General features: G+C 37.8%; 63 protein-coding genes, 1 pseudogene and 1 riboswitch (2 of these 65 cut by a window edge). Of the genes and pseudogenes, 21 read left to right on the top strand and 43 right to left on the bottom strand.

Annotated elements, in window-relative coordinates; all coding sequences use genetic code 11:
* The 4 genes from opp4B to Q3C15_RS00565 all read left to right on the top strand — a co-directional run.
* Positions 1-725 carry the 3' portion of an oligopeptide ABC transporter permease gene (gene opp4B / locus Q3C15_RS00550; protein WP_283601780.1) on the top strand. It extends 235 nt beyond the left edge of the window, so 725 of the gene's 960 nt are visible here — the last part of the coding sequence; its start codon lies beyond the left edge, outside the window; its stop codon occupies positions 723-725.
* A 98-nt stretch (positions 726-823) separates the two neighbouring features.
* A complete protein-coding gene (locus Q3C15_RS00555) occupies positions 824-1666 on the top strand; it encodes an ABC transporter permease (RefSeq protein WP_283573176.1) in 843 nt (280 codons plus the stop codon).
* A gap of 11 nt (positions 1667-1677) precedes the next feature.
* Entirely contained in the window at positions 1678-3429 is a 1752-nt protein-coding gene (locus Q3C15_RS00560) for an oligopeptide ABC transporter substrate-binding protein (protein ID WP_283573093.1), read from the top strand.
* An 89-nt stretch (positions 3430-3518) separates the two neighbouring features.
* On the top strand, positions 3519-4277 hold the full coding sequence (locus Q3C15_RS00565) for a nucleoside phosphorylase (protein WP_283600840.1): 759 nt from the start codon (positions 3519-3521) through the stop codon (positions 4275-4277).
* A 385-nt stretch (positions 4278-4662) separates the two neighbouring features.
* Here the strand turns inward: Q3C15_RS00565 and Q3C15_RS00570 are convergent, their stop codons facing one another.
* Positions 4663-4905 carry a hypothetical protein gene (locus tag Q3C15_RS00570; RefSeq protein ID WP_283573094.1) on the bottom strand — a complete coding sequence of 81 codons (243 nt, stop codon included), beginning with the start codon at positions 4903-4905 and terminating at the stop codon, positions 4663-4665.
* 140 nt (positions 4906-5045) lie between these two features.
* On the opposite strand from Q3C15_RS00570, the gene Q3C15_RS00575 reads away from it, so the two are divergent.
* The 8 genes from Q3C15_RS00575 (at position 5046) to Q3C15_RS00610 (ending at position 13297) form a co-directional block, all read left to right on the top strand.
* On the top strand, positions 5046-6245 hold the full coding sequence (locus Q3C15_RS00575) for an MFS transporter (RefSeq protein ID WP_302703456.1): 1200 nt from the start codon (positions 5046-5048) through the stop codon (positions 6243-6245).
* Between the two features lie 135 nt (positions 6246-6380).
* Positions 6381-7325, top strand: a complete 945-nt coding sequence (locus tag Q3C15_RS00580; protein WP_302703457.1) for a glycosyltransferase family 8 protein — start codon at positions 6381-6383, stop codon at positions 7323-7325.
* A 106-nt stretch (positions 7326-7431) separates the two neighbouring features.
* Positions 7432-8100, top strand: a complete 669-nt coding sequence (locus Q3C15_RS00585; protein WP_302703458.1) for a response regulator transcription factor — start codon at positions 7432-7434, stop codon at positions 8098-8100.
* Positions 8088-9050, top strand: coding sequence for a HAMP domain-containing sensor histidine kinase (locus tag Q3C15_RS00590; RefSeq protein WP_302703459.1), 963 nt, complete (start codon positions 8088-8090; stop codon positions 9048-9050). The genes Q3C15_RS00585 and Q3C15_RS00590 overlap by 13 nt, the downstream gene beginning before the upstream one ends.
* A gap of 95 nt (positions 9051-9145) precedes the next feature.
* On the top strand, positions 9146-9913 hold the full coding sequence (locus Q3C15_RS00595) for an ABC transporter ATP-binding protein (RefSeq protein ID WP_064213084.1): 768 nt from the start codon (positions 9146-9148) through the stop codon (positions 9911-9913).
* Complete coding sequence (locus Q3C15_RS00600; protein ID WP_302703460.1) at positions 9900-11822, top strand: hypothetical protein; 1923 nt, start codon at positions 9900-9902, stop codon at positions 11820-11822. Before Q3C15_RS00595 ends, Q3C15_RS00600 begins: the two co-directional genes overlap by 14 nt.
* 71 nt (positions 11823-11893) lie before the next feature.
* Positions 11894-12553, top strand: coding sequence for an HD domain-containing protein (locus tag Q3C15_RS00605; protein ID WP_064214892.1), 660 nt, complete (start codon positions 11894-11896; stop codon positions 12551-12553).
* An 18-nt stretch (positions 12554-12571) separates the two neighbouring features.
* Positions 12572-13297 (top strand): alpha/beta fold hydrolase, encoded by a 726-nt coding sequence (locus tag Q3C15_RS00610; protein WP_302703461.1) that lies wholly within the window; start codon positions 12572-12574, stop codon positions 13295-13297.
* 37 nt (positions 13298-13334) lie between these two features.
* Here Q3C15_RS00610 and Q3C15_RS00615 read toward each other — a convergent pair whose 3' ends face one another.
* Complete coding sequence (locus tag Q3C15_RS00615) at positions 13335-14222, bottom strand: cation diffusion facilitator family transporter (RefSeq protein WP_302703462.1); 888 nt, start codon at positions 14220-14222, stop codon at positions 13335-13337.
* A gap of 220 nt (positions 14223-14442) precedes the next feature.
* Here Q3C15_RS00615 and Q3C15_RS00620 point away from each other — a divergent pair, with 220 nt between their 5' ends.
* Positions 14443-15870, top strand: coding sequence for a C69 family dipeptidase (locus Q3C15_RS00620; protein WP_302703463.1), 1428 nt, complete (start codon positions 14443-14445; stop codon positions 15868-15870).
* A gap of 313 nt (positions 15871-16183) precedes the next feature.
* Positions 16184-16957 (top strand): CPBP family intramembrane glutamic endopeptidase, encoded by a 774-nt coding sequence (locus Q3C15_RS00625; protein ID WP_302703464.1) that lies wholly within the window; start codon positions 16184-16186, stop codon positions 16955-16957.
* A 38-nt stretch (positions 16958-16995) separates the two neighbouring features.
* Here the strand turns inward: Q3C15_RS00625 and abc-f are convergent, their stop codons facing one another.
* Positions 16996-18495 (bottom strand): ribosomal protection-like ABC-F family protein, encoded by a 1500-nt coding sequence (gene abc-f, locus Q3C15_RS00630; RefSeq protein ID WP_302703465.1) that lies wholly within the window; start codon positions 18493-18495, stop codon positions 16996-16998.
* A gap of 334 nt (positions 18496-18829) precedes the next feature.
* On the opposite strand from abc-f, the gene Q3C15_RS00635 reads away from it, so the two are divergent.
* Both Q3C15_RS00635 and Q3C15_RS00640 read left to right on the top strand, forming a co-directional pair.
* Positions 18830-19084: a linear amide C-N hydrolase gene (locus Q3C15_RS00635; protein ID WP_302703466.1), complete on the top strand. Its 255-nt coding sequence runs from the start codon at positions 18830-18832 to the stop codon at positions 19082-19084.
* Positions 19085-19110: 26 nt separating this feature from the next.
* A pseudogene (locus tag Q3C15_RS00640) lies at positions 19111-19799 on the top strand (linear amide C-N hydrolase).
* 64 nt (positions 19800-19863) lie between these two features.
* On the opposite strand, the gene Q3C15_RS00645 reads toward Q3C15_RS00640, so the two are convergent.
* Positions 19864-20220 carry an arsenate reductase family protein gene (locus tag Q3C15_RS00645; protein ID WP_204779610.1) on the bottom strand — a complete coding sequence of 119 codons (357 nt, stop codon included), beginning with the start codon at positions 20218-20220 and terminating at the stop codon, positions 19864-19866.
* 156 nt (positions 20221-20376) lie between these two features.
* Here Q3C15_RS00645 and Q3C15_RS00650 point away from each other — a divergent pair, with 156 nt between their 5' ends.
* Positions 20377-21039, top strand: coding sequence for a hypothetical protein (locus Q3C15_RS00650; RefSeq protein WP_283580587.1), 663 nt, complete (start codon positions 20377-20379; stop codon positions 21037-21039).
* Between the two features lie 109 nt (positions 21040-21148).
* Positions 21149-22201, top strand: a complete 1053-nt coding sequence (gene xerS / locus Q3C15_RS00655; protein WP_302703467.1) for a tyrosine recombinase XerS — start codon at positions 21149-21151, stop codon at positions 22199-22201.
* A 218-nt stretch (positions 22202-22419) separates the two neighbouring features.
* Here xerS and Q3C15_RS00660 read toward each other — a convergent pair whose 3' ends face one another.
* The 5 genes from Q3C15_RS00660 to Q3C15_RS00680 all read right to left on the bottom strand — a co-directional run bounded on the left by Q3C15_RS00660 (position 22420) and on the right by Q3C15_RS00680 (position 26459).
* Complete coding sequence (locus Q3C15_RS00660) at positions 22420-23799, bottom strand: MFS transporter (protein WP_302703468.1); 1380 nt, start codon at positions 23797-23799, stop codon at positions 22420-22422.
* Between the two features lie 79 nt (positions 23800-23878).
* Complete coding sequence (locus Q3C15_RS00665; RefSeq protein ID WP_057828076.1) at positions 23879-24298, bottom strand: DUF3021 family protein; 420 nt, start codon at positions 24296-24298, stop codon at positions 23879-23881.
* On the bottom strand, positions 24295-24744 hold the full coding sequence (locus tag Q3C15_RS00670; protein WP_302703469.1) for a LytTR family DNA-binding domain-containing protein: 450 nt from the start codon (positions 24742-24744) through the stop codon (positions 24295-24297). The genes Q3C15_RS00665 and Q3C15_RS00670 overlap by 4 nt, the downstream gene beginning before the upstream one ends.
* Positions 24745-25608 (bottom strand): ABC transporter permease, encoded by an 864-nt coding sequence (locus tag Q3C15_RS00675; RefSeq protein ID WP_302703470.1) that lies wholly within the window; start codon positions 25606-25608, stop codon positions 24745-24747.
* Positions 25608-26459: an ABC transporter ATP-binding protein gene (locus Q3C15_RS00680; protein WP_302703471.1), complete on the bottom strand. Its 852-nt coding sequence runs from the start codon at positions 26457-26459 to the stop codon at positions 25608-25610. Before Q3C15_RS00680 ends, Q3C15_RS00675 begins: the two co-directional genes overlap by 1 nt.
* 172 nt (positions 26460-26631) lie before the next feature.
* On the opposite strand from Q3C15_RS00680, the gene Q3C15_RS00685 reads away from it, so the two are divergent.
* Positions 26632-27861, top strand: a complete 1230-nt coding sequence (locus Q3C15_RS00685; RefSeq protein ID WP_283599195.1) for an MFS transporter — start codon at positions 26632-26634, stop codon at positions 27859-27861.
* 45 nt (positions 27862-27906) lie between these two features.
* Here Q3C15_RS00685 and Q3C15_RS00690 read toward each other — a convergent pair whose 3' ends face one another.
* From Q3C15_RS00690 to Q3C15_RS00715, 6 genes are all read right to left on the bottom strand, one after another.
* Positions 27907-28134 carry a nucleoside hydrolase gene (locus Q3C15_RS00690; protein WP_368045389.1) on the bottom strand — a complete coding sequence of 76 codons (228 nt, stop codon included), beginning with the start codon at positions 28132-28134 and terminating at the stop codon, positions 27907-27909.
* A gap of 36 nt (positions 28135-28170) precedes the next feature.
* Positions 28171-28761: a signal peptidase I gene (lepB, locus tag Q3C15_RS00695; RefSeq protein WP_278851010.1), complete on the bottom strand. Its 591-nt coding sequence runs from the start codon at positions 28759-28761 to the stop codon at positions 28171-28173.
* A gap of 25 nt (positions 28762-28786) precedes the next feature.
* A complete protein-coding gene (locus Q3C15_RS00700) occupies positions 28787-29179 on the bottom strand; it encodes a hypothetical protein (RefSeq protein WP_057828069.1) in 393 nt (130 codons plus the stop codon).
* Positions 29180-29198: 19 nt separating this feature from the next.
* Entirely contained in the window at positions 29199-30032 is an 834-nt protein-coding gene (locus Q3C15_RS00705) for a TIM barrel protein (protein WP_057828068.1), read from the bottom strand.
* Positions 30033-30126: 94 nt separating this feature from the next.
* A complete protein-coding gene (locus Q3C15_RS00710; RefSeq protein WP_289554758.1) occupies positions 30127-30993 on the bottom strand; it encodes a DegV family protein in 867 nt (288 codons plus the stop codon).
* 22 nt (positions 30994-31015) lie between these two features.
* The gene (locus Q3C15_RS00715) at positions 31016-31453 is read right to left on the bottom strand and encodes a MarR family winged helix-turn-helix transcriptional regulator (protein WP_057828066.1); all 438 of its coding nucleotides are present in this window, start codon (positions 31451-31453) and stop codon (positions 31016-31018) included.
* A 160-nt stretch (positions 31454-31613) separates the two neighbouring features.
* Between Q3C15_RS00715 and Q3C15_RS00720 the strand changes: the two genes are divergently transcribed.
* Positions 31614-33332, top strand: coding sequence for an NFACT RNA binding domain-containing protein (locus tag Q3C15_RS00720; RefSeq protein ID WP_302703472.1), 1719 nt, complete (start codon positions 31614-31616; stop codon positions 33330-33332).
* Between the two features lie 34 nt (positions 33333-33366).
* On the opposite strand, the gene Q3C15_RS00725 is transcribed toward Q3C15_RS00720, so the two are convergent.
* From Q3C15_RS00725 to Q3C15_RS00740, 4 genes are all read right to left on the bottom strand, one after another.
* Positions 33367-33924 (bottom strand): hypothetical protein, encoded by a 558-nt coding sequence (locus Q3C15_RS00725; RefSeq protein ID WP_057828064.1) that lies wholly within the window; start codon positions 33922-33924, stop codon positions 33367-33369.
* A 111-nt stretch (positions 33925-34035) separates the two neighbouring features.
* The gene (locus Q3C15_RS00730; RefSeq protein ID WP_278851001.1) at positions 34036-34983 is read right to left on the bottom strand and encodes a DMT family transporter; all 948 of its coding nucleotides are present in this window, start codon (positions 34981-34983) and stop codon (positions 34036-34038) included.
* A 161-nt stretch (positions 34984-35144) separates the two neighbouring features.
* On the bottom strand, positions 35145-36653 hold the full coding sequence (gene yjeM / locus Q3C15_RS00735) for a glutamate/gamma-aminobutyrate family transporter YjeM (RefSeq protein WP_302703473.1): 1509 nt from the start codon (positions 36651-36653) through the stop codon (positions 35145-35147).
* A gap of 131 nt (positions 36654-36784) precedes the next feature.
* Positions 36785-36962: riboswitch (Lysine riboswitch) on the bottom strand.
* Positions 36963-37003: 41 nt separating this feature from the next.
* Positions 37004-37867, bottom strand: coding sequence for a metallophosphoesterase (locus Q3C15_RS00740; protein WP_283577399.1), 864 nt, complete (start codon positions 37865-37867; stop codon positions 37004-37006).
* Positions 37868-37984: 117 nt separating this feature from the next.
* On the opposite strand from Q3C15_RS00740, the gene Q3C15_RS00745 reads away from it, so the two are divergent.
* On the top strand, positions 37985-38359 hold the full coding sequence (locus tag Q3C15_RS00745; RefSeq protein ID WP_057828060.1) for a hypothetical protein: 375 nt from the start codon (positions 37985-37987) through the stop codon (positions 38357-38359).
* 164 nt (positions 38360-38523) lie between these two features.
* On the opposite strand, the gene Q3C15_RS00750 is transcribed toward Q3C15_RS00745, so the two are convergent.
* The 24 genes from Q3C15_RS00750 to Q3C15_RS00860 all read right to left on the bottom strand — a co-directional run.
* Positions 38524-39108: a YfbR-like 5'-deoxynucleotidase gene (locus Q3C15_RS00750; protein WP_057828059.1), complete on the bottom strand. Its 585-nt coding sequence runs from the start codon at positions 39106-39108 to the stop codon at positions 38524-38526.
* A 95-nt stretch (positions 39109-39203) separates the two neighbouring features.
* Positions 39204-40115: a GTPase Era gene (era, locus tag Q3C15_RS00755; RefSeq protein ID WP_057828058.1), complete on the bottom strand. Its 912-nt coding sequence runs from the start codon at positions 40113-40115 to the stop codon at positions 39204-39206.
* 18 nt (positions 40116-40133) lie between these two features.
* Positions 40134-40535: a diacylglycerol kinase family protein gene (locus Q3C15_RS00760; RefSeq protein ID WP_146993400.1), complete on the bottom strand. Its 402-nt coding sequence runs from the start codon at positions 40533-40535 to the stop codon at positions 40134-40136.
* Complete coding sequence (gene ybeY / locus Q3C15_RS00765; protein ID WP_057828057.1) at positions 40513-40989, bottom strand: rRNA maturation RNase YbeY; 477 nt, start codon at positions 40987-40989, stop codon at positions 40513-40515. Before ybeY ends, Q3C15_RS00760 begins: the two co-directional genes overlap by 23 nt.
* Positions 40989-42008 (bottom strand): PhoH family protein, encoded by a 1020-nt coding sequence (locus tag Q3C15_RS00770; protein WP_283577396.1) that lies wholly within the window; start codon positions 42006-42008, stop codon positions 40989-40991. Before Q3C15_RS00770 ends, ybeY begins: the two co-directional genes overlap by 1 nt.
* A 99-nt stretch (positions 42009-42107) precedes the next feature.
* On the bottom strand, positions 42108-43133 hold the full coding sequence (locus Q3C15_RS00775; RefSeq protein ID WP_204779690.1) for a hypothetical protein: 1026 nt from the start codon (positions 43131-43133) through the stop codon (positions 42108-42110).
* Between the two features lie 11 nt (positions 43134-43144).
* Positions 43145-43771 (bottom strand): DUF308 domain-containing protein, encoded by a 627-nt coding sequence (locus Q3C15_RS00780; protein WP_204779691.1) that lies wholly within the window; start codon positions 43769-43771, stop codon positions 43145-43147.
* A gap of 69 nt (positions 43772-43840) precedes the next feature.
* Positions 43841-44383 (bottom strand): 5-formyltetrahydrofolate cyclo-ligase, encoded by a 543-nt coding sequence (locus Q3C15_RS00785; protein WP_302703474.1) that lies wholly within the window; start codon positions 44381-44383, stop codon positions 43841-43843.
* Positions 44373-45692 (bottom strand): APC family permease, encoded by a 1320-nt coding sequence (locus Q3C15_RS00790; RefSeq protein WP_283577394.1) that lies wholly within the window; start codon positions 45690-45692, stop codon positions 44373-44375. Before Q3C15_RS00790 ends, Q3C15_RS00785 begins: the two co-directional genes overlap by 11 nt.
* 100 nt (positions 45693-45792) lie before the next feature.
* Positions 45793-47085 carry a threonine/serine exporter ThrE family protein gene (locus tag Q3C15_RS00795; RefSeq protein ID WP_283577432.1) on the bottom strand — a complete coding sequence of 431 codons (1293 nt, stop codon included), beginning with the start codon at positions 47083-47085 and terminating at the stop codon, positions 45793-45795.
* A gap of 647 nt (positions 47086-47732) precedes the next feature.
* Positions 47733-48239, bottom strand: a complete 507-nt coding sequence (locus Q3C15_RS00800; RefSeq protein ID WP_283601230.1) for a DUF2335 domain-containing protein — start codon at positions 48237-48239, stop codon at positions 47733-47735.
* Positions 48223-48423, bottom strand: a complete 201-nt coding sequence (locus tag Q3C15_RS00805; RefSeq protein ID WP_283601229.1) for a hypothetical protein — start codon at positions 48421-48423, stop codon at positions 48223-48225. Before Q3C15_RS00805 ends, Q3C15_RS00800 begins: the two co-directional genes overlap by 17 nt.
* A 129-nt stretch (positions 48424-48552) precedes the next feature.
* The gene (locus tag Q3C15_RS00810; protein WP_302703475.1) at positions 48553-49743 is read right to left on the bottom strand and encodes a GH25 family lysozyme; all 1191 of its coding nucleotides are present in this window, start codon (positions 49741-49743) and stop codon (positions 48553-48555) included.
* Complete coding sequence (locus Q3C15_RS00815) at positions 49730-50194, bottom strand: phage holin (RefSeq protein ID WP_302703476.1); 465 nt, start codon at positions 50192-50194, stop codon at positions 49730-49732. The genes Q3C15_RS00810 and Q3C15_RS00815 overlap by 14 nt, the downstream gene beginning before the upstream one ends.
* Positions 50187-50498, bottom strand: coding sequence for a hypothetical protein (locus Q3C15_RS00820; protein ID WP_302703477.1), 312 nt, complete (start codon positions 50496-50498; stop codon positions 50187-50189). The genes Q3C15_RS00815 and Q3C15_RS00820 overlap by 8 nt, the downstream gene beginning before the upstream one ends.
* A 234-nt stretch (positions 50499-50732) precedes the next feature.
* A complete protein-coding gene (locus tag Q3C15_RS08675) occupies positions 50733-50822 on the bottom strand; it encodes a type I toxin-antitoxin system Fst family toxin (RefSeq protein WP_368045387.1) in 90 nt (29 codons plus the stop codon).
* 94 nt (positions 50823-50916) lie between these two features.
* On the bottom strand, positions 50917-52092 hold the full coding sequence (locus Q3C15_RS00825; protein ID WP_302703478.1) for a hypothetical protein: 1176 nt from the start codon (positions 52090-52092) through the stop codon (positions 50917-50919).
* A 183-nt stretch (positions 52093-52275) separates the two neighbouring features.
* Positions 52276-52407, bottom strand: coding sequence for an XkdX family protein (locus Q3C15_RS00830; RefSeq protein ID WP_278838252.1), 132 nt, complete (start codon positions 52405-52407; stop codon positions 52276-52278).
* A 2-nt stretch (positions 52408-52409) separates the two neighbouring features.
* Positions 52410-52838, bottom strand: coding sequence for a hypothetical protein (locus tag Q3C15_RS00835; protein WP_302703479.1), 429 nt, complete (start codon positions 52836-52838; stop codon positions 52410-52412).
* 16 nt (positions 52839-52854) lie between these two features.
* Positions 52855-54063, bottom strand: a complete 1209-nt coding sequence (locus Q3C15_RS00840) for a hypothetical protein (RefSeq protein ID WP_302703480.1) — start codon at positions 54061-54063, stop codon at positions 52855-52857.
* 72 nt (positions 54064-54135) lie between these two features.
* Positions 54136-54534, bottom strand: coding sequence for a hypothetical protein (locus tag Q3C15_RS00845; RefSeq protein ID WP_302703481.1), 399 nt, complete (start codon positions 54532-54534; stop codon positions 54136-54138).
* Between the two features lie 12 nt (positions 54535-54546).
* Positions 54547-55956, bottom strand: coding sequence for a phage tail protein (locus Q3C15_RS00850; protein WP_302703482.1), 1410 nt, complete (start codon positions 55954-55956; stop codon positions 54547-54549).
* Positions 55957-55965: 9 nt separating this feature from the next.
* Positions 55966-56817, bottom strand: a complete 852-nt coding sequence (locus tag Q3C15_RS00855; protein WP_302703483.1) for a phage tail domain-containing protein — start codon at positions 56815-56817, stop codon at positions 55966-55968.
* 67 nt (positions 56818-56884) lie between these two features.
* On the bottom strand, positions 56885-57671 hold the 3' portion of the coding sequence (locus Q3C15_RS00860) for a tape measure protein (protein ID WP_302703484.1). Its footprint extends 3377 nt past the window's final position; the window shows 787 of its 4164 coding nt (coding positions 3378-4164); its start codon lies beyond the right edge, outside the window; it ends in the stop codon at positions 56885-56887.

The raw sequence follows: 57671 nt of genomic DNA on the forward strand, positions 1-57671 counted from the left end.
TGAGTTACCAATTCAAGACCCCGGTTGCGAGTCTGATCGGCGAACGGGCAATGAATACTTTATGGTTATCCTTATTATCGGTAATCATTAGTTATGCCATTGCAATTCCACTTGGGATTTGGGCTGGACGGTATGAAAATACCAAAATTGATAAATCGATTCAACTTTATAACTTTATTACATATGCAATTCCCGCATTTGTTTTCTATCTGCTTGGGGTTTATCTTTTTGGATACAAGATGCATCTTTTCCCAACGTCAGGTTCAGTTAGTGTAAACGTATCAAATGGATTCCAATATGTGATGAGCAGGTTAGATCATATGATTTTACCAGCAACGCTGATGGCGCTGATATCAACAACAACCACGGTTCAATATCTCCGAAGTGAAATCATCGATAATACCAATATGGATTATGTCAGAACCGCACGGGCCAAAGGGGTTTCTGAAAAAGCCATCTTTAATAAGCATATTTTCCGAAACTCATTGCTTCCAGTTGCTGCCTTTATGGGATATTCAATTACTGGTTTGCTCGGTGGGTCGATTTTCGTTGAAACAATTTTCTCATATCCGGGAATGGGATTGCTCTTCGTAAATTCAATCACAAGTCGAGACTATTCAGTCATTACCGCATTGGTATTGCTGTTTGGAATTTTGAACTTACTCGGATCATTGCTTTCAGATATTATTTTAAGCATCGTCGATCCGCGGATCCGGATTGAATAGAAAGGAGGTCAATTATGGAAAATGCAGTTGATGTTGAAGAACAAGAAGAATTAAAAACTAATAAATTTCAAAAAGAGAAAGGCTCTTCAACTTGGCAAATGATTTGGCGTGAATTTAAGAAGGATAAATTAGCTTTATTTTGCTTGATCTTTATCGTCCTCTTAATTTGCGGAATTTATATTGGGGCATTTTTTCTCAACACTTCTAAAGTGATGCACGTCAATATTTTAGAACAGTATTCCACTCCAGGAACTGACGGAATGCTGCTCGGTGCTGATCAAAGCGGCCGAAATGTCTTTGACATGCTGATCTTAGGGGCACGTAACTCATTGACAATTGGTTTTTCAATTACCCTCTTAATTGAATTGATTGGAATCACCTTTGGGGTTACCGCGGGATATTTTGGCGGACGAGTCGATAATATTATGATGCGTTTCTTAGATTTTATGATGAGTTTGCCAGTTTTAATGCTGATCATCGTTATCGTTTCAATCATCCCTCACTACTCAATGGTAACGTTCGTTTTAGTTATGTCAGCATTTTATTGGGTTGGAACAGCCCGTCTTGTTCGGTCAAAAGCATTATCAGAATCACAAAAGGATTATATTAGTGCATCAAAAATCTCCGGAACCAGCAACTTGGTAATTATTTTCAGAGAACTGTTACCCAACTTAAGTTCAATCATTATTGTTGACGCAATTTTAAACTTAACCGCTAATATCGGAATCGAAGTTGGATTAACATTCTTAGGATTTGGATTGCCAAGCAACACTCCAAGTTTAGGAACCTTAGTTGGATTTGCTCAAGATCCAAGTATTTTAACTACCAAACCTTGGGTATGGCTGCCAGCAGCATTACTGATTTTGGTTTTATGTGTGGGCATTAGTTACATCGGCAATGTTGTTCGGCGGGCATTTGATGCACGGCAGAGATTAGGTTAGGAGGAATTTTAATGAAAAAAGGAAGAATATTTGCAGGAATTGCAACTTTATTAATGGCAGGCGGACTCCTTGCTGGATGCGGGAATCAAAAACAAAATGACGCTTCATCAGGGAAGGTAAGTTTTCCGGTTTCATATAGTAGTAAGGGCAAATTAAAAAAGGGTGGCACGCTTAAAGTTGGTTTAGTTGATGCTAATCCATTTAAAGGAGTTTTTGTATCTGAATTATGTTCAGATCAGCCAACAACGGATGCGGCACAATTCGGGGAACAAGCTCTCATTAAAACTGACGAAAATAATAAATTCATTGATGGCGGGGTGGCTAACATCAAATTTGATAATAACGCTAAAACCGCAACGATCACGATCAATCCCAAAGCAAAGTGGTCAGATGGTCAGCCTGTAACTTCGCGGGATGTTGAATTTACATATGAGATCATTGCCAACAAAGACAGTAATTCAACAAACTATACGGATGACATGGACGATATTATTGGGTTAAAAGCTTACCATGAAGGAAAGGCATCGTCAATTTCAGGCCTTGAAACGCCAAATGATCGGACATTGATCATTCATTTTAAGGAAATGAGACCTTCAATGAAAACTGCTGGAAACAGTTACATTGTCCCTGATGCCCAACCGTATCACTATTTAAAGGACATCCCAATCAGCAAGTTAGCATCAAGTGATCGGGTACGGACAAAGCCGCTTTTCTATGGCCCATTCAAGATCAAAAAGATCGTTCAAGGGGAATCAATCGAATGGGTTCCAAATCCATATTACTGGGGAAAGAAGCCAAACTTGAATAAGATCGACTTGCAAACCGTGTCTCCATCTCAAGCGGCGGCAGCTTTGAAAGCCAAGAAATATGATATTTTACTTGAAGAACCAGCTTCTGTTTACGGCCAAACCAAAAATTTAAGTGGTTATACAACAGTTGGTAAAAAGGAAAATGCCTTTACTTATTTAGGATTTAAGGTCGGTCATGCTGACGCAAACGGAAACAGTGTAATGGATTCGAATGCGATTACTCAAAACCGGTCACTTCGGTTAGCCCTTGCATATGCAATGAATATTGATCAAGTTGATAAGAAACTTGGAAATGGAGTAACATACCGAGCAAATACCGTCCTTCCAGATTCGTATAAGGAATACCATGATAATTCATTAAAAGGCTTCCCTTACAATTTGAAGAAAGCAAACGAATTGCTTGATCAAGCTGGTTTTAAGAAGGGGAAAGACGGTTATCGAACACAACCAAATGGTAAGAAGTTAACCTTAACTTTGATGGCTCATCAAGGAGATTCCAATACCGAAGCAGTCGTCCAAGATTACATCCAACAATGGAAAAAGATTGGTATTCGGGTCAAGTTATATAATGGCCGGCTTCAAGAATTTAACACGTTCAATGACAAATTGTTAAACGACGCAAGCGGATATGATATGTGGCTTGGTGGCTGGGCAACTGGAACCGACCCAGATCCATCTGGATTATATGCTGCAAGTGCTCCATACAATTATGGCCATTTTGTAACTCAAGAAAACACAGATTTGTTAAATGCAATTAATTCACCACAAGCCTTAAATGATAGTTACCGGAAGCAACAATTCTATAAGTGGCAAGCATACATGAACAAGGAAGCTTATGTCGTTCCGCTTAGTTACGATTATCAAACCGTTCCAGTATCAAACAAGGTTAAGAACTTTACGCTCGATAATGAAAAGAGTTACACGGTTTGGGAAAATGTAGGTTTAACCAACTAAGTTAAAACGTAAACCATCTCCATCCCTCTCAAGTATTCCCCCTGAACACTTGAGAGGGATTTTAAGACCTACAGAAAGGAAGACAATTTATGGAACAGATATTTTTAAACTTTGACGATCACCCGCAGGCAGTGATTGAGCCTAATCACGAGAAATTACCGTTTCATTTTCATTCCAAACTGATTTATGCGTTCGTTCCATTAGAAATAATTGAACAATTTCTCGAAAAAGTTGACCATCAGATAATCGGGTATTTTGATTCTGTTTCCTTTAATCCGTTTATCTACGAAATCGTGATCAATCATCAAAAATTAACGCTTTGCCAAGCACCCTTGGGAGCGCCGGCGGCAACCCAGCTTTTAGATTGGTTAATTGCTTACGGCGTTCGAAAAGTGTTAGCGATTGGAAATGCCGGAGTGCTTGCTGATATTGCTGAAAATAAATTACTTCTTCCTAACAAAGCGATTCGCGATGAAGGGACTTCCTTTCATTATTTGAAACCCGGCAAATTAATTGATTTCAGTTCAAATTATCTTGATCAAATTAAACATGAACTTAATCTTTTAAAACTTGAATACAAAGAGGTTACGACATGGTCAACCGACGGCTTTTTTCGGGAAACGCAATCAAAAATTAAGCAGGCGCGCCAGTTAGGAGCGACAACGGTTGAAATGGAATGCGCTGCCTTAGCAGCCTGCTCACAATTTCGAAATGTCAAATTCGCTCAACTTTTATTTACAGCTGATACATTGGCAGATCCAAAAAAATATTATGAACGCCGCTGGGGGAAGAGTTCTTATTTAAAGGCAATCAAAATTGCAACTCAAATTTTGATTAATATCGAATAATCATTAAAATATGATTAACTTTTGATGAAAAATATGCGATAATATTTCTAGAGTATTTTATTACTCATTCTCTGTTTAACTTGCTTAAACATTAATTTTTCAAAATTACCTTTAATTAAATATACAACATTAGACATTCCGTAAAGTAGGATTTCGTCCATTGAATTTCTACATCAGGCAAGTTAAACGCAAAGTTAGGGCATCGGGAATAATCCTGATGCTTTTTAGGTTTAAAGATTAGAAAATATTATTTATAAAAATTAAAATATGATTATAAAATAATGAGCAAAATATTCTTTGACATATTAAATTTGATAAAAAAGAGAACTTCACGATACTGTGAGGATCTCTTTCAGTGTTAATAATTGTTTCTTGATGCATTGCGTTATTTTGACCATAGATTATTAATTTCTTCATCTAAAGCTAAATCTGGTTGTTGCACTCGAGCAACCAGTTTTTCAATATCATGAGCAGTTGGCTGCCATCCTTCCATTACATTAACTCTAACAGAAAAGTAGACTGCAAAGAAAAGGTCATCTGGAATTTTTACTCCCTGAATTGTATGTTCTTTTTTATTTACATCAAATATAAAAGAATTTTTCAAAAACGCTTTATTGTGTGTTTTCATGTTAAATTTTCTCCTAACACTTCAATTATACAAGATCAGAAATCCTAAAATATGAACTATGATATTTTACATTCCATATTGAATTCGCTAAAAAAATTGAGATATAATAAAACCATTATCATTCGAGAGAAGCGAGTTTTATGCGGACAAAAATGCCGGGATGGAAGAAGAATTTATATATCTTATGGGTATGCGATTTTATTATGGGAATGGGGTTCCAATTAAGCATGCCATTTATGTCGCTGTACATTAAAACGCTTGGTCATTTTGACAGGTTCCAGCTTAATATGTGGAGTGGATTGGCATTTTCAGCGACATATTTAGTTTCATCATGGATGGCGCCAATTTGGGGAAAGATTGCTGACCGTCACGGACGCAAGAAAGTCATGTTGATCTCAACAATTGGTGATGGGGCGATGGTTTTATGCATGGCATTTGTTCAACATGCTTATCAGCTGGCACTATTCCGCTTGCTTCAAGGATTCTTTGCCGGATATGTCGCAAATACATCAGCGCTGATTGCATCCGAAGTTCCAACAAAACATAGCGGAAAAGCGTTAAGTACTTTATCAACGGGAACAACCGGCGGAATGCTGGTTGGACCGCTATTCGGCGGGGTAATTGCGAGTCTTTGCGGTTACCGGTTAACGTTTTTCCTTACTGGATTAGCGTATTTGATTGTTTTTGCGTTAACGATTTTCTTTGTTAAAGAACATAATTTCACGCCAGTTCCTAAAAGTCAGACACTTTCAGCCCGCAAACTTTTCCGACAACTTGAATATCCGCAAGTCGTTTTGGGGATGCTGATTACCACGCTGATTGTTCAGGCGGGGAATAACTCGATTGCACCAGTCATTAGTCTTTACGTTCAACAACTGCTGCATGGAAAAGGGCAGGTTGACTTAATGAGCGGATTGATTGCGGCTTTACCAGGAATCGCCACGATCATCATTGCCCCGATCTTTGGCGAATGGGGCGATCGAATCGGAACACAGAAAATTTTAATTGGTGGATTGATTTTTGCAATCCTCGTTTACATTCCGCAAGCCTTTGTTACCAATGTTTGGCAATTAGCTGTTTTGCGGTTCTTCGTCGGAATTTCAGATGCCGCGTTATTGCCGCAAGTTCAATCCTTACTTGCGAAGTATTCACCAAATGAATATTCTGGGCGCATCTTCAGTTATAACCAATCAGCCCAATTCCTCGGAAACATTTTTGGTCCGCTGATTGGATCAACGATTTCCGGAATTTTCGGTTATGGCGGCGTATTCTTGTCAACAGCGTGCCTGGTTGGCGGAAATTTAATTTGGGTAAGATCAAGTACCCGGAAAATTCGGTAAATTTAAACAAAAGTCAAATTTTAAAGATAATTTCCAATTAAAAAATTCGGATTTTTAGCGGTCATTTTTGCGATGGTCGCTATTTTGTTATATCATATAGGTGTTTCGATTTATTATAAGGAGAGATTGACTATTATGAATAACATTATTCCCATTTTTTATGGAATCGATGATTACTATGCGCCATTATTATCAGTTAGTTTGGGGTCAATGATCAAAAATGCAAGTAAAGACTACCACTATCAAATCGTCGTTCTTTACCAAACCCTTTCAGATGAAAATCAAGCAAAAATCAAAGCACTCGAAAACGAAAACTTTTCAATTTCATTTGAACCAATCGATAAAAACTTCAAGGAACGTTTCGGCAACGATAATAATTCCCTTCGGTGCGATTACTTCACGTTGACGATTTACTATCGGTTATTTATCGCCGATATGTTCCCGCAATATGATAAGGGAATCTACTTGGATGCTGATACAGTTGTTCCAGGTGACATTTCAAAACTTTATCAAATTGATTTAAAGGATAATTTAGTTGCTGGATGTTCGGATACCTTCGTTGAAAGTGACCCGGTTTTAGTTAACTACGCTGAAAAGTGTTCGGGTGTTCCTGTTGAAACATATATCAACTCCGGCGTGTTATTGATGAACTTAAAACAATTCCGTGATTTGAAGTTTACTAAGCGATTCTTAGACATCCTGAACACTTACCATCCAAAGACGGTTGCGCCCGATCAAGATTACTTGAACGCAATTGCAAATAACCACGTATTAAAAATTTCTCAAAACTGGAATGCCATGCCGGCAAAAAAGGAAACTGATCCGCAAATCATTCACTATAACCTTTACCTTAAACCATGGCACTATGAAGATGTGTTATACGGCGATGTCTTCTGGGATTACGCGAAGGAATCAAATTACTATGATGAATTAGTAAACATTCAAAAGAATTACTCTGACAAAGATAAACAAATCGATAAAGAAAAGATGGATACCTTAATGAAACAGGTGCAAGAAATTCCTGCAAAGGAACTTACATTGTATAAACTTAACCAAGAAGGGAAACAAATTCGCCTTTAATTAAATTAGGTCCCCGTTGCTGAAAAGCGGCGGGGGCTTTTTTGTGCTGCAAGAATTGTTAAATCTGATAGAATAAGGTTAATTAATTCAAGAATGGGGAGCAAAAATGGCTAAAATTTTTGTAATTGAAGATGATAAGGAAATTGCGGAAGAAGTCATGCAAACATTAAATAAATGGAATTATCAAACTGAAACCGTAAATGATTGGCAAAATATTCAGGCAGAAGTATCCAAGGCTCAACCTGATTTGATTACAGTGGATATTTCTTTACCATCTTTTGACGGCTTCTATTGGACTGAGCAAATTCGCCAAATCACCAATGCACCAATTATCTTTATAACAGCACAAAGCATTAATAATGATGGTGTTCGCGCACTGGCCGCCGGTGCAAGTGACTTTATCGAAAAGCCATTTGCAATGGATTATTTGATTGCTAAGATTCAATTATTGCTTAAAGAAAAGGCCATTCCATCATCAACAATGGTCGAAGCAGGTGATTTTCGGCTGAATTCATTAACGAATACCGTAAAATATAAAGACGTTTCTGTTCGACTAACCCCAACCGAAGCGATTATCCTGAAAATTCTTTTTAAAAGCCCATATGAAATTGTTTCCAAGAAGAAATTTATAAAGTTTTTATGGGAAAATGATCAATTTATCAACGAAAATATTCTTGAAGTCAACATTAGTCGGTTACGCCAAAAATTATCACAACTTGATGACCGAAAACACATTATGACTATTCGCGGAAAGGGATATCAATGGATAAATTAATAGAAGCTGTCAAAGTCAGTATTCCATATATAATCACGTACTTAGTCCTTATTTTAGTCTTTGCTTTCTTTGTTTATCTTTACAATCTAAAGTTAGCTTTGATTTTGGCGTTCATTCAATTTACATGGCCTTTTGGAGTAGCAATTGTTCTCATTGCTGAATACAGATATTTTTATGTTAGAAAAAAATTACAACACCATGATTACCGGCAATCAGATGTTTTCATGTATGATCAACTTTATTTAAAAGAACTCCAAAGCTTAAAGCAAAAAATAAATGATGAACGAAATCGAGAATTGCTTAATCAAAAGGAACGTGAAGACTATATTCGTTTATGGTCCCACGAAATCAAAACTCCATTGACGCGCATGAAACTGATGCTTGATGATAATCATCAAAATTCAAACAATAAATTGCAAAAACAGGTTAGAATTATTCAAAGTCAATTGGACTTGCTTCTAACATATGAACGGATCAAAAGTTTCAATAGTGATATTCATTTTAAAGAGGTCAATTTGAAAGATGAATGCAACCATTGTTTAAAGAACTTGATGGAAATGGCAATTGATAAAAATTTGACGGTTCAAAATAATCTTCCAAGCGTAACTTACCTTACCGATGAAAAATGGCTAAAAATAGTGCTTGAGCAACTGTTACTGAATGCGATTAAATATTCAAATGATAATGGACAGATTAAAATCGAACTTCAAGGTAATGTTTTAAAAATCATCGATAATGGTATTGGAATTCAAGCTGCCGATCTGCCGGAAATCTTTAAAGCTGGATACATTGGGAAAAATACCCGCCAAAATGAAAATGCTAGTGGTTTAGGATTGTACATCGTTAATCAAATTTGCCAAAAGCTTAATATCGGAATTAATGTTCAATCAGTTGAAAATCATGGAACGACGGTTAATTTATCGCTCGTTTCCAAACTAATTCAAAAATAACAAATTGTAAGGTTCTTGCTAAAACTGTAAGTACAAAGCTAGCAAGAACCTTTTTATAATAATTAATGAAATCAAGGTAGAAATGGGGTTTTAAAATGAATCTATTAGAAATCAATCATCTTCAGAAAATTTTTAATGAAAATCGTCCTAATCAGGTTGAAGCATTAAAAGACATTAGTTTAAATGTTGAAACGGGAGATTTTATTGCTATTATGGGCGAATCGGGAGCGGGAAAATCAACCCTTTTAAATATTATTGCTACTTTGGAACAAGCGACAAGCGGACAAATCGTCTTGAATGGAACAGACTTAATGACGCTTAAAGAAAAGAAACGAGCCCAGTTTCGGCGGGAGCATCTTGGATTTATCTTTCAGCAGTTTAATTTACTAGATACTTTAACCAATAAGGATAATATTTTCTTGCCCCTTGTTTTATCTAAGGTTAAGTACCCAGAAATGGAGAAACGGATTACTCCAATTGCGCAACAGCTCGGAATTAATAAGTTATTAGAACGGTATCCTTACGAAATCTCTGGTGGACAAAAACAACGAATTGCAATTGCCCGGGCATTGATTACCAATCCAGAATTAATTTTGGCAGACGAACCGACCGGGGCTTTAGACTCAAGTAATTCAGAACGGCTTCTCCGACTTTTTCAAACGATCAATCAAAATGGTCAAACAATTATGATGGTAACGCATAGCGCATTAGCTGCAAGCTATTCCAAAAAGGTAATTTTCATCAAAGACGGAATTGTATTTCATGAATTAAATCGCGGTCAAAATTCTGAAAACCAATTTTTAAGTCAAATATCACAAGCAGCATTAGCAATTCAAGAAGGGGATCACAATGACTTACATTAAACTCGCAACGGATGGAATTTGGAAAAATAAGAAATATTACTTTCCATACATTATCGCAACATCCATTCTGTTCGCATCCAACTACATTTTATTTTCGATTTTACAAAATCAAAGTATCAAAAATTCAATGTTTGGCAGTCAGCTACAAGGATTAATCAAATTAACACTTTGCTTATTAATTTCAATATCCGTTATCTTTATGATTTATGTTGATCATATTTTGTCAAAATCTGAAACACGTGAATTAGGGTTGTACAACATTTTAGGATTTACAAACCAAAACTTGAAAGTCGTCATCACAATTCGATTGATTGCTAATTACTTAATCTCCGCCGTCATCGGATTAATTCTTGGAATCAATTTTAACCGTTTTTCGTTTATGACATTACAGCGGATGCTGAACATTAAGGAATTTAAATATTCTTCAGTAACGAGTGCAATCCAAATTACGCTTTTAATGTTTTTAGCAATCTTTCTATTACTCCTGTTAATTCGGTTTTCTCATCTCAAAAAGATCAATCCGCTTGATCTTTGGAAAGCCGCTTCAAACCAAGAAAAGGCAATTAAAGCTCCCGTATTTTCTGGGATTTTAGGAATTATTGTTTTAAGCATCGGCTATTACTTAGCAGTCACAACGCAACCGACCATGATGGCAATCGTTAAATTTATGATGGCAATTTTCATGGTTGTTATCGGAACCTATCTGGTATTTAGCTCTTTTAGCATTTTATTGCTTAAATTGCTTCAAAAAAATAAACATTTTTACTATCAATCACGCCACTTAATTTCAGTTTCAGGAATGCTTCATCGAATGAAATCAAATGGCATAAGTTTAGCTTCAATTTGTTTATTATGTTCTGCAATCATCGTTGTTTTAATCGGTAGCGTCAGTATGGAAGTCGGGAAAGAAAGAATCGTTAAATTGTGGTGTCCAAGCGACATTACACTTACAACCAATCGTCCATTAACAGCAGGTCAACGGGAAACAATTGCAGAATGTTCGAAGACTTATCACGTTCAAGCTCAGATTGCACATCAGGCTAGAATGACAACTCCACTTTGGGGGAACTTAAAGGGAGATCAATTTGAACAAGGGAATATTCAGTCTGCAAAATATCAGTTAACGTTTGTTTCACTTGCGGATTATAACAAAGCACAACATACCAATATCAAATTGAATAAAAATGAGGCGTTATTCTATTGTCCGGATTTAAAAGCTAAACCGACAGCTTTAAATATTGGTGGTCAACGTTTAAACTTACGGTCAATTAAAACATTTAACTTGTTTGCAAATTATGACCATAGTATCGTGCAACCAGCATTTGTAATTGTTAAAGACATCGATGGTTTTCAAAAATTAACGAACGAGCCCCTAATCTACTTAACATTCCTCAATACAAAGGGAACAACTCGTGAGAATTTACGCTTTGCTTCGATTCTTCAAACTAAACTTGGGCTATCAAATACTGAATATACTTCAAAGTATTTAACGGAAACTCAACTTACGCCAATTTTTGGTAGTTTCTTGTTCTTAGGAGTAATTATCAGTATTATTCTTCTAATCATTACAACCATGATGATTTACTACAAACAAATCGCTGAAGGGCTTGAAGATCGTCAAAATTTTCAAACAATGCAACAAATCGGATTAAGTCAAAGGGAAACAAGTCAAACCATTCATAGCCAAATTTTGATGGTTTTTGAATTCCCGATTTTAGGAGCAATCATAAATGCCTGCTTTGCATTTCCAGCAATCCGCAGTATTTTAAAGCTTTTTTCAATTTACAATTTCAAAATGGTTCTTGCTGTAAGCAGCAGCGTGATCGTCTCAATGATTGCCTTTTATTTGTTGATCTATCTCTTAACAACCCGGATTTATCGGCAAATTATTAATCAACGAATTTACTAAATCAAACAAAGGAGCTTTAAAGTTCCTTTGTTTTTTGTTTTAATAGGAATAAAGATAAGGGGAGGTTGACCATGAGTTACGATTTAACTGAAATTAAAACCTTTGCGAAAAATTGTTTAGACGGCGATATTACCGGTCACGATTATTTTCACGTGGATCGGGTCGCTCGGATCGGTGTGCAACTGTATATTGCTGATCATCCTGAAGGGGATGCTCATGCAATTTTTATCATTCAAATTGCATCATATTTGCATGACACGATCGATGAAAAGATTACGAATAACGTTGAACACCGCTTAGAAGAAATCCATCACCTGACAACGATTCAAGCATTATCTAGTGAAGACCAAAATAATATTTTTGACACGATCCAAAACATGTCATTTTCAAAAAACATTGAACATCATCATCAATTATCGCTTGAAGGACAGTATGTCCAAGATGCCGACCGAATCGAAGCACTGGGAGCAATCGGCATTGCCCGGGCATTTGCATACGGCGGGAAGCATGATAACCCAATTTACGATCCGCGGATCCCTGTTACCAAACTTACTTCACATGACCAATACCGGACAAAGCAGGAAACAACGATCAATCATTTTTATGAAAAGCTTTTCACCCTTGAAGACTTGATGAATACACCAAGCGGGAAAGCGATGGCTCACAAACGAACCCAAGTAATGCGGAACTTTGTAAATGAATTTTTAGCGGAATGGAATTTGGAAGATTAGGAAAGGACCGTCTTTTAAATGTTAACGTATAAAAGTTATGGTAATTCTGAAAAACCAGTCTTATGTTTGTTACCAGGAGCTGGATTAGGAGCCTGGGCTTATAATCAAATAATCCCGTTAATTACAAAAAATTTTTATGTGATCATTCCGGATGTATTATCTAACTTTAAAACAATCGATAATGCGATATATCAACTTCATGAGCTAATAGCTATGGAATTTAAGGGAAAAATAAAAATATTAGCCGGATTAAGTCTTGGCTCGCAAATCGCTTTAGCGTTAGCAGCAAAATATCCTGCAATCTGTGATGATTTATTGCTAGAAAGTTGTGCTGTTTTCCCTCAATCCATTTCGAAGTTGATCAAACCGTTTACCAAGTTAAGTTATCCGTTAACGCGTTTTAATTGGTTTAATAAATTACAGGCAATGACGTTACATTTGCCACCAAAAATGGATCGCTTTTACAATCAAGAAGTAAAGGCAATGTCAGAGCAAACCTTAGTTAATATGTTGTCGGCAAATACAGCATTTAATATTCAAAACCTTATTCCGATTAATTTTAAAGGAAAAGTTATTATTGCATATGGAACTAAGGAGGAAAAGTTAATCTTTAAATCAAGTAACTTTCTCTCTGAAGAATTTATAAATTCTAGAATTATTCCTTTAAAAAATTACCATCATGGGGAACTTACATTAAGCCATCCAGATCGTTTCTGCCAAATTATAAATAGCTTTCAAAACTAATAAAAAAGTATCCCAACGAATTGATTGGGATACTTTTTTAGTCACGATCAATATCAAACATTTTTTCATTGATTCCGCGCTGGCATTCCGCTTGAATCGTAACGTGCGAGATATGGTATTTGTCTTGAAGCAATTTGCTAATTTGACGATAAATTGGTTCAACTTCGCTTAACTTAATGTCTTCACAGTTAATGTGCGCTGAAAACATTGTATGATGTTCGTCAACGAGCCATGCATGCACATGATGGACCGAGTTCACTTGCGGAATACTTATAATGTCCCTTTTGATTGCATCATAATCGATATCTGGGGCAGCCTGCATCAAAATGTTGATCGTCTTTTGAATGATTGGCAGGGCTTCATAGGCAATGTAAAGGGCAACCAGAACTGACACAACTGGATCAAGCCATTTAATATGCCAGAAAATCAAAATAATCCCGGTGATTACAACTCCAATTGATGACAGCCCATCCGCCAAAATATGAAGATAGGTTGCTTTAATGTTTAAACTGTGGCGGCTTCCCGCATGCAATAAGCCCGCTGATATAAAGTTGGCCAATAAGCCGACAACCGCAACGACCGTCATAATATCACCGTTAACGTGATCCGGATGCATAAACCGTTTGACCGCTTCGATTACGATAAAAAGGGCAATTACGATCAATAACCCTGCATTTAAGAGCGCTGATAGAATTTCAGCCCGGCGGTAACCAAACGTTCGCTGAGGTGTTTCAGGTTTAGTCGCAATTCGTTGCGCAATATAACTAATTACGATCGAAGCTGAATCGCTTAAATTATGAAACGCATCAGAAAGCAAAGCTAAACTGCCTGAAAGAAGCCCACCTAAAATTTCAACAACGGTAATCAAAACGTTTAAAACCGTTACCCAGAAAAATCGGGCCGTACTTACATTTTCAGTTTCCATTCAGATCCTCCTTTTCTTTAAGTTCCTAATTCCATAATACAGGCACGGTCAAGGTTAATCAATTAATGTTGATCATTTCATAACAGTTTCTTTAATTGGCAAAAGTTATAAAAAGTTATAAAACACAATTTAAAGTTATAAAAAGTTATAAAAAATATTCCCGTTTTAATCAATCACATCTGTGCTACAATCAAGTTAAATATCAAAGGAGGAACCTTTTATGATCGATCGAATCGAAAAATCAGCCTGCACATCTGTCATGGTTGGGAAAAAAGCATCATTAAACGGCTCAACGTTTATTGCCCGTAATGAAGATCGGCTCGTTGCTATCTATCCTAAGCGTTTTTTGATTCAACCTGCAGTCAGCGGCCGCAAAGAAGTTTACAAATCAACTTATAACAAGCTTGAAGTGCCGTTACCTGAATCCGGTTACCGGTACTCTTCAACTCCAAACGTCACGATGGAAGATGGAATCAATGAAGAAGACGGCTTCAATGAAAAAGGCGTTGGTGAATCAGCAACCGAAAGTGTTTATGCTAATGAACGTGTCTTAGCATGCGATCCATATAACAAGGACGGTTTGGCTGAAGACTCAATGACAACGCTTGTCCTGCCATTCATCAACTCCGCTCGTGAAGGCGTTCAATATTTAGGCAACTTAATTGCCAAATATGGGGCAGCTGAAGGAAACGGGGTTCAGTTTAACGACCGCGATGAAATCTGGTATATGGAAATTGCAACCGGGCATCACTGGGTTGCCATTCGCATCCCCGACGACTGCTATGCCGTTGCGGCTAACCAAATCGCAATTGAAGAAATTGATTTTAATGATCCGGACAACTTTATGTGGTCTGACGGCATCCAAGAATTCGTTGAACAAAACCACTTAAATCCGGATGAAGGTCAATTCAATTTCCGGCATATTTTTGGAACGGATACTGAAAAAGACCACCATTACAACACACCCCGGGTATGGTTTGCTCAGCGGTATTTGAATCCTGAAATCGAGCAGGAACCTGAATCACCAAATATGCCGTTTATCCGGAAACCAAGCCGGAAACTATCGCTTGAAGATATTCAATATATTTTAAAGTCGCACTATAACGAAACGAAGTACGATCCGCTTGGGAACGGTGATCCTCGTGACCGGAAAAAGTACCGGGCAATTTCACTTTCACGGACTGCCAACTCGCACATTCTTGAAATGCAATCAAATGGCGAAGGGGTCCAATGGCTTTCGTTTGGTGTCCCTGCATTTTGCCCACACATTCCGTTCTTTACGAACGCCAACGATACTGATCCTTCATACAGCAATACGCCCGTAAAGATGGATCTGCAAACTGACAGTGCTTACTGGTTGTATGAAACATTAGCAATGGTCGTTGAAAGCCACTATGCTGATTTCATTCAAGATGATTTAGATTTTCAAAAAGAAATTTCACAATGGAGTCATGCTAAAGTCAACGAAATCAATGACTATGTTGCTGCGCATGATTTAAAGGGTGAAGAGTTAACGAAGTTCTTGACGGATCAAAATCACGAAATCGTTGCGCACTGCAACCAACGGACAAAGGAATTTATCGCGGAATTGATTACCCGCGGAACAGAATTATCCGACTTAACATTCAAGATGGACCCAAACTTGTAATCGAATTGATTCTCACTGGAATTATCCAGTGAGATTTTTTTGCAAAAAAATAAACACTTCAGCAAAGAATGGGTGTATTTTGAAAGTAGCTGGAGTGTTTATTAGTAATTTTAAATTACAGAGATAAATCTCTATAAGTGTAGAATAATTAATTATGTAAAGGTTGTCAATAAAAAGCGCATCTTTTTTTCGAACTTATCCAAAAATTAATGGTTAAATATTTTGAAGGTTCAAAATACCCGTGTGATATAATGGTTTTGAGTTATTTTGATTTTCAAAGTAATTCAATTTTTAATTACAAAGAGGAAAAAGAATGAAAGAGATTTCAAAATTTAAACCATTAATCACTTATTTTATTTGGTTAATTTGCTTTTTATTGATTCAATCTGCTTGGGTATGGATATTTCTCAAATTTCGCATCGGTGATAGCTTTGATTTGCAAAAACGGATTCTATTCCGAATGGGAATTTTGGAAGTCATCATGCTCATTTTCTGCTGGATGCTTAATCATTTTTATACTCACGAAAAGCTGCTTTTCAAAAAGACGTTTTATCTCTCGTTTTTAGGCGACTTTTTAATTGCCTTTTATATGGTCGTCTTTGAAAAGAACCTTTACCGTATCCATGCGCCGCTCTTTTGTTTAATAACTGCACTTTTAGTTGCATGTGCTGAAGAATTTATCATGCGGGGAATGCTATTACCAAGCATCATACATCATGTTCACAAGACTCACGTAATTTGGAAGGGAATCTTCCTTAGCAGCTTTCTTTTCGGAATTACTCATTTAATGAATATTCTTCATCAATCTGCATATCAAACCATGTTGCAAATGATTGGGACATTTTTATTAGGAATTATCCTAGCTGTTATCTATTTGAAGTCCGGAAACTTGATTATGCCGATTTTACTCCATGGACTCTTGGACGCATGTTCAATCGGAATTTCAACGTCGCATTCAACCACAATGCTGAATAACCACGGAAATCCATTAGGAACGCTTATTTTATTTGTTCTTGCATTGCTATTTTTAGCAACCGTTGTTTCAAAGAAGCAGCAAGCTAAAATTGAAAAACGATTTAACGTATAAAGAAGAGGGCTGTGACCGACATCACAGTCCTCTTTTGATTACCGTTTCAAACATTTTACAAATTGCGGATCAAACGAATTAATAAATTTTTGATCATGTTCAACAATCAGCATTGTCGGTGATTTTTCTTTGATCATTGTCAAGATTTGTTGCTGGTTTTCAATATCTAAGTAATTTAATGGCTCGTCCCACAAATATAAGTTTGCTGGTTCAACCAAAGATTTCGCCAATGCGACTTTCTTTTGCTGTCCCTTACTCATCTGCTCAATTGGTAGATTAAACACTTCACGCGGCATCCCCAGCTTACGCAAAAGGTTCAAGATTTCATTGAAATTCAATCCATTCTGATCTGCAAGCTGCATAATCGTTCCGTTCAATTTTACCGATTGGCTCAAATAACTAATTTTAGCGTGCGGATAAACGTGAAAATCACCGGTCGAATTCATTTGAACCAGATTCAAAATAAACTTAAATAGCGTAGACTTTCCAATTCCGTTCTGACCGGTAATGATCAGCTGCTCATTACGCTTTAAAGTAAACGTGACTGGATCAAAAAGTGGGGAATCATACCCAAGTTGAAAATCTTTAAAAGATAAAATTTCGTCTTTTCTTGAAGGAATATAGTTGATCGTTAGCGACGAAGTCTCAATTATATTATTGAAAAGTGCTTGTTTTTGCTTAATTTTCTGATCAATTCGCTTTTGAATTGCCTTTGAGCGTTTCATTGAACGTTTCGCCCGGGCACTTGTAAAACCACTATGACCAGTTCCGCCGCTTCCTTTGACATGCGGGTTTCCATAGTTATCTTTTTCACGTTGCACAGCCCAGTCCTTCTTTTCTCGTGATGTTTCCCGTAGCCGCTTGATTTCACTTTTTAATTTTTGATTCTCTTCCAGATAATTTTGATCCTGATTTTCCTTTTCAACTTTATAGGTGTCAAAGTTTCCATGAAATTGGAAAATTGTATTTCGCTCAATTGATAAAACATGGTCGATTATTTGATTAAGAAATGCAACATCATGACTTACAACAATAAATCCTTGTTTCTTGTGTTTTAAGTAATCCGCAACTTGTTTTCGACTTTTGCCGTCTAGATGGTTAGTCGGTTCATCAATTAATGGAAAAACGTCATCATTCTTAAAAAGGGTTGCCAGCTGAACCTTCGTTTGTTCGCCACCACTTAATTCGGCATATGGCCGCCAAATCAGCTCGTCTGAATTTGAATACATCTTTGACAGCTCTTTCTTTAATTCCCATTCTTCAATTGGATAGTTGTCCTGAATCGCCATAATTGTTGGATAAGAAGGGTGGTCAATTTTTAATGGAAAATATTGGAAAGTCGTCTGACGTTCAATTTGACCGCCATTCGGGGCAAGTTCGCCGAGAAATAATTTTAAAAAGGTTGTTTTTCCTTGGCCATTCCGTCCAAGTAATCCCAGCTTCCAATCAAGGCCGATGTTTAAATTTACCTTCTTGAAAAGGGGTGTAAGTTGACCATCATATGCGAAAGTTAAATTTTTGACTTTAATGTCTGCCATTCTGATACTTCCTTTCAAAAAGGACCCGTACACTTTTACGTAATACAGGTCCAAATATCGTCAGGAAAATGCCGTCATTTCAGGCTTAAAACCGTGTATTACGATCAATTTTCAGAATTAAAAAAATGCACAAAAGTCCCGCCTAAAAATAAATTAAACAGTTATTTTTGCAAATTAATAATTCTAGAAAATCAATCGAAACACCTCCGAGTTAAGTTGTTAAATAAAGTATACACCTATTTTGATTAAAATGTTTTATTATATTTTATTCAACCTTATCAAATTTAATTTATGTTATCATATGTATAGACCAATTATAAATGGAGGGGTTTTTATGTGTACAAGTTTTACTTTACATGCCAAAGATGAAAGTTACATGCTTTCGCGGACAATGGACTTTAGTATTGAAATGGCTAAAACGGTGACTTATATTCCGCAAAATTTTCATTTGATTCATGATTACAGTTCAAGTGAAATGTATCAAACAAAGTATGCTTATGTCGGAATGGGAGCTCTTGAAGATCATTGCAACATCGTTTTTGATGGAGTCAATGAACAAGGCTTAACCGCGCCGATCCGCAAACAGTAACGACTGCCGTTAAGGTCGCTCCAGATATGGTTGTCGGCTATACATTAGGAAACTGCGCTTCTGTAAACGAAGTTAAAACAGCATTCGAACAAAACCAAATTCAAATCGTTGACGAAAAGAATCCAACGTTAGGAATCACTCCGCCGTTACATTATATTTTCATGGATAAAACCGAGACAACGATTGTTGTTGAAGTGATGAAAGATGGGGTTCATGTTTATGACGATACGGTTGGCGTAATGACTAATAGTCCTGATTATCCATGGCACGAAAACAACTTAAATAATTATTTAACAGTCACTCCCAAACAACATGAACCGGTTAATTGGTTAGGCAAAGAACTACATCCAATGAGTCAAGGCTCTGGAAACTTCGGCCTTCCAGGTGACTTTACTCCGGTTGCCCGGTTTGTTCGGGCAGCTTACTTAAAAACTTCATGCCTCAAGCCGATGACGAATATGACAATTTGATCAAGGCAGAAAACATTCTCAAATCAGTAAACGTAGCCAAGGGCGCTGTTGTCACCGAAACCGATGCGCAAGACTTTAGTTGTTACCGGTCATTTATGAGTGCAACGTCGCAAACATACTACTTTGCAACGTATAACAATCAACGGGTGCGGAAGATCAATCTTCAAAGTTTAACTGATTTAACCGAACCGAAAATTTTTGTTGTTGATAATCACGAAGATATTTTGGACATTACAAATAATTGATAAAAAGACATCTGATGAGTGTTCACCAGATGTCTTTTTATCAATTATTTATTCCATACTTCTTCTATTTATTCCATACTTCTTCGTATTCGGCTTCCTTAAAGCCAACCGTAATCCGTTTTTCGTCAACCATAATTGGTCGCTTAATCAACATGCCGTCATTTGATAAAACGGTACATGCTTCGGTGCATGACATTTCGTTGACTTTATCCTTTAATCCTTGTTGCCGATAATGTTGACCACTTGTATTAAAGAATCGTTTTTGCGGCAAATCCGTCATTTTCATCCATTTTTCAAGTTGCGCTGCAGACGGAGGATTTTTAACTAAGTCATGCGGCGTATATTGAATATGGTGTTCATCCAGCCATTTTATTGCTTTCCGACACGTTCCGCATCGCGGATAATAGTAAAAATCAGGCATTTGGACCGACCTCCTTAAATTATTCAAAAATCATTTTGCAAAATATATTTTGATTATCATAACAAAAAACAATTAGAATATCAATCGCGTTAAGCAAAAAACAAATTAAAGTGTATAATAGTTTTAATAACCAACATCAAAAAGGATGAATTTTCAATGGAAATACACGACATTAGCAAGCTTGAACTTGCCATTTATTTTGGATTATCAATTATCATTAATAGTTTTGGGAATGCACTAACCGTTGCGTTAAACTTAGGAAGTCCATTATGGACCGCAACGTGTGTCAACGTCAGTCAGACGATTCATTGGTCACTTGGAAACATCATGGTGATTTGGGGTGCATTATTGATCATCATTAATACCATTTTGATTCGGAAAATCGATTTAAAGCGCATTGGTAAAAGTATCATCTTTATGGTGTTATTTTCGTACCTTGTAAGTTGGCTTAGCAGCATTTTAAAACACTCATTAGTAATGACCATGAATTTACCAACGAGAATTTTATTTGATTTATTTGGAATATGTTTAGTATCATTAGGTGTTTCAATGTACCAACGCGTAAACTGGATGCTGCATCCTGCAGATGATTTAATGCAAATCGTCCGGTTTAAGTTCTTTAATGGAAATTCAACTAAAGCAATGTTTGCCGTTTATTTGCCAGCAATCATTATTGTTGCAATTACATTTTTAATCAGTCATCAAATTGTCGCAATCAACATCGGAACAATTTTTGGATTATTATTCCAAGGACCAATGATTGGAATTTGTGATCGAATTTGCTTTAAACGGTTAAAGCATCATAATTTGGATCATTGAGAACCCCTCTTTTAAGTTGCATATGTTAGTCATTAAAACTATAATTTTAATAACAGATTAAATCAAAGAATTAGCTATCCCCTTATCAAGCTTTAGAAAGGATTTGTTTATGGATCACGATCGTTACTTACCATTAATTCAAACTGAACTCAAAAAACTTCCAGTTTATATCCGTGATTTTTATTTGCAAACTAATCATTCAATCACAACGATTTATCAATATCTGACTGAATTTCGACGATTTTTTAATTGGTTGCGCGAATCAGGCATTTCGGATGCAAAGGAAAATCAAGCAATTAAAGTTAAAACGCTTGCTAAGTTGCGCCGTTCAGACATTATGTTGTACATTGATTTTCTTAAACATTCTAAAAACAAACAAGGACGCGTTAATTCACCAACATCCATTAATCGGTCGATCAATGCTTTACGGTCATTATTTAAGTTTCTGACTGTTACGGCAGATACTGAAGATGGCAAACCGTATTTTACTAATAACGTGATGCTCAAAATTGATTCATTAAATACCACGGAAACGTTGAATTACCGTGCTCACAACCTTGAAACACACATGTACACTGGCGAACGGAAATACGAATTCATTGATTTTATCGAAAATGAATATGAAAAAAATTGTGATCCGCGGGCTTTAACCGCGTTTAAGAAAAATAAAGAACGCGATATCTGTATTGCTGCGATGATCCTTGGGACTGGAATTCGGGTTTCAGAAGCAGCCAACGTTAATGTTGAAGACCTTCATCTTGAAGATGCAATGCTTGATGTTACGCGGAAAGGTGGCATGCGGGACTCAGTTCCAATTGCGCCATGGGTCGTTCAATACGTCGAACGCTATGCTAAAATTCGCCAAGACCGGTACAATCCGCCGAAGGATCAAAAAGCATTCTTTGTCACTGAATATCACGGTGAGGTTCGGCGCATTACGTATAATTCAATTGAAAAACTGATCAAAAAATATTCTACGGCATTTGGTCATCCGTTAACGCCCCACAAATTACGGCATACTCTCGCATCGGAATTATATGAAATCACCAAAGACCGGGTCTTAGTATCCCAACAATTAGGGCAAAAAGGGACATCCGCAACCGATTTATATACCCACGTCAATCAGGAAGCTCAAAAAGATGCCCTTCGGAAGTTAAAATAAGCCCTTTTGCCCTTCTCTTACTGGTCCCCTTTCAAATTGGAAATTAAAAAAAGGTTGTGACGTAAGTCGCAACCTTTTTGCTATATCCGCATAATCGGGTTCCAAAACAAACGAGCTATGTGGAAGTTCGAAAAGTTCCGAATCTATGCTCCGCGATTCGTTCGCTTTTCTGCTTCCACCACGCTCGTTTTTGACGTTTTGTCACACCTTCTTTGATTTTATTTTTCTAATTGACGCACATAAACCGTAATTCCAATTAAAGCAATGGCAATGATAACTAAAATTGTCAGGCCGATTCGACCACCAGTAAGGATCGCACTGGCTTCGCTTAGGCCTAAACCTTCAAAAATCGTAATGATCGACGACATCAAACTGGTTCCAATCGTTCCTGAATACTGTTGGAAAGTATTGAAGATTGAACTGACAAGCGAATGATCTGCCGCTGAAACATACTTTCCGGCATCTGACATAATATTGCCAAATCCAAACGTATAACCTAACCGGAAGACGATGTAAATCAACCCAATTAAAAATGCCGTCAGAAATTTAAAACTGATCAAATAAAGAGCAACTCCGGCAAACAAGAAACCACTTGAAAGCGTTAGTGTAAAGAATGCACCCTTTTTATCATAAATTTTCCCTGAAACGGGCGATAACAATGCGCCGATTACCGCTCCCGGAAACAGCAACATTCCCGTAACCAATGAATTATAGTGCAAAACCTCTTCAGCATAAAGCGGCAAAATAAATACCAAACTTAAATTCATAAACTGCAAGCTGAAAAATGAAATCAAGCGGAAACGAACGATTTTATTTTTGACAATTCGGAAACTCAGATATTTCCGCTTTGTATGCTGATTTTCATAAATGAATGCCCCTAAAAGAACAACACTGCCAATTAAAAGTCCAATCAACGATCCCGGATGATGAATTTGCGTTCCAAGATTACTGATTACCAGGCTAAACGTAATAACCGTTGCTCCAAATAAGATCAGTCCAAGATAATCAAAAGACGTTGAAGCCGTTTCAACCTTTTCCTTTTTAAGCGAATACATTCCCATTCCAAAAGCAACCAACAATAGCGGCAACACAATAACAAAGATCATCCGCCATGAAATTAAATATGTCAGTAATCCGCCGTATGTGGGACCGAAAGCCGGGCCAAATGACTTAATCATTGTTACGATTCCGTTGTACTTACCAAACTGATCTTGCGGAATCGAATGGAAAACAATTTGATACATCAGCGGCGTTGCAATCCCCGTTGCAAATGCATTGATCATGCATCCAACCAGCAGCATTCCAATTGATTGAGCAAACGCACTAATCAAGCACCCCGGAATAAACGCCAATGCCGCTAACATAAAAATTCGCCGAAGCGGAAAATGCTTCATTAAATAAGCCGTCGCACTCATTGTGACCGTTGCAACTAAATAGTATCCTGATGCCAACCACTGAACGACAGCTAAGCGCGTATTAAATTCACGAATTAACGTTGGAAAAGTGACAACCAGGGAAGTTCCAATCAAAATTCCGATAAATCCCAGACAACTTCCACTGATAACACTTAGTTTTTCCTTTGTTGAGACGTTTTCCATTAAAATCACCTTCAGGTTCCATTTTATCACGAATGAAAATCAGCGCCGATGAAGTCCTCTTATCATCGACGCTGAAATCTTAATGATTTTTCTTTTGCCGTTGCTTTAAACGCCGGTTAACGCGCTGAACGTCATTAATTTGCATGAAACGAATTACTAACTGAATAATAAGATAAATCGCTGCAATAAATAGGAGACTTTCAAAGTTAAATTGATAGTTAACTCCATAATATATTCTATAAATCGGTCGCAAAAAAATCCAACTCGCAGCTAAAACAATAAGATAATGAATGAGGAATGCAAGGTAATAATTAATTCGCGGAATTCGGAAAATAAAGGTTGCCCCGCCAATCATTGCCCCCATTAAAGAAATCTCCGCTGCAATCGGCAATGTCACTTTTACCGATGAATAACATGAAACGCCGATCCATACATAACAGGTAATTCCAATTTCGGTTCCAATAATCATTCGCTGAAGCAATTCAATTAACCATCTCATTTTTGAAACACCCTTTCCTTAACTTTTTTCCAGTATCGCCGTGAAATTGCAACTTCCTGATGATTAGCCATTTCAGCTAAGTAAGTTCCTGAAAAGCTGCTTCGAAATTTTTCAACAAAGTCGAGGTTTAAAATCAAACTCCGTGAACCCCGAACGAACCGCTCATCCTGAAGCTGTTCTTCGATTTTTCGCAGTGGTTGGTGAATTTTAAACTTGCGGTCTAACAAATGAATGGTGGTATAATCACCCCAAACATCAACAAAGACGATTTCGTTATAATGAATCCGATAAACTGTTTGGTGCGCATTGATAGTAACCGTCTGCTCTTCCTTTTGAATTTTTTCAAGTGCCCGTTCAATTTCATTAACTTCGTGGTTTTTCGTTTGAGCTGTAATTAAAACGTTGGTTTCATTAACCGTTGAATCTGGTTTAAATTGATATTTCATTTAACTTCGCTCCGCCATTGTAACTTCAATCATTTTACGACTAATTATTGCAATTAAAAGAATCAAAACAATTCCTGTCCCAATTAAAATCAATGTTATCATTTCTGAACTAACTTGCGAACCATTGATTGTTAAGTTCAGTCCGAAAAACTTCTCCATCGGTACTCGAATCGGCTTGATCGTCGCCTTTAATAAGTGATCCATCAAGATTTGACGGTTTTGAGCAACAGAATATGTAAGCGGAAACGCTTTGATTACATGCTGCGCTGTCGTTGACATCTCTCCAATTGGAAAATATCCGCCAATCAAAAAGCCAAATCCAGAACCAAAAATTGTATTAACTGCTCTCAATGCCGTCTCATTCTTGATAAATGCACAAACCAGACATGCAATTCCCGTTGCGCAGAATGAATTTTCAATCCCGATTACTACCAAATGAATAATCATTCCTGTTGTTAGTCGTAAACTTTCATAGGTTAAAAAGTATCCCCAAACAATTCCAAAAACTAAAAACTGTATTCCAACTGAAACAAGCATGGCTGCTCCAAAATATCCTAAAAGGAGTCTAAGCGGCGATGCAACACTGATTTTGAAGTCTAAAAATTTATTATTATTTTTATCTGTTACCAATTGGCCCATCACATTTAACGCGGTCGTCATTGCAGTAATCGTTAACAACGCCCCAAGCATCCACATATCTAAAACTTTTCCGGCAGCTGTTATTTGGTGAAGCGAACTTAAAATATTTTTTCGTAAAAATAAAATATAAATAAAAAAGAAAATCATTGATCCTAAAAGGGAAAACATGATGTTTGAAAATTTCCGAAAATAAATTAAAATATTGCGTTTAATAATTGCGACCATTATGCTTCCTCCTTGATAAGCTTCATAAACACATCCGTCATCTCAACCGGTAAATATTCAAAATAATCGATTTGGTCTTTATACTGATCCAAAAACTGAATTGCCGTTTGAGCGTTTGAACATTGATATTCATAAAAATCGCGCTTAAATTTCAATTTTGAAACTAACGACTGATCAACTTCATTCTTAAATTTAATTCGAAGCTTAACCTGCGAATATTTTTGTTTCAGTTCGATCGCTGAACCATGTTCAACAATCTGGCCATGATTTAAAATGTATACGTTATCGGCATTTTCAGCTTCTTCAAGATAATGAGTCGTTAAAAAGACCGCTAATTTCTGTTTTTCTTTTAATTCATTAATCAGTTGCCAAATTTCTTTTCGGGCTGTTACATCCAAGCCAATTGTTGGCTCATCTAAGAAAAGAACATCAGGCTGATTTAATAATGCTCGGGCAATATCAACTTTACGTTTCATCCCTCCAGAAAGGGCTCCGTACTTTCGATTGGCAAACTGATCAATTCCCGTTTTATGCATAATTTCTTTAATGTGCTTTTGAACCGCTTGGCCTTCCAGTTCTGCTCGAATCTGGAGATTTTGCTTGACGGTCAATTCATGATCCAAAATACTATTTTGAAAAACGACGCCGATTTTTAAATTATCATGGTAAATGATTTTTCCGGACGTCGGTTTTAAATTTCCAATTAACATCGCAATCGTTGTTGACTTACCTGCGCCATTGCTTCCAAGATAAGCGGTGAGTTCTCCTGAACCGACTTCAATGTTTAAGTTTTGAACCGCAGTAAATGCTCCAAACTTTTTAGTTAACCTTTGAGTTTCAATTAATTTCATCCCAATTTCCTCCTGAAATAATTTCATTCTTACTATACCGAATTTTATTTTCAAAATGAGCATTTTTCGCTAACCGGACATTTTTTAGCGATAAGTGGTCAGTTATTTTAGTATTTACATCTTTGAAATTTTAGTTTTAAATAGTAAGTATACTAACTTAGAGATTGAGAAGATGATCAAATTGAATATTAAGGAAATGCCTCAATGGCGGAAAAACTTATATGTTTTAGCATTTGGGGATTTTGTTTCCGGGACTGGCTTTAGTATGAGTTTGCCGTTTTTGCCGCTGTTTATCAGCCAAATGGCGCACTTTACAAACGTCCAATTAACTTTCTATTCCGGGTTAGCGTATGCGATCGCCTTCGTTAGTCAGGCAATTGTTTCACCATTATGGGGGAAACTCGCTGACCGGACTGGTCGGAAACCAATGATTTTACGGTCAGCGTTTGGAATGTGTATTACAGGATTTCTCTGCGGACTTGCGCATAACATCTGGATTTTGATTTTCTGGCGATTTGTCTATGGGTGTTTCTCAGGATACAACAGTAATTCGCAAGCTTTAGTTGCAAGCGAAGTTCCGTCGAATCAAGGTGGAAAGGCGATGGGAATCTTAACGACTGGACGGGTCGGAGGGCAACTGATTGGTCCAATCATCGGCGGAATGATTGCCGATGTGTGGGGCTATCGGATGACCTTCTACCTTTTCGGAATTATTATGTTCATTGCTGGAATTTTAGCCCTTGTATTCGTTAAGGAAGAATTTACTCCACATGAAGTTGCCAAAAATGCTTCCCGAAAAGAAAAATCTGCCTTGGCTCAAGTCAACAGCTTACCAATCGTCATTGCAATGTTCATCACTGCGATGCTTGTAAATGCCGTTACTAAGTCAATTAACCCAGTCATTAGTTTGTTTGTCCGGCAGTTATTACACGGCCATGGCAGTGTATCGGTTGTCAGCGGAATTATCACTGCCCTTCCTGGGTTTGCAACCATTATGGCTGCTCATCGGTTAGGCGACCTTGGTGACCGAATCGGGGCGCGCAAAGTTTTAGTTGCCGGATTGATTTTTTCCGGATGCGTCTTTTTCGCAACGAGTTGGGTCGGGAATGTATATACATTAGGAATTTGCCGGTTCTTAATCGGAATTTCAGACGCGGCTTTACTCCCACTTGCTCAAACTGTTCTAATGAATAATGCGCCTGACGCGGTTGTCAGCCGGGTCTTCAGTTACATGCAGTCTTTCCAAGCAATTGGAAGTATCATTGGCCCAATGCTTGGATCAGTGATTGCGGGTCATTTTTCATATCCAGATGTGTTCGTAATGACTGCAATTCTAGCTGCCATCAACTTACTGATTGTCTTAATTAGTTTCAAGATGGGAAATAATAAAAAGAATGCATAATGAATGGTATTCAAAAAAGGATCGCATTGAAGCGATCCTTTTCTTTTAGTCAAAGTGATGAAGTAAATCAATAATTAAATCGACAAACCGTTGCCGATCAAGATTCATTATGACTTTTGCATTTGGTTTCTGATTCATTAGTCCTGCAAAGTCAACAACCGTTTCTCCCACTGTCAGTTGTCCCTGAGTTTCAACATCAAGGTAAGCTGGGTGGGTTTCAAAAATCTCAGGCTTTAATAAATAAGCAATGGAATCGCATTCAATAACGGTAATTAAATAAGGTGATGACTTTCGTCACCACCTTAAGCTCTAATTTGTTGCTGGATAATAATCATTAATCAGCTTATGTTTACTGTTCCAGAATGGCGCTTTCGCAATTCCAACGATCTTATCTTTCGGAACAAACCCATAATACCGGCTATCGTTTGAATCAGCGCGGTTATCTCCAAGAACAAAGTAACAATTTTTCGGAACGGTGAACGTCTTACCTGTTCCTAAACTAACGCCCTTTGCTTCTGGTAAAAGCAACGTTAATGTTCCGCTTGTCCGTTGTTGCTTGGTAATGTAATTTTGTGGTTGGTACTTGCCGTTAACATACAAATCACCATTGTTCTTGTATTCAATCTTGTCACCAGGCATTCCAATTACCCGCTTAACGTACTTTGTATTCTTTTGAACATTCGGATTGTTTTTATCAACGCCATATGCGTCAAAAACAACCACGGAATCTTCCCGCACCTTACCTAACTTCCATACGATTACGTGCTCGTTATTTTGAAGGTTCGGATACATTGAAGTTCCATCAACCTTTACGATTCGAAATACAAAAGTTACGATGAACGCTGCAATTATCAATCCTGTCAAGATTGGAGCGACAACGTTTTTAAAAAATGATGACACAACTATTAGCCCCTATCGTTTTAGATTAATTTTTATCATTAATTAATTTAGATTTTCTTATTGTAGCTAAGTATAACCCAAACAAAATTAAAAATACACCCTCGAAAAGAATTGTTAGATGATTCTTAATGTGTAAGAATGGCATAAAAATGCAAACAATATTAAAAATCAATCGTAATCCTAAGTGTGGGGTTTGAAATTTAATAAAGTTTGCAACCAACGCCACGCACCCGAAAATTACTAACAAAAATGCCATAAAAATCACCCAATCAAAGATAATTTTGTGACTATCAGCAACCGTCGCAGCGTGAATATAGCCGAGCGTACTTAGCAACTGGACAAAACCATAATAAGTAACTTGTCCGCAAATATATAAAATACCAATCGTTCCAATCAGAACGTTTAATATCTTTGCCAAAATCTTACCTCTTCTTTATTTAATCAGTTAATGTTTTGGCTAATTCAACCAAATAACGATGGCTTTCCATCTGTTCCTTAGCATCAGTTGGATCTGCCAAATTGATTTCATAAATGCTCGTTGCTTTTGAATTTTCATTAAGGAGCGGTAAAACCCGCCGCCAGTCGATCTTTCCGGTTCCGAGAACTAAACTGTCATGATGCTCACCCATCGAATCAACGAGGTGGTAATGAACCGTCGCATCCATTAAATGTTTGATCGAAGCAACTAACTTGTCATTATCACCGTGCTCAGCGATAAAACAGTGCGAAGTATCAAATGCCAATCGGTACCCATGAGCTAAAATTCGATCTTCAAACTGCGGATCACCATAATAAAAAATTGGTGAAATACTGTTTTCAAACATGATATGATTACCGCCCATTTCATTGAATCGATCCATCCGCTTGAAGGCCGCATCCTGAGCAGCATCAAATGACGGATACATGGCAATATATTTAGGGGTTTGCCGTAAATATGCGCCATGAATCAATACTTGAACGTCAAAATCATATGCCACCTGTAACAAATCAATCGTACTTTGTTCGACGAATTTATAAAGACCCGGACAGCGACTTTCCGGTGCAATCAATTCCGTAAAAATTGTTTTTTGATACCGCATCGGTTGATGCAACACAATTTTACTCGTTGCTTCATTTTGGACTGCTTGAATCGCATACCGTAACTTTTGCAATCCATCAGTTGTAAAGTCGTCTTCTTGGGTAAAAAACTCGAAAACATCCGGATGATATTGCAACCGATCCCGGTATTGGCTGTCATCGGTGCTCCCTTTTAATCCTAATTGAACTCGCATTTAATCATCATCTTTCAATTAATATATAATCTATCCTTTATATGTTATATTCTCTCACAAAATTGAAAAGAAAGTGATGAATTTGGCTTAAAATTTAGTCTTTTTCTATGTCACGAATAAATCCTAATGCCAATGCCCCTTCACCAAGGTGGACCGCAATTACTGGGTCAAATTCATCAAGTGAAACCGGGAGCCCGGGGAAGGCTCCCTGGACTTCCTTAGCCCATTCTTGACCGCGTTTTTCATTATTAGCGTGAATCACTAGCAAGCGGAACGGATAATCTGCCTTATCCGTTTCTTCCTTAATGATTTCTTGTGCCCGTTTCATTGCCTTTTTCAATGAGCGAACCTTTTCAAAGGCGACGATCTTGTCACTTTCCTTATCAAAGTGAAGTAACGGTTTAATTTTTAAAACGGTTCCGATAAATGCTGAAGCGTTTGATAACCGACCACCATGAGCCAAGTTTTTCAAATCGTCAACAACAAAGACCGCATCATATTGTTTTTTAAGCTGTTCAACGGCCGCAACGATCTTTTCGGCATCTTCATTTTGAGCCGCCATCCGTGCAGCTAACTTAACCATCCATCCCATTGGAACTTCAGTAATTGATGAGTCGATCGGGTAAAGTTTGATATTGTCAAGTTGACCCTTTAAGTTATTCAAAGTCGTCATCAAACCGGAGATCGTTCCTGCAATGTGAATGCTAATAACTGCATCGTAACCTTCATCAGCTAATTGATTATACAAGTTAATCATTTCACCAACTGGCGGTTGCGATGTGGTCGGAAAGTCCTTTGCATTCCGCATTTTTTCATAGAATTCAGGACGGGTAAGATCAACGCCGTCTTGATATTCGGTTCCATCAATAATGTAAGGAATCGGAACAACTTTAATTCCGTACTTATCAATCGTTTCTTGATCTAAATTTGCTGTACTGTCGGTTACAACAGCAGTTTTCATAAAACTACACCTACTTTATCAATTAATTTAATGTTACTTGACGCATACTTTGAGTCAGACGATTGATTAAAATCTTTAAAAAATTCTTCTCTTCGCCAGTCCACTGCGCAAATACTTTTTGTCCAAATTCTTTAAAATCCGTATTCATTTGTGAAAGAACACGTTGACCAATTTCACTGAGATGGTATTGATAGCTTTTCCGGGTTTTAACGTTGTTTTGATTTGCAACCTTACTGATTTTAACAAACGCCTTGGTCGTTAGTTTACTCAGTTGACGACTCAGCGTTGAAGTATCAAGCCGCAAATCTTCTGCAAGTAATTCTTGCGAATTTTTCCCGTCAGCGATCCGTTGAAGAAGCTGCCATTCGGCAATGGTCAGTTGATTATTCTTTGCCATTTTTTGAACAAACCGTTGATATTCACGTTGTAAATCAAGCAAATTGTCTAATGGTTCTTTCAAAAAGAAAATCACCCCTTCTTTCGTACCTTATTGCATAATACAATCTTTGTAAATATTTTTCAAGACTCTGAAGGCGATTTGTGGATTTTTCTTTGCTTTTTTTCATCAGAACTTTACAATAATAAGTAGCATATTATTATTTTCAGAAAGGATGAGATTTATGGCATTTGACGGAATGTTTACCCACGCAATGGTGAGTGAACTTCGCGAAAAGATCCTTAACGGACGGGTAATGAAGATCTCTCAACCATATCCGAACGAAGTGATTTTGACAATTCGGTCCAACCGGAAAAACTACCCGTTACTTTTATCAGCTCACCCCAACTACGCCCGGATGCAAATTACGCAAATTCCATATAAAAATCCGGCAGTTCCAACTAAATTTACAATGATGTTGCGCAAATATCTTGAAAACGCCAAGCTGACTGCCATTCAACAATTGGAAAATGACCGGGTCGTTTACTTTAGTTTTGAAACGCGAAATGAAATTGGCGACCGCTTACCGCTTTTGCTTTCAATCGAAATCATGAACCGGTATAGTAACGTCATTTTGATCAATCAGCAAAATCAAACGATCATTGATACCATTAAACACGTTGGAATGGATCAAAACCGGTACCGGACATTACTTCCAGGTGCAACTTACCGGCAACCGCCAAAACAGGAAAAACTTGATCCGTTTACTGCTGAAAATTCTCAACAATTGATTGCGCTTGGCCAACAATTTCCTAACCGCGAAGTCCTTGCGCAAAATATTCAAAAAGAATTTCAAGGATTCGGTAAAGTCAGCGCCCTTCAGCTTGCGGATGTTTTTCATCAAAACGATGGTCAAAATGATTCCGAACATTTAACGAGCTTTCTTAAAGCTGCGGATGCCCCAATCCCAAGTTTAACCACCGGTAAACGGCTTGATTTTACATTTACAGCACTTGGAAATGATATTCAAAACATGGGTGCTCAATTTGGTTCTTTAAGTGGACTGCTTGATCATTTTTACCGTGAGAAGGCAACCCGTGATCGGGTCCGGCAACAAGGAGCCTTACTGATCCATGTTGTAAACCAAGAATTGAAAAAGAACCGCAATAAACTGAAAAAATTGCAAAAAGAATTTACCAATACCCAGCACGCGGATGAATACCGGATAAAAGGCGAATTGCTAACAACTTACTTGTATCAGGTTAAACGCGGAATGACTGAAATCACGTTACCGAATTTTTATGATAATGAAAAGCCATTGAAAATTGCGTTATCGAACCAAATCGGTCCTTCGCAAAATGCCCAAAAATACTTTAAAAAATATCAAAAACTTAAAAACGCGATTTCATACTTGAAGGAACAAATTAAACTTACTGAAGATGAAATTGCCTATTTTGAAGAGATCCAAACTCAAATTGAGCTTGCTGAACCGCAAGATTTAACTGATATTCAAGTTGAACTTGAAAACGGTGGATACTTACGGAAAAACAATCACCATAAGAAAAATAAACGCCGGGTTAAGATCAACCAACCAGAAATATTCCGGGCAAGTGATGGTACCCGAATCAAAGTTGGTAAAAATAATCTTCAAAATGAGAAGTTGACCTTACACACCGCTTCAAAGAATGATTACTGGCTTCACGTAAAAAACATTCCAGGATCCCATGTAATCGTTGAAAGCAGTGACCCAAGCGATGAAACGCTGGTTGAAGCCGCTGAATTAGCAGCATACTTCTCAAAATCACGAAACTCCGCCAACGTTCCAGTCGACTATGTGCAAGTTCGGCGAATTCGCAAGCCAAACGGGACCAAACCTGGGTTTGTGATCTATGAAGGCCAAAAAACATTGTATGTTACTCCGACTGAGGAAAAAGTTAATCAATTAAAAACGAAAAACGAGTAATTAAAAAGACTGAGATTTCAAAATCTCAGTCTTTTTATTTCTGATAAATCTGCGGATCGCCATCCTTAAATTTATGCGGTTTAAATTTTTCTGGATGCGCAATCTGAGTTTCACTATCTTCCAACTCTTCTTCAATCTCGTGACGTTCATCTGGCCGATATAGGGAAACAATTTGCTGTAACATCCGGTTAAATCGATCAGTATTGATTCCCTTCAATAACACATTACTAATTTCATAATCATAATCTTTACTGTCGATTTCCATTGAAATGCTATTCTTTCCTGAATACGTTGAAAGAGCTTGAAAATAAATAATTGCATTGATTCGATCATACGGAAAAACCTTTACGCGATGCATTGTTTCCCGAATATACAATGCATTTTGAGTAAAGACGAATCCTTCCTTGCCATTTTGAAAAAAGGAAGTATCAATCAACGCAAGAATCGAAGTCCGCTTCTCCTGCGGGCAAAAAGTCCGCCATGCCCGCGTCAATAATTGGCGTGGAATCTGTGGAACGAGATACGTTTTTACTCCTTGTCCTGAAAGAGCGATTTGTGAAATTGATTTCTGTAAAATTTGACTTAATTCCATATTGATCGCCCACCTCTCACTAAACTTATTCTAAATAAATTGTATCACATTTGAATCCCTAAAATCAGTAAGAAGTGCCGGATTTACAAAGTTTTCAATATTTATTCATTTTTATACATCGGCTCGAAAATTCTCTTCGGAGTTTTCAATATTTTTCCGTCCGCGTTGTAAGATGTAAACACCAATAATTACCAATACAATTCCGACAATTTCGACCCAATTCATACCCATCTTAAAGAAGATGATACTTAAAATTGAAGTTGTGATTGGTTGAACCGCATCCATAATACTGATAACGTCTGACGGAGCATAGTGCGTTGCATATAGTAATAACCCGAACGGGATGATCGTTCCAAGGAAGATAACCGTTAACATTGAAGCAATCAATGTTCCAGTAATCTTCGGTGTTCCGACCCAAACTGGTTGATGCAAGTTAAAGAAGAATCCAGCAATTAAAGTTCCCCATCCAAGAACGACCAATGGCGGGTTATCAGGATCTTTAACGATGTTCCGCGGTAAAACAACATAAAATGCGGCCGTTAACCCTGATCCTAAGCCCCACATCAATGAACTCGTTGAAATTGAAAGTTGGGAGAAGTCCCCCTTGGTTAATGCAAGGAAAACGCCGGCTAATGCAATGATAAACGCAAATACATCTGACTTATAAGGCATTTGCCGTCTGAAAATCACAGTTCCCAAAACAATAAATAACGGACTCAAATATTGCAAAATGGTTGCAGCTTCGGCGTTTCCACCAAATTGAATTGATTTATAGAATGTAAAAAGATTTGCCATCAATCCAAGAATCGCATATGCGAACAGCCAACCAATGTTCTTCCATGATTTGAAAACATGAAAAACTTTTCCGCGATACATAATTAAACTAATCAGCAGCAAAATCAGCCCTGCACCAAGTGTCCGTGCTGATAAGAACCAATTTTCAGGAATGTTTTGGTTTTGTGAAATGAACTGCAAACATGTTCCTGAAATTCCCCACATCATTGAAGCTGCTGCCGCAATGACGATTCCGCGAGCAACCTTACTGGATTTTTTTGCCATCAACTTTCCCTCCAAATAAAAATAATAACGAGTGTATTATAGCATAAAAAGAAATAAAATCTACATTTGATGTTACTTTTTATTACATAGAATTCAAATTTTTTTACAAAAAAAGAAGATCACGTTCTTCTACGCGACCTTCAATCAATTTTCAATTCACTTTAATCTAATTCTTCTTCAACAACCGGTTCAACGTTGCGACTTGCATGCCGATAGAAGATCCATCCAACAAGGGCAAAGAAGACCGGTCCAAATGCTGTCCAGAAAGCAGTATATGCATCATGTTGTAATACTGGTTGAATAATCGTAAAGACGATTCCGAAGAAAATCGTGATCCAGCTAACAACACAAATCGTATTCGTTAACTTCCGGTTCTTATAAACTTCGAATGACCGGTTTAAATTCTTGATCCGCTTGAAGAATGGGAATGCAAGAATTAAGAACAAGTACGGAACTGATGAAGTAATGTTATTCATATCTGTTAAAACCGTATAGAATTGTTGGGCACTCTTCCCGCCAAATGAAACGCCGAAGATAATAATTCCCATTACGATGGCTTGCATCCACATTGCAAATGCCGGCATCTTGCGGCTGTTCAACTTCGTAACCTTTTCTGGCCATAAGCGCTTTGGTGAACCAAGTAAAATCGTCTTCAATGGGGAGTAAATCAAAACGGTCATTGAACCAAAGACTGACATCATTTCTTCAAATCCGATCAGCCGATCTGTCCATTGTCCCATGATCAATGCTTGGTGAACTGGCAAGTGAAGCACTTCACGTCCAATCGTATAACCTAAATTCTGCATCAAAACCAAAGTGATATTTCCAAGGTTAGTTGAATCGGTTCCCAATACCTTGTGCCAGTTGGCAGTTACTCCCCAAAGAAAAATCCCTAAAGCGTAAATCAAAATCATTCCAATTCCAGCAAGGATAATGCCCTTTGGGAAATTGCGTTCGGGCTTATCGACCCGGTCGATCGTTCCACCCATCGTTTCCATCCCAGCATATGCAAAAACGGCATAAACGAAGAATGAAAGAATCGCAATTGGTGACTTAAACTGCGGATTCGGTGATGAAACGATGGCGTGAGCTGACATTGGCTGAGCTAAGTGGCCATGATTTAAAACCAGCATCAAAATACTTGCGACAATAAATAATCCTGAGATTGCAATGATAACCGCCCCGCTGGCTGAAGCAACCTTTTCGATCTTATCGAATCCCCGAGTTGCCAACCACGTAATCAAAACTAATAGCACGATTCCAATTAATCCAAGGGTTTCCGTTGAATTCATTCCAAAAAGGTGCCAGCTTTGCGTTGTATCCTTTCCAAAGATCAATCCTGAAATTGGAATACAAATCGTTGAGAATTGGGTTACCAACGTAATTACCCATGCAGCATACCAAACAAATGCGCCGATAAAGGCCGGCTTTTCACCGATTGAAACTTCAAGCCATGAGTAGATTCCCCCCTGACTTTCCTTCAATGCTGATCCATATTCAGCAAACATCAATGATGACGGAATGAAGAATAACAATGCACCGGCAATGTACCAGATAATTGCACCGTATCCCATTTGGTAATATGCGGTTGTTACGTTTCCAAGGCCGAAGATCGATGCAAAGATCATCAATACTAAGGCCGTGACTGACATCTTCTTTTGGTTTTCCATAATAAAAAGACTCCTTATATTAAATTAATAATAAAGGCGTCACACTATCAACAAAATTGAGATAAATAAAAAGCCTTACTGCCGGCTGAGCTCACTTCCAACAATAAGACTTGATTTTATTTAATCCCGTGTTGAATAATAGCGCTCCGCAAACAATTGCGACAGTCCGTAATTTCTTAAACTACGTCCCAATGCATTCCCAGCTGTTATCCAACAATGCATTTCGGCAAAATCCCCTTTCAGCTATCTTCAACGTTTAACAGCCACTCAAATAGCTTACTGATGTCATCTGCAACCTCTATTATTTGATTTACTTTGAATTTTAAAACTACTTCCTAAAATTGTCAACCCTAAAAATCAGATTTTTCGTGAATTGCATGTTGGGCTTCATATTCCTTAGCTTCACGAAGATAACCATATTTATCATTCAACCGCGCTAACAACGGGTAATCATGCGTGTGAACTTCACCCGTTTCCATTTGCCGCTGGTAAAGTTCAATATACGGAATATTCGCGTTTGCCGCCCGCAATAATTCATCGGGATGACTGTATGCGACTTTCCGAAAATCAATTCCACTTATTCCGTCATCATCAATCGTCACGATCAAATATTGCGCCCGTAAATCCTGTTGAAATTTAACGTGGCGGTTAAATGGTTGTCCGACAGATCCCGGATTAAGGACGATCTGTTCTTCACTGCTGTACCGCATAATTGGATGGTGAACATGCGCATAAATTGCAAGGTCAAGATCATCTTCCACAAACAATTTATTAAAGTTTTCCGTTGGCAATGTCGGATACAACTGTTGCCCAAAATTGATTTCAGGAAGATCATGCGTGATTGCGATCCGTACATTATTAATCTGCTTTACGACTCGCATCGGCCAGCGCTTCATGGTTGCCAAAACTTGAGGATCAACTTTTGCAGCCACATCCATTGCAAGCCGTTCCATATAAACTTTGCTTGGCTTTTCAAGTGCGATTTTCCCAGCGGCGCCCCGAATCATCAAATCATCCCAATTTCCGCGGATATATACATCAGGATTAATTTTTTGCATTAAATCCCATAAATCTTGCGCACCGGACCCCGGAGCGAATAAATCACCTAAAAACCATGATTCAGTTACTCCTTGCTCCTGCATATCCTCATATACCGCTTTTAAAGCCGTATAATTCCCATGAACATCTGAAAAAACTGCTATTTTATAACGCATGATGATCCTCTTTCCTAAATTATTATCTTAGTTAATCATATCACAAACTCAACATTTTCCTTCATCCCTGATTGCGTTAAAATAAATTCAGAATCAATTATGAAGAAGGAATTTCAAATGGCATTACCGAAAAATCAACGTTATGTTCAACCGCAAAATGTACGCGAGGCAATGGAAGTCATTCAAGACCTGTTTAATCAATACCGGCATGAACCATTGACCCAACAGCTTTTAAATTATCATCTAGGATTGATCCAGCGTTTGCAAACTGACATTTATGTAACCGCAGTTAAAGAAAACGACCCCCAACAATTGAAGCAATTAGATGGAATGATCGAAGCCATGAAAACGTGGACGCAAATTCGAACAGCTAACCGACCGTTTAACGCTAAAATGAAGAATTTTAAATTGGTCTCAAGCAACCGGCCGAAATTTAAAAAACACTCGCATAAAATTAAAGGACAGCATAATTTTCATGCTGCCCGGCATTAAAAGATTGTGATATAGGTTGCAATCTTTTTGCTATATTTACATAATCGGGTTCCAAAACAAACGAGCTACTTGGAAGTTCGAAAACCTCCGAATCTATGCTCCGCGATTCATTCGCTTTTCTGCTTCCATCACGCTCGTTTTTACTGTTTTGTCACACCTTCTTTTTATTTATCTTCCGTCTTAACACTTTTAGCTTGTTCATCCGTGACGATTTCTTCAAGATGATCCAGGTACCGTCCAAGGTTATCATATGTTTCGCGGATGACCTTCAATAACGTTGCATCTTGATTTCCAAGTGCACGTTCAGTCTTTAAAAATTGAATAAGCGCAATAATATCGGCAAGCTTAATAACGGTTCCAACAATATCGCCTTCTGCTTCATGCTTGCGTAAGCTTGTAAATTCATCTTTAATTTCAGGGAAATATTTGTTGATTGCAAAATCTTCGGCCTTATCAAGCATTTGCTTTAATCCCGGAACCTGATATTTAACATTGCTTGGAACATCTGATGAAGATGATTCTGCAATGTCGTGGATCAATGCTTGAATCGTGATTTCCCCTTTTAATTCATCATTCAGTTTTAACTTTTTCGCAATTTTAAGTGCGTAATATGCAACGAAAAAGCTGTGTTGCGCAATATTTTCCGCTTTGATCGTGGTGATCGTTGATTGACGGTGAACACTGTTCATGGTTGCTAACTTATCATTGACAATTGCTGCGACAAATTTTTGCATTTCTCCAATTTCCATTCTTTTCAGCCCTTTCTGTCTTTAATGATAGATACTACACATTATTAAATGCAAAATCAAGTGTAAACAAAAAATCGTGCGATCGCACGATTTTTCTATAAGTCATAATCATCTTGTTTATAACCAAATGCTGCAAGATCTGCTTTGCGATCCTTCCAGTTCGGTTGCACTTTAACCCATAATTCAAGGTAAACTTTATCACCAAGCATTAATTCAATATCTTTCCGTGCCCGGATTCCAATTTCTTTCAGCATCTTTCCGCCCTTACCGATAATAATTCCCTTTTGGCTTGGGCGTTCAACAATAATGGTTGCTTGAACGAGAACCTTTTCATCGGTTTCCCGCTTGATCCGATCAACCACGACTGCAACTGAATGCGGAACTTCTTCTCGGGTAAGTTGTAAAACTTTTTCCCGAATTAATTCGCCGGCAATAAACCGTTCAGGATGATCCGTAATCTGATCATCTGGATAATATTGCGGTCCTTCAGGAAGATCAGCCACTAAATTATCAATTAATTCTGGTACGTTATTCCCTTGAAGAGCTGAAATTGGGTAAACTTCCTTATAATCAAGGGTGTCTTTATATTCAGTAATAATATCCAGCAGTTTATCCGGGTGAATCTTATCGATTTTATTGATCACTAAATAAATCGGCTTATGAACCTTTTTAAGCCGTTCAATAATGAAATCATCGCCCTTCCCGCGTTTTTGCGTTGCATTGACCATAAAAAGCACCGCGTCAACTTCATTTAACGTTGAAAGGGCTGATTGAACCATAAAATCTCCTAATTGACTATGCGGTTTATGGATCCCGGGAGTATCGATAAAGACAATTTGCGCGTCTTTCCGGGTATAGATCCCTTGAATTTTATTTCGTGTTGTCTGCGCCTTGTCGCTCATAATTGCAATTTTTTCACCAATCACCCGGTTTAAAAACGTTGACTTTCCAACATTTGGTCTTCCAATAATTGCAACAAATCCTGAATGAAATTCTTGATTTTCCATTTTATCCCTCATCTTTAATTAGAATAAAGCAATAATGCGGGGAATAAAAATCAATCCCGCAACGATCACTGCAAAGGCCGCTGCGAGTAAAACCATCCCGGCAGCAATATCCTTTGCCTTTTTTGCAAAGTCGTTTGAATGAAGATGACTTGCTAAATCTGTTAAGTTTTCAATGGCAGTATTCGCTGCCTCAGCAATTAAAACGATTGCTGAAGCCGCAATCAACCATAGCCATTCGCTAATTGGCAAGTGAAAGATCAATCCTGCAATAACGACCAATGATAAGCAGATCAATTCAAATCGAAAATTCCGCTCTTCTTTAAAAAGCGTTATTAAACCATCACATGCATGTCTTAATGAGTGCGAAAATTTTCGATTTTTCCAACTTGTCGCGAATTTATCTTTGAAGTCCATAACCATCTAAAATCTCGTCTTGTAAACTGAACATCTCTTTTTCGTCTTCAGCCTTCATGTGGTCGTATCCATTCAGGTGAAGGAAACCATGAACCGTTAAGAATCCAAGTTCACGATCTTGTGAATGTCCAAGATATTCAGCTTGTTCAGCGACCTTTTCCATTGAGATCATCAAGTCGCCTAAATTTTTTGGCATTTCAAATTCCATGTCAGATGGCAAAATAATATCATCTTCATCGCCATCTTCTTCCATTGCAAAACTGATAACATCTGTCGGCTTATCAATTCCGCGATATTTTTTATTGATTTCATGAATATGCTTATTGTCCATCAATGTCACTGACATTTCAGTGTTTTCAGGTAAGCTTAAATAATTTGCAGCATATTCAAGTACTCCACGGACAAGGTCTAATTGATGATCTGTCACGTGCTTGGTTTCATCAATAAGCTGTAGATCCATTAGTCTTCATCCTTATCATTTTCGTTTTCATCTAAAATCTTATCAGCAGCTAAATCGCCGCCATCTTCATAAGCTTTGATAATTTCAGACACAACTGGATGCCGAACAACATCTGCTGCATCAAAGTGAACAAATCCAATATGCGGCAAGTTTTGCAATAACCGTTCAGCATCAACTAATCCGCTTTGTTGGTGTCCCCGTGGTAAGTCAATTTGTGATTTATCACCATTAACGATCATCTTTGAACCAAAGCCTAACCGGGTTAAGAACATTTTCATTTGAGCGCGGGTCGCATTTTGAGCTTCATCCAAAATAACAAAAGCCTTTTCAAGCGTCCGGCCCCGCATGTATGCTAACGGCGCAATTTCAATTACTCCGCGTTCGATTAACCGTTCAGTATGTTCTGCACCTAAAATTGCATACAACGCATCATAGATTGGCCGTAAATATGGGTCGACCTTTTCTTTTAAATCACCCGGCAAGAACCCTAATGATTCACCTGCTTCAACGGCTGGCCGTGTTAAAATCAAGCGTTCAACTTCCTTCTTCTTCAATGCGGCAACGGCCATTACAACTGCTAAGAAAGTTTTCCCGGTCCCAGCAGGCCCAATTCCAAAAGTCAAATCGTTGTTTTTAATCGTTTGGATATACTGCCGTTGACTAAAGTTCTTTGCCCGAATCGGCCGGCCAGTCCGATCCCGCAAAAGCGTTGTTGTATATAAATCAGAAAGATAGCTTAATGTCCCGCGTTCTTGCATCTTAACTGCTGAAACAATATCGGCTTCACTAATACTGATTCCGCTTTTCAAAAGTTCAATTAATTTTTCAATAATTTGAATTGTCGCCTTTACATCATCAACTTGGCCATCAATCTTAATATTGTCGCCAAACGGACGGATTTCGACGTTTTTACTTTCTTCAATCAAATGAAGATAACCATCATTAATTCCAAATAATGCTGGTTCTAAATTAGGTTCAGAAATATGATATTCTTCTTCAACCTTTTGCTCTGCTGTCAATCAATTGACCTCCTATAATATAATCGTTAAATTAAAATTTAACCGTCTTTACAGAAATATTATACAACTTTCTGACTTTCAACAATATTGTTTACTCTTTTACATCGGATAAAAGGTTGTTTGAACGATTTTCTTCGTTTCATCCAGCTCGTGGTCAATAATTTCATGATCGTCAGCTGAAATCTGGCCGCTTGCCTCCCAAAAATCAGCCAATTCGCTAAGCATTTCAAACGCAACCGGCTCATCTAAAGGATTTTGCCGCTGAGCAGGCATAAACTCCGCAAAGTATGCCGGTAAAATTGATAGATCGTGAATAAACGTTTGATGTAAAATCGTCAATAAAAATTGATCAAGGTAATCACGCGCATAACTCATCATCAATGCGATTTTCCGCTGACTATATGAAGCCCCTTGAAGGTACCGCTTAAAGCGAGCAAGCATGATTGAGTTATTTTTTTCAACCGCAAGGCGGAAATTATTCATTTCATCCGGGTCACTACTGATCTTCCCGTCCATTTCTTCCCATTGAGAATATGGATCCCACGTTGGTTTGATTTTGACATCATCAAGATTGTCAGCAACATCCGCTGGAAACAAATATTTTGCCGTAATTTCAAATTTAAAGGCTGCCAACGGATTCCGGTAATCATTCAACTTACTTGGAAAATCACGCCCGATTCGAACCGCCGCCATCACATTTTGCGGGTCATTTGGTCGATCCAGTAAGTTTGCATTTTGAATCAGCTTTTCTTTATAAACTTCCAGTAACCCGGCTGCTTTACTATGGTTACTCATTTGCATGATCGTTTTATGGTCGATCTTAATGTCATTCAGATAAGCTTCGATTTTAATGAAACTAATATCCATTGATTCGCAAACGGACATTAAAGTTAGACTAAAAGCCTCAAAAAAATCATCAAATGACTTGAATGGTCTTGTTTGCGGAATGATCACCGCAAAGTTTGTATAGTCATTCAAGGTAAGCATTCCTTGATGGTCGTCGATTTCATACGGTAAAATCGACCAATTTAAAATTTCAGTGTGATCATCGGTTTCAGTCAAATCCACTTCATGAGTCGGATTCTTAAACTGTGAAAGTGCCTTTTTTGTTGTATGAATAAGCATTCAATCAACCCCTAGTTTTTATTGTTGACAACATCCGTTAAAACTTGACCGTCTTTGGCCGCATAAATTACTTGATTGCTATTCGGCTTCGTCAATTGTAATGTATAGCCCTTTCCAAGCGGTTTGGTCAGTTGCTTTGAAGTGCTTAAAATTCCGCTCGTCAAATTATTATAGCCGCTTTGTTGCGCCTTTTGTGGATTGGCTAGAACGTAGTTAATTGCTTTTACATCCTGGTCTGTTGTTGGCGTGACCGTAAACGTCTTGCTTTGCTGATCAAACGTTACGGTTCCAACTTTCGCAAAGCTTTGCTGCAAATCTTTCAAAACCTGTTGTTGATCCTTATCTTCTTGGATTCCGTTATTGATCACTTGCAAGCCATTTTCAACCATTCCACCCTGGGATGATGCTTCCGCTGATAACGTTGTCCGCATTGGATTCGAACTTGTCTTTGCCTTTTGGTCTTCTTGGTGAAGATGATAAGCATTTAAACCGCATCCACCACATACGATCAGACTTACAATCAATAAAACGGTTGGTGCAAGCCACTTTCCATAACGGTGAACTGAATTAATCAAATAGAAAATTCCGAGAATAAAAATTATTCCGGCTAATAATGCGATTGCAAACCAAATTGCCACTCTTTTTCGTCCTTTCTCATGGGTTTAATACGTTAATTATGCCTTATCATCCGCAGAAGTTCAAACGATTTAGTGAAGAATTTGATCAATCGGTATATCTGTTGGCTCAATTTGCCAATCAGCACTTAAAGCCACTTGTTCAGGCAGTGCTAACGTTACCGTGTGCCCGTTAAATTTTTTCAAAAAGCGATCATAGAAACCGCCGCCGAACCCAACACGCTGACGAGTATCCAAAGCATATTTAATCCCGGGAACGATTAAGATATCGGGTTGGTTGTTGACCTTTTCCTTTTCCCATTCAGGCTCCCAAATTCCAAAATCACTTTTCTTAAAGTTCGTGTCTGAACTGATTTCAATAAAGTCCATTTGATGATGTGGGCGGGTGATTGGACAACAAACTTTCTTTTGATCTTTCAAAATTCGCTCAATCAGTTGATGCGTATCCAGTTCAGGAAAATTACTAATTGTAATTCCGATCGACGTTGCCTTTTGATATTCGTCAAGTTTCAAAAACTGCGCAATTAATTTTTGCGTCTCGCTTTGCCGTTCATTTTCTGGCTTGACCGTTAATTGATGTAACACATTTTTGCGAATTTCTGCTTTACTTTCCAAGACTTTGCTCCTTTATTTTGGCTTTTTTAGTAATTAATTTATCAATGAAATACAATGCAATCCCGCAAATCAATGCGATCACTCCAAAAAGAATTACTTTCAGTTTGAGATTTACTAAAATGTAAACACATACCAGCAATGAAAGCACTGGAACTAAAATTCCGCCCCGTAAATTAAAGGCCCCTTGCGGTAATTGTTCTTGATGCCGTTGCCGCCGCCACTGTTTAACAAACATTACCAGTGAAGTTGAGAAGTATTGAACAAGCGAGATGATAATTGTGCATGGAACTAAGAAAAGGTAGCCGCCGCTTAAAATCAACAACGCGCATAATCCGGCAGTAATGATGATTGCAACGTACGGCGCCCCACTTTTCGACTTTTTCCCAAAAAATTGCGGCAATAATTGATGTTCATTTGCAAGCGATGACGCAACATATGGTGTACTGTACGATAGTGAAATTGCAACTCCCAAAACTGACCCAACCGTTCCAACTGTAATAATGATTTTTCCAAGATTACCGAAGTGTTTTGCAAATGCAATTGCAAGCGGCAAACTGCTGTGTGCAATCGAAGGTCCAACCGTCCCAATTGCAACAACGACCGTTGCGATATACAACAACGTTACCGAAATAATTACGGCAAGTAACTCGCGCGGTAAATTTTTCCGCGGATTCCGCATTTGAGCAGCCGCAACCGGCAAAAAGGCAAACCCGGTAAACATATAAAATGCATTACTAAACGCATTATTTACCGAATGAAAACTGTAATGAGCATTTGAAACAAAGTTGATTCGATGAATAAACCAAATTCCAGCTAAAACAAAAATCAGCAAAACCCCAATTTTTAAGAATGTTGCGATGTTATCGGCAATGCTTGAAACGCGATCACCCATCAAACCGATGATTGCGATCACAAGAACGATTGCAATTCCCGCAATGTCATAAACCAATTTATCTGAAAGCTGCGGAATAAATAATTTTAATGAAGTCAGAAAAGCGGCAATTTCAGTTGTAATCGTAATTACTCCTTGAAACCATGTAAAAAAGCCAACTTCAAATCCGGCAAACCGGCCGAATTCCTTATACGCATACAACCACGCAGCCCCATTTTGTTTCGTTTCACTTGATAATGCAGCATAGCACAACGCCAGCAACAATGCCGATACTCCTGAAACAAGTAAAATTCCAATTAAACTGTTTCCCGCCTTGGAATACAAACTGCCGGGTAAAAGAAAAATTGCTGACCCGACCATTCCATCAACGCCAAGTAAAAATGCTGAAAATGGACTGATTTTTTTATCCTTTGCCATTTAAATTCCTCCCCTGGAAATTGTTTTAAATCTAAATTCAGTTTACCATTTTAGCCGCTGAATTCAGTTTAAAAGTCGCCAACTCCCATATCCATTGCGTCTAATTCGTATACCGCCACTTCGAGTCCGTTAGTAACCGCGCGACCATCAGCCCTAACGGCAAGAACATCGCAATCAAACATGCCTTAACTAACCAATTAGCGCCATCTTGTAACGTTAAGTTTCCAATTTCATAGACTGCACGGTAGAAGTAAAGCCCTGGAACCATAATAACGATCGATGGAACCGTGATTGCAATTCGCGGATAGCCACTTCGTTTTTGAACCAATGAAGCTAGAATTCCGGCAGTAAAGGCGCCAAAGAAAGCTGCTGCTCCCGCTGGAATGGCAGTTAAATCAACTAATTCAAGCCGCAAAGTATTTGCAATGGCACCAACCAAGCCTGCAATTACCGCCATTCGCGGCGTACTATTGAACATCATTGAGAAACCATACACCCCAACAAAGCTGGCCGGTAACCGCAAAAGCATTAGTTCAAACGGTGTAAGATGCAATGCAATAAAGTTTTCCGGTTTTAAATGAACAAGCAACGCAACTAACCAGCCAACAAGCGTTGCGACAACAATAATTGTTAATGCATACGCCAATCGTTCAAGTCCGGAACGCATGTCAGTTTTCGCAATATCCAATCCGCTTGTAATAAACGGGAATCCTGGAATCACAAAAAGCATTGCCCCAATGTAACCTGCCTCGTGACCAGAAGCAACCTGAAAGATTATTTTTAAAACGTCAAAAATCATTGCATATGACAAACATGAAACAGCCACACTAGCTGCAACGCCCGCTAACGCCGTAATGTGTTTCGTCCCCATAATCTTGCGCACATAACTTCCAAGAGATGCCGCAATCAAGCAGCAAAACATTTCAATCAATCCGCCGCCAAGTAAAAATACAAAGGCGCTGCAGGCAAATCCCGCAGCAAATGCGATTGCAATGTTTGAATAGTTATTTGATTTTTGTTTAATTTTATCCAATGCTTGATTAACCTGCTTGGTTGTTAAAAATTGGCCGTCTGCCTGAAAAGCGGCCACAAAATTTTCCAATTCACTTAACTGGATCGTGTTGATTCCGGCTGCTGGTAAAGATAGCGCTTGGGTCGTACTATGCCCATTTTCATAACAGGTAAATTCAATTGAAACCAAACCAATATCAGCTGAACACCGTACGCCCATCACCCGAGCCATTGCGTTCATTGATTCGCGTACCCGCCAAGCTCCGGTTCCGCAGGCAAGCATCATAATGCCGACCCGGCCGATAATTGTGGTTTTGGTTTGTAAGTCAGCATGCAGAATATTCTGATCCTCGTCTTCAAAGTCATGCCATGGAATATTCATATGATGCTGTTCAATCTGTCCGTCCAATGTAATAAACTCCCTTAAAATATTTAATTAATTTAATTATATCACGGGTTCCAAAATCATAATTGGTAAATTTGAGTATAAAAAAACGCCTCATCGCTGAGACGTCGCTGCTTTATTAAGGAGGATGGGAGATTCATAAAGTCTTATCTAATAAGCAATTTAATGCCTTTGTTCTCAAAGTGTGCTCAAAATAATTGTTTTATTTTTTAATATATGAAGAGGCTTATCAAAATACGATAGGTCTTTTTATTTGCATCTATCAATAAAAAATGCCCCAACTTTTTTAGTTGGAGCAACCACTTTAATAACCAATTCTTTAAAGCTGCTCAAATGAATTGGTCTACTCGGTGCCAAACGGCTTTTACGCAGTAATTATATCATACAAAAAGCCTCACCAAAATACTGATGAGGCAAAGTAAGAGTTATAGAGCCAAACGACTCTACGTGCAGTATATATATATATATATCAGTCAAGAGTTTTTTTATTAAGATTTCGACGATTAATATTCGTAAAATAAAAATAGCCCACTCGCTCGTACATGTACTTCAATGAGTGGGAATGATCTATGACATATTATATACAGAATAAGCTCCCACTGCCAATGCAGTGAGAGCTTAAATTATTTGGAAGACTTAGTTTCGTCTGATTTTCTGTCACTATTGTCCGATAACTGTAAAACACCTTCATACATCGTTGAAGCGAATACAAGAAATGCCGTACCGGCAAATATAGTTCCAGATATTTTGTGCCCTTTCAAAATTAAAATAAAAGAGCACAGAATAAATACAACCATAAATATAAATAAAAATATCAAAGCAGCCCAACTTAATCTTCCGCGACGTTTTTGTCTTTTTGATTCTAGCTCACGCCGATGTCTAGACTCTTCAATTCCGTTATCAATGATTTTTTTAGCTGCTTCAGGATCTAGAGCTTGATAGCCTGCCAAAATTTTAGGATGTGGAATCGGGCCACTATACATCTCCATAGTTGCAATTATATCTTGCTTTTTATCACTTGAAATATCTAATTTATTTATATCATCAATAATTTCTTGGTCAGGTCTAGAGGGAGAATTCGTGATTTCATTCCCATCATCTGAATTCTGCTTTTTATCTTGTTCTACCATAATCGATAATTCCTAACTTTAAATCTTTACCAACTTTTTTCCAATCATCTTTAATGAACCCGCCATACTGTTTTTCATCTTTTTCAATGACAGATTTCTGTACCTCATTTTGAAGGGAGATATTTTTTAAAATCTTAGTTACAGATGCACTAAATGTCATAATAATTGATTGAAAAATATTCATAGTTGGCACCTCCTTCTAAGTAACATACCGTTACAACATAATTATAAGGAACACCAAATATTTCCGTCAAGCAAAAAATAGGGACGTACCAATTACGGCACGTCCCTAATTCATTAATTCGATATTCTTCTAATATGATAACGTTTCACCAACATAAATCAAGTTGGCGTTGTTAATTCCATTCTTATTGACTAAGTAAGAAACTGAAACACCTAACTTACGAGCAATACCACTTAATGTATCGCCTGAACGAACTGTATAGATACGGTTAGCATTCGTCTGCCGTGTTCCGTATTCTTCGCCACCCATGCGACCCATGGCAACATAGTGATACTGACCTGAATAGCTCATATATCTTGCCCAAGCATAACCGGCACGGATATATACGTGGTCGTAAGTTAAACTTTCGCCCGGTGCATATGATCCGACTACACTAGCACTGGTACTTGGTGCAGTGCGGATATTCAGTGTGGTATTAGCGGTAAACGTACCGTGCTGTGCGTAGTCTTCATTCGATGAGCCACCGTCAGCCGTCATGTTGCTGTTGTTTGCTGGCTTGTTTGTTGCATGTTGCGTATCAACATGGTGTGTGTCAGCATTGCTGATTACAGCGTTCTTGTTAAGTCCACCTGTGTAATAATTATCATATAATTGGCTAGCGTCAAAATTCCCGTAACTATCTTTCAAACGTTGCTTATCAGTCCATTGCCAAGCATGCCCTTTAGTATACCGGTCAACGGTTAAATTATATGGATAGTTTGCAATCCAACCCATGTACTTCCAAGGGATAACACTATCGCCCCATGAACTCATCGAGTAAACATCGAAACGATACCCAGCGTTTTCGACAATCTGCTTCATGGCTTCGATTGCTAAACTGTTGACATAAGTACCTAAGCCACGTTGCTGTGAACTTTCAATGTCAGCGCACAATACAGCGTTTATTGGCAAACCGTCTTGTCTTGCAACTTGTACGGCGTATTCTGCTTCTGCTTTAGCGCTAGCTACATCGGTATAACGACAGAAGTAGTAGCCATTAATATACAGCCCTGCTTGTTGAGCAGTCTTAATATTCCCTGCTGCGTAAGGGTCTGCGTAATAGTTACCTTCACTGATTTTAGTTGTAATTGCTTTAACACCATAATTATTCCGCATACTTTGAAATTCTGCTAAAGTAAATGATCCGTTATGGTTGCTCAAATCAATCATATCAACTCGTGCAGCTTCAACCTTAGGTGGTTCGATATGGTTAGCTAACCCCGCACCAACCGTCAAACCGGCTAACATCGCTGTACCGATGATAAGTTTATTTTTCTTCATATCCTGGAACTCCTTTCATTAATTCTGGAATAATATTCCCGTCCTTGTCACACATTTCGCTTAACTTGTAGACTTTTTCTTTTGGCTTTTCTGCAACTGGTTTAGTATCAGAAACTGCTGGCGCTTTGTAAACTGACTCAATATCGTGTTTTAATTCGCAATAAGCATGTTCGACACAACTTCCAAGCAATTCTTCGTTTTGTTTGCTAAACCCTGCATGTTCTAGCATGTCTTGGAGTTTGTTGATTGCGTATTGTTTCTTATCCAATAACTTATCAGTAACTCCTGCTTTTTCAGCAACAACTACTGCGTCTTGTGCGAATTGTCCCAACGCTTGGAGTAAACTTTTATCAGGAATATACTTCTTGATTAAATTTGCTACATAGCCACAAATAACAGGAGTTAAAACTCCTGCCACTGCAACGATAACTTGTGTGATTGTGTTAGTCATCTTTATCATCTTCCTTTTCTAGAACTTTAATTCGTGCTTCATGATCAACTACTTGATCACTAATTTGTTCGACCTTATGCGAAACATCATCAATTGATTTTTGGTGGCTTTGTAATTGATATTTAAGCATATTGATGACATCACTAAGCCTTTCAATATTTTCGTTTAATGGTTTTGAATTTTTAGCAAAAGTATCATTAACCTTATGAACTAACCACCCCATAAACCCGCCAAATACTATCGAAAAAATTGTGATAATGCTGGAAATTTCGTCCCAACCAAGACCTAAAACATGATGTGGCATTTTTCTCACCTCCGTTCCTTTAACGCAAACAAAATGGATATGTTATAATTCAATTGCAGTGATAAATGTTTCAGTTCATTGAGACGAAAAAAAAGACTTGCAAGTATATTGCAGGTCTTTCTTTTTATGTTATAATTTAGTTGCGAATAAGTGAACATATCAAAAAAGACTTCAATGGTTGAGTAGTACCAGTACTCTCCCAGAGAAGCCTTTTTGTTTGCTGTTACTCAGTCATCATCTCCTGTGCTTGAGCCATTCTTTGAACAGTTCAGTAACACAATTAACAACAATTGGTGCTACAACAAGTGCGAGTAAGTGAATCATATCTACCCTCCTTTCTTTCAGAGGGATAAATCTATTATAGCCTCCTATCTATATTAACGAAATAGGAAGTTAAATTTCACACTTGATTAACTAACTATTTTGTCTGCAATGTCGCAATCTGCTGTGTTAACACTGCGATCTGTGACTGCATTTGTTGGATCATACTATAATCATCTTCCGGTGCTGGGTGATAATCACTAACAGTAGCTCCTTTCTCTAACTGCGGACACGCCAAATATAAATACCCTGTTCCTACACCTACATGAGACCCTCCACCATTCCAGGATACGTTTGGTTCGAAGCGTAATGTAGCGCTACCATCATTTTGTGGAGGAGTATCATTAGTAAATTTAAAAGGCATACTAATTCTCGTCCATGTATCACTATTGATATTAGATACATCTACTGCTTTACCGTTTGAATCTGTGGCAGTGCAGTAGAAAAAGATATCACCCTGTCTTAGTTTAATCGTTCCATCAATTTTTACGTAACAACTAAATGTATAGGTGTCTGTTGTGTTGTAGAGCCCACGTTGGTAAAGATCATAAACATTATATGCACCAATTGCTTTTGACCATGCGCTATTGGTTTTCCCGATATAACAATTCATTAATGTGCTGCCAGTATTTGAGTTTTTATACATCCATGGTGCACTTTTACCGTTTCGTGAATCAAGAAGTAAATTCCGTGTTCCGATAGGCTGTTGCAACTGAGCAAGAGCTTTGTTTGCTAGCTGAGCCGCGTTATTTGCTGTTGCGGAAATACCATTAGCAGTCGTTAACGCACTATTGGCAGTTGTTACTGCATCATTAGCCGTTTTAATTGCACTTTGTGAATCAGAACTAGCCTGGTCGGCTTTTGAACTTGCTTCATTGGCGGTTGTGATTGCGGTTTGTGCGTCTTTACTAGCTTGTTGAGCCTGCTTAACCGTCGAATCTTTCAGATTGTCAACATATGTTTGGAAATCACTTTCAATCGTTTGCAATTTACTTGCTGCCTGATTTTCAACATACTGCTGAAGTTCATTCTTGAAACTATCCAAGCTCATTGTCGGAATCTGTGTCCCAGTCACTGTCATCGTACTATCTGTGATATTAAACGAACAGAAACCAGTATCAGGAAAGATTAATTCTTCATTTGTTTTAGAATCGGTAACTGCCAATTCAACTTGATATGTTTCAGGAACTAAACCAACTAAATCTTTGGTGTTTAATTGGAAGATATATCCACCGACTGCAACCGTGGCATTAACCGACTTTAAGAACCCCATTTCATTTTTAATTCTAAAAACAGGTGTTGCGTCATCGGCAGTCACACTGAATGGTTGATTATTTTCGAATGCGTTGAAAGGAATAATCGTCCCAGTATCATTAATTTTGAAATTTGGAGACTGATCTAATAAATTTAATTTCTTCATGCTATATCCTTTCTACCTCCCACCCGCCTCTAAATTTTATTGCGCTGGATTATTATTCAAAATTTCTGTTTCCTGTTCTGATGTAATCCAGCCGACATTAACAAATAAGTCTAGATCTGTTTTTTGATAGTATCCTTCACGATAATATTGTTTAATTAAATCGAACATCGTTAAGCCTCCTCAGTAGTTGTACTTGATGTACCTGTTGCTCTTGAGTTATCGATTGAAACTTGAGCTGCCATTTGGGTTTGCATATCCTGAACTTGCTTCTTTAACTGTGCAATTTCCGTTAGTACCGATGAGTCAGTCTTACTTTGCATTTGCATAGTCATCGCAAATTCTTTTGAAAGAGTAGCAATTTGTTGATCCGTTGAAACCCCATTACTACTCAACCCATTATCTTTAAGATATTTTTGAGCCACTTGATTACTTTCATCAAGCGTGGCCGAAACCAAGTTCCCTGAAGCGTCTAATTTCATCGGCGTGTAACACGGCGTGGGTAGTTCTTTTAACTCACTTGCCTTTAATTGATAATTATCGTCCACGGTTACTCTTTCATATCCCAGCATGCTATTTGCTTTATATCGATAAATTTCCATTTAACTCACCTTTCTATTAAGTCCAAGCCGTACCGCCAAGAGAGATTTTCCCACTTAATCCCCAAACTTGATCTAGAACAAGAGTATCTTCGGTAGGATCAATATGAAATTGAACATTACCACCTTGACAAGGAACTATGATAGGACCGCCGTTTGCTCCTTTAAAAAAGCCATTTTCAAATTGAGCAAAAGGTTTACCTACATCATTGCAGTCAAGCCAGAAACACATATGAATATGATATGTTGGCCAGCCTTCTTCTCCAAAACCATTTTCTAAATATCTTGCCGCCCAAAGCCAAGTGGTTTGTCCTTGATTATCAACTGCCGTTTGGTTTAAATAATGCACATCAGGAGAAGCCAGATTCTGAACATGTAAGAAATATTTAATACCAAAACCGCCAAATGTCGTTGTCTGCGGCAAGTCAACATTTCCAGTTGCTTTCAAGTTAGTAGTATCAACCGTATTAGCAATTAACGTGTCGCCTTGAGCATTGTTGCCAAATGTAATTCCGCCATTAAAGTGTTGTCTACCCGTCCAAGTGTTTTCGCCGCTCAGTAATTTATCAACTGCCTTTTGAGTTGCGTCTTCAACATATTGCTGAGCTTTACTGATGTAGTTATTCATCAGTTGTTCTAACTGGTCGGCCGACGTGTTTAAATTGTTAAGCTTGTCAGTTAACGCGTTGATTTCTTGTTCAACTTGATTTTTCCATTTTGTATAGTCGCTATCAAATGGATTGACCCCGTTTTTGAAGTCAGCGGCTAATAATGTCGCATTCTGGGTAACTTGGAAGAAGCAGTAATGCGATGTTGCACGGTTGCCGCTTTCGTCCGTAATTTCAAACTGGAATTTATAAATTCCAGCTTCTTGGAAAAGTCCAAGTGGGAAAGTAAAGTCAATCAAACTTGAATTGGCTTGGTTTTCTGAACCGGTTACGTGGAATCGTTCGCCACTTGGATAAGCTCCGTCAATGCTGATTGTCTTACCATTCAACTGATATGGCACAACATTATTCATAAACATGATTTTTAAGTCTTTGCCACCTTCACCCGTGCTGGCATTAAATACTGTTCGCAAGTCAAAGAAGAACTTTCCTGGCTTATCAACATCAAGAATGATATAAACTAGACGCCCGTTTTTGAATACGGCATTCTGCCCATCTTTAATTTTTTGCTGAACATAACCAGTATCAATTAACGGTGTGATGTCAATTTGATCATCCATTTTTAAATTCCTCCTTTATCTGAATTCGCTTCTTTAACTAAAAAAAACAGGCTAAAAGCTAGCCTGAATTCTTTAAATTACTTGTTTAATTTGGTTTTCAATCCAATTAATGGTGTCGTTTACCCACTTCCAAAATGTATTAATGGCGCTCATATTAAAATTAAGCTCTTTAGGGACGTTTGGTGGAGCACATACGTAATCGAAATCAGTAAAGCGATAACTCTCTACTAGTTTTGGCAACTCAAGGATCAAAATATCCGTATTTTTAACAAATTGATCATATGCATCCCGGTTAACCTCTAAATACTCAGTCGCATCCAGCGTAAATTCAATTGGCTCTAACATCACATTATCGGATTTATTCCATTCTGAAATAAATTTATTGATCACCAAATAATTGCTACGATTGTTTTTCAGAAATGTATTGACGTCTCCATTCCATAAATTAATAACTAAGTTGTTAAACTCCATAACTAACCTCCTTTACACTAAATAATTAAAGCTTCCAGTACATGGATTAAATATTTCTGATACTTCTTGCCCGTGCAGATTAGTTATTTCATCAATGCTAAGTTGACTATTCAAGGTATAATTGATCAAATAATTTGAGCCTGAAAGATTAATTACTAAAGTTCCCTGAATTTTACTCTTCGGGATATAATCTTTCGGAACATTCCAACTACTCTTGCTGGCCACAACGTCTGTAAAGCTACAATTGACATATATTACACCATTATTCAGGGTGAAATTAATCGTTCCGAAATCATTCGATACACTTTCAGTTTGCTGCTTCAAACTATCATTAATTTTATTAATCGCATCCTGATTCTGCTGAATTGCATTCGCAATCGATTGATTAATTCCACCATTGCTGCTAACCCTTGAACTCAGTCCGTTTTTCAATGATTGATAATAGTTCAGGATCGTTTTCGCAGTTGAATTTAATTGTGCTTGCGATTGTTGTGTTTGTGATATTGGATATAACGTGATCTGTGACACTTCAACATCAAGGCTAATATCATCTTCCGGAATGATTAATCGTCTAACTTCACCCAATTGAATGTCATCTTCTCCAGCGTAGAACGAAACCTGAATTGACAAATCTGGATTAGGCTGCAATTGAGATTGAGCATATTGACGCATTGCATCCGCATTATTGAATCGATTATCGCTTACCGGGCTACCTTCATAAACACCATATTTCTTAATACTCTCATCATCTTGAACATAAAACGGCTGGAATGCAGGCTTATTATCGTCCCTATTATCAGAAACGCAATACAATTTGTTCACCAAATTTGTTGCGTCATATGATAGCTGAATCGTGTCGCTATTACCTTTGTATGTTACAACTTTCTGGGTATATTTACGGAACTCATCGGCACTAAAAATCTGTATGCATTTATTATCAGGATAGTAAATTGCATTATCCCAAGTTGAGATGATTTTGCTTAACATATCCTGACCATTTGAATTACCTAAGTTTTCAATTTGTTGGTTATCAAAATTGCCAATCACTTTCCATGTATATCCAAAATTGTTGCCGTTCAGATAAAAACTAAGCACGTCATTTACAGAATAGGTCTTAACCCCCGCATTCGTATTGTGTTGGAATACGCGTTGAACGTCATACCCAATATGTGTGGCCGTCACTTGGTTAGTGTTAATTCCTTGAGAATATTGCGGTTGGCATTGCTTAATTACAAATTCTTGACCTTGCCATAAAACACTGTTTTCAGGCTGTAAAAGTGAATACGGAACACTGCCATCATCAAGCGCGGTAAATTGCAGTTGCCAGTTCTGATTTAAAGTCAGCTGAATTTGAAAACTATCCGGCAGAACAGAGTTTAACGGTTCAGAATAGTCGCTATTTTTAATAACTAATTTATCCATGTTAACCTCCTATGCTAGATATACAAATGGAAAACTAAATACAATATCAAAACTATTAGTTCCACTGATTTCAAATTCATTTTCGCCCTGTTCGAGCTCAATATGGCCGTAATTTGTATTCTTAGAACACGGCTGGCCATTAGAACTCGTTTCTACTCCATTCAGCAGAAATGTAGTATTCCCGTCTGAACTATCGTTATACGCCCAATTTGAACCATTAGTTGTATTCTTGATTGTGATTCCTGATCCACTGAATTTAATTTGAATCAGTAATTCATCATTTTGGAGATATGGATTAATCCGTTTATCGCTTGGATTGTAAACCTTGAAGCTATTCCCCTGATTAAAGTGATATTGCAATGGATAGTCATTAGGGATATTCATTCCATAACTCCAATTCAAGTCATTATCAATGTTATTTAATTTATCCGAATTCAATATGCTGTATGCCATTCCAGTCGGATTATCCAATGGAACTGTAAATACTGCTCCTAGTTGGCCAACCTTAGCAACACTGATTTGAAATGGCATTGCGCGGCAGTTATACACCTTGTTAGGCGCTGTATTACACCGCACACGAATGTTTTCTTTCGTTAAGAACACTCGGTAAATATCATGCTTTGCTAAATCTAGATCTCGCCAGTTATTAAAGGTTACTAAGAACTTTAGATTAACAGTGCTTTTAGCATATTGGCTCGTTTCAAAAATAGAACCATCAACGCCATTAGTTGTTTGATACGTATTAGTGATTTGTGGCTCAGATGTTAATTCCAGGAATTGTAAATTTGGTGTAATCGTACTTGCGTCAAATTCTTCCTGATTTCCAATCTTGATTTTTAACCAAAAATCTTCAAGTCCCATTTTCTAACCTCCTTTCGCTTTCGTTTCTTTAACAAAAAAGTAGCCATTAAAGGCTACTCTTTGAATATTAAAATGCTTGATAATCATTTAACGATTGGTTTCTGCTCATTTCTTGATACAGCGTTGTTAAGCCAGTCTTATCTGACTTATTTAACTGGGCTTGATTTACTCCAAGAATGCTTGAAAGTAAGCCAATCATCATATCAAGTTTTCGTTCTAATCCGCTGTTATCATTTCGTGGATTATTAGTTACTACCGTGTTTCGACCAGCATTATGATTTAATTTGTTGACCGTGGCAGTCAGTAAATCTAATGCCCGGCCTTGTTTTTCTTGTGAAAGTGGGATAACAACTTCTGGTTTGTTTTGTTCACCAATCATGGCTAATTGTTGCTTATTGATAAAGCCGCCATTTGCATAACCATGACCCTGGCCTAAGAAATAAAGGCTTGGACCATAACGGTGCTTGGCATAATTTAATGCAGCAAGTAAGTTGTCATAAGCGTTAAAGATATCATCATGTCCAGGAGCTTTATAAGCATTAAATGTACTGCGCTTGGTTTGCATTAACCCCAAAGCTGGCCCTGAACCGTCGCCATCAGGGTCTGCGCCAGGTTGTACAGCATGAGCATTCCCGCCTGATTCAGTCGCGATTTGACGCATAACTTTCGCAATCATATCATCCGACGTCGATAGTCCATTAGCTTCCAAAGCCTTTTTAACTAAATCGCGTAGGTTTTGACCGTCAACAACTTCTGGAATTTTTCCGAATCCGCCCACGGAACTTTCTTCTTGCTTTTTCTTCCAATCTTCAGCCATTTTCTTCAACCATTTCTCCGCTTGCTTAGCAAAAAAT

It is taken from the genome of Ligilactobacillus sp. 110_WCHN (assembly GCF_030518115.1).
Taxonomy (GTDB): domain Bacteria; phylum Bacillota; class Bacilli; order Lactobacillales; family Lactobacillaceae; genus Ligilactobacillus; species Ligilactobacillus aviarius_C.

What these genes read in the sequence shown, in the direction of transcription:
- Q3C15_RS00555 (WP_283573176.1), top strand. Translation starts at nt 824, where the DNA reads ATGATTTGGCGTGAATTTAAGAAGGATAAATTAGCTTTATTTTGCTTG.
- Q3C15_RS00560 (WP_283573093.1), top strand. Translation starts at nt 1,678, where the DNA reads ATGAAAAAAGGAAGAATATTTGCAGGAATTGCAACTTTATTAATGGCA.
- Q3C15_RS00565 (WP_283600840.1), top strand. Translation starts at nt 3,519, where the DNA reads ATGGAACAGATATTTTTAAACTTTGACGATCACCCGCAGGCAGTGATT.
- Q3C15_RS00570 (WP_283573094.1), bottom strand. Translation starts at nt 4,905, where the DNA reads ATGAAAACACACAATAAAGCGTTTTTGAAAAATTCTTTTATATTTGAT.
- Q3C15_RS00575 (WP_302703456.1), top strand. Translation starts at nt 5,046, where the DNA reads ATGCGGACAAAAATGCCGGGATGGAAGAAGAATTTATATATCTTATGG.
- Q3C15_RS00580 (WP_302703457.1), top strand. Translation starts at nt 6,381, where the DNA reads ATGAATAACATTATTCCCATTTTTTATGGAATCGATGATTACTATGCG.
- Q3C15_RS00585 (WP_302703458.1), top strand. Translation starts at nt 7,432, where the DNA reads ATGGCTAAAATTTTTGTAATTGAAGATGATAAGGAAATTGCGGAAGAA.
- Q3C15_RS00590 (WP_302703459.1), top strand. Translation starts at nt 8,088, where the DNA reads ATGGATAAATTAATAGAAGCTGTCAAAGTCAGTATTCCATATATAATC.
- Q3C15_RS00595 (WP_064213084.1), top strand. Translation starts at nt 9,146, where the DNA reads ATGAATCTATTAGAAATCAATCATCTTCAGAAAATTTTTAATGAAAAT.
- Q3C15_RS00600 (WP_302703460.1), top strand. Translation starts at nt 9,900, where the DNA reads ATGACTTACATTAAACTCGCAACGGATGGAATTTGGAAAAATAAGAAA.
- Q3C15_RS00605 (WP_064214892.1), top strand. Translation starts at nt 11,894, where the DNA reads ATGAGTTACGATTTAACTGAAATTAAAACCTTTGCGAAAAATTGTTTA.
- Q3C15_RS00610 (WP_302703461.1), top strand. Translation starts at nt 12,572, where the DNA reads ATGTTAACGTATAAAAGTTATGGTAATTCTGAAAAACCAGTCTTATGT.
- Q3C15_RS00615 (WP_302703462.1), bottom strand. Translation starts at nt 14,222, where the DNA reads ATGGAAACTGAAAATGTAAGTACGGCCCGATTTTTCTGGGTAACGGTT.
- Q3C15_RS00620 (WP_302703463.1), top strand. Translation starts at nt 14,443, where the DNA reads ATGATCGATCGAATCGAAAAATCAGCCTGCACATCTGTCATGGTTGGG.
- Q3C15_RS00625 (WP_302703464.1), top strand. Translation starts at nt 16,184, where the DNA reads ATGAAAGAGATTTCAAAATTTAAACCATTAATCACTTATTTTATTTGG.
- abc-f (WP_302703465.1), bottom strand. Translation starts at nt 18,495, where the DNA reads ATGGCAGACATTAAAGTCAAAAATTTAACTTTCGCATATGATGGTCAA.
- Q3C15_RS00635 (WP_302703466.1), top strand. Translation starts at nt 18,830, where the DNA reads ATGTGTACAAGTTTTACTTTACATGCCAAAGATGAAAGTTACATGCTT.
- Q3C15_RS00645 (WP_204779610.1), bottom strand. Translation starts at nt 20,220, where the DNA reads ATGCCTGATTTTTACTATTATCCGCGATGCGGAACGTGTCGGAAAGCA.
- Q3C15_RS00650 (WP_283580587.1), top strand. Translation starts at nt 20,377, where the DNA reads ATGGAAATACACGACATTAGCAAGCTTGAACTTGCCATTTATTTTGGA.
- xerS (WP_302703467.1), top strand. Translation starts at nt 21,149, where the DNA reads ATGGATCACGATCGTTACTTACCATTAATTCAAACTGAACTCAAAAAA.
- Q3C15_RS00660 (WP_302703468.1), bottom strand. Translation starts at nt 23,799, where the DNA reads ATGGAAAACGTCTCAACAAAGGAAAAACTAAGTGTTATCAGTGGAAGT.
- Q3C15_RS00665 (WP_057828076.1), bottom strand. Translation starts at nt 24,298, where the DNA reads ATGAGATGGTTAATTGAATTGCTTCAGCGAATGATTATTGGAACCGAA.
- Q3C15_RS00670 (WP_302703469.1), bottom strand. Translation starts at nt 24,744, where the DNA reads ATGAAATATCAATTTAAACCAGATTCAACGGTTAATGAAACCAACGTT.
- Q3C15_RS00675 (WP_302703470.1), bottom strand. Translation starts at nt 25,608, where the DNA reads ATGGTCGCAATTATTAAACGCAATATTTTAATTTATTTTCGGAAATTT.
- Q3C15_RS00680 (WP_302703471.1), bottom strand. Translation starts at nt 26,459, where the DNA reads ATGAAATTAATTGAAACTCAAAGGTTAACTAAAAAGTTTGGAGCATTT.
- Q3C15_RS00685 (WP_283599195.1), top strand. Translation starts at nt 26,632, where the DNA reads ATGATCAAATTGAATATTAAGGAAATGCCTCAATGGCGGAAAAACTTA.
- Q3C15_RS00705 (WP_057828068.1), bottom strand. Translation starts at nt 30,032, where the DNA reads ATGCGAGTTCAATTAGGATTAAAAGGGAGCACCGATGACAGCCAATAC.
- Q3C15_RS00710 (WP_289554758.1), bottom strand. Translation starts at nt 30,993, where the DNA reads ATGAAAACTGCTGTTGTAACCGACAGTACAGCAAATTTAGATCAAGAA.
- Q3C15_RS00720 (WP_302703472.1), top strand. Translation starts at nt 31,614, where the DNA reads ATGGCATTTGACGGAATGTTTACCCACGCAATGGTGAGTGAACTTCGC.
- Q3C15_RS00725 (WP_057828064.1), bottom strand. Translation starts at nt 33,924, where the DNA reads ATGGAATTAAGTCAAATTTTACAGAAATCAATTTCACAAATCGCTCTT.
- Q3C15_RS00730 (WP_278851001.1), bottom strand. Translation starts at nt 34,983, where the DNA reads ATGGCAAAAAAATCCAGTAAGGTTGCTCGCGGAATCGTCATTGCGGCA.
- yjeM (WP_302703473.1), bottom strand. Translation starts at nt 36,653, where the DNA reads ATGGAAAACCAAAAGAAGATGTCAGTCACGGCCTTAGTATTGATGATC.
- Q3C15_RS00740 (WP_283577399.1), bottom strand. Translation starts at nt 37,867, where the DNA reads ATGCGTTATAAAATAGCAGTTTTTTCAGATGTTCATGGGAATTATACG.
- Q3C15_RS00745 (WP_057828060.1), top strand. Translation starts at nt 37,985, where the DNA reads ATGGCATTACCGAAAAATCAACGTTATGTTCAACCGCAAAATGTACGC.
- Q3C15_RS00750 (WP_057828059.1), bottom strand. Translation starts at nt 39,108, where the DNA reads ATGGAAATTGGAGAAATGCAAAAATTTGTCGCAGCAATTGTCAATGAT.
- era (WP_057828058.1), bottom strand. Translation starts at nt 40,115, where the DNA reads ATGGAAAATCAAGAATTTCATTCAGGATTTGTTGCAATTATTGGAAGA.
- Q3C15_RS00760 (WP_146993400.1), bottom strand. Translation starts at nt 40,535, where the DNA reads ATGGTTATGGACTTCAAAGATAAATTCGCGACAAGTTGGAAAAATCGA.
- ybeY (WP_057828057.1), bottom strand. Translation starts at nt 40,989, where the DNA reads ATGGATCTACAGCTTATTGATGAAACCAAGCACGTGACAGATCATCAA.
- Q3C15_RS00775 (WP_204779690.1), bottom strand. Translation starts at nt 43,133, where the DNA reads ATGCTTATTCATACAACAAAAAAGGCACTTTCACAGTTTAAGAATCCG.
- Q3C15_RS00790 (WP_283577394.1), bottom strand. Translation starts at nt 45,692, where the DNA reads ATGGCAAAGGATAAAAAAATCAGTCCATTTTCAGCATTTTTACTTGGC.
- Q3C15_RS00795 (WP_283577432.1), bottom strand. Translation starts at nt 47,085, where the DNA reads ATGAATATTCCATGGCATGACTTTGAAGACGAGGATCAGAATATTCTG.
- Q3C15_RS00800 (WP_283601230.1), bottom strand. Translation starts at nt 48,239, where the DNA reads ATGGTAGAACAAGATAAAAAGCAGAATTCAGATGATGGGAATGAAATC.
- Q3C15_RS00805 (WP_283601229.1), bottom strand. Translation starts at nt 48,423, where the DNA reads ATGAATATTTTTCAATCAATTATTATGACATTTAGTGCATCTGTAACT.
- Q3C15_RS00810 (WP_302703475.1), bottom strand. Translation starts at nt 49,743, where the DNA reads ATGAAGAAAAATAAACTTATCATCGGTACAGCGATGTTAGCCGGTTTG.
- Q3C15_RS00815 (WP_302703476.1), bottom strand. Translation starts at nt 50,194, where the DNA reads ATGACTAACACAATCACACAAGTTATCGTTGCAGTGGCAGGAGTTTTA.
- Q3C15_RS00820 (WP_302703477.1), bottom strand. Translation starts at nt 50,498, where the DNA reads ATGCCACATCATGTTTTAGGTCTTGGTTGGGACGAAATTTCCAGCATT.
- Q3C15_RS08675 (WP_368045387.1), bottom strand. Translation starts at nt 50,822, where the DNA reads ATGATTCACTTACTCGCACTTGTTGTAGCACCAATTGTTGTTAATTGT.
- Q3C15_RS00825 (WP_302703478.1), bottom strand. Translation starts at nt 52,092, where the DNA reads ATGGGGTTCTTAAAGTCGGTTAATGCCACGGTTGCAGTCGGTGGATAT.
- Q3C15_RS00830 (WP_278838252.1), bottom strand. Translation starts at nt 52,407, where the DNA reads ATGTTCGATTTAATTAAACAATATTATCGTGAAGGATACTATCAAAAA.
- Q3C15_RS00835 (WP_302703479.1), bottom strand. Translation starts at nt 52,838, where the DNA reads ATGGAAATTTATCGATATAAAGCAAATAGCATGCTGGGATATGAAAGA.
- Q3C15_RS00840 (WP_302703480.1), bottom strand. Translation starts at nt 54,063, where the DNA reads ATGGATGATCAAATTGACATCACACCGTTAATTGATACTGGTTATGTT.
- Q3C15_RS00845 (WP_302703481.1), bottom strand. Translation starts at nt 54,534, where the DNA reads ATGGAGTTTAACAACTTAGTTATTAATTTATGGAATGGAGACGTCAAT.
- Q3C15_RS00850 (WP_302703482.1), bottom strand. Translation starts at nt 55,956, where the DNA reads ATGGATAAATTAGTTATTAAAAATAGCGACTATTCTGAACCGTTAAAC.
- Q3C15_RS00855 (WP_302703483.1), bottom strand. Translation starts at nt 56,817, where the DNA reads ATGGGACTTGAAGATTTTTGGTTAAAAATCAAGATTGGAAATCAGGAA.